At 65.5% G+C, this 55,389-nt stretch carries 56 protein-coding genes and 1 pseudogene (1 of these 57 only partly in view); 29 read left to right on the top strand and 28 right to left on the bottom strand.

Going from position 1 to position 55,389, the window contains the following annotated elements; translation table 11 throughout:
* Positions 1 to 487 precede the first annotated feature (487 nt).
* Both GPL20_RS24065 and GPL20_RS24070 read left to right on the top strand, forming a co-directional pair.
* A complete protein-coding gene (locus GPL20_RS24065; protein WP_008551638.1) occupies positions 488 to 694 on the top strand; it encodes a cold-shock protein in 207 nt (68 codons plus the stop codon).
* A gap of 110 nt (positions 695 to 804) precedes the next feature.
* Positions 805 to 1,005, top strand: coding sequence for a hypothetical protein (locus GPL20_RS24070; RefSeq protein WP_157332254.1), 201 nt, complete (start codon positions 805 to 807; stop codon positions 1,003 to 1,005).
* 12 nt (positions 1,006 to 1,017) lie between these two features.
* Here the strand turns inward: GPL20_RS24070 and purN are convergent, their stop codons facing one another.
* Together purN and purM are read right to left on the bottom strand one after the other, a co-directional pair.
* Complete coding sequence (gene purN / locus GPL20_RS24075; RefSeq protein ID WP_157332256.1) at positions 1,018 to 1,674, bottom strand: phosphoribosylglycinamide formyltransferase; 657 nt, start codon at positions 1,672 to 1,674, stop codon at positions 1,018 to 1,020.
* A complete protein-coding gene (gene purM / locus GPL20_RS24080; protein WP_157332258.1) occupies positions 1,674 to 2,747 on the bottom strand; it encodes a phosphoribosylformylglycinamidine cyclo-ligase in 1,074 nt (357 codons plus the stop codon). The genes purN and purM overlap by 1 nt, the downstream gene beginning before the upstream one ends.
* A gap of 156 nt (positions 2,748 to 2,903) precedes the next feature.
* On the opposite strand from purM, the gene GPL20_RS24085 reads away from it, so the two are divergent.
* From GPL20_RS24085 to ppx, 4 genes are all read left to right on the top strand, one after another.
* Positions 2,904 to 3,446 carry a CDP-alcohol phosphatidyltransferase family protein gene (locus tag GPL20_RS24085; protein WP_254125233.1) on the top strand — a complete coding sequence of 181 codons (543 nt, stop codon included), beginning with the start codon at positions 2,904 to 2,906 and terminating at the stop codon, positions 3,444 to 3,446.
* Positions 3,447 to 3,561: 115 nt separating this feature from the next.
* Positions 3,562 to 4,239: a P-loop NTPase family protein gene (locus tag GPL20_RS24090; RefSeq protein ID WP_254125231.1), complete on the top strand. Its 678-nt coding sequence runs from the start codon at positions 3,562 to 3,564 to the stop codon at positions 4,237 to 4,239.
* Positions 4,240 to 4,383: 144 nt separating this feature from the next.
* A complete protein-coding gene (locus GPL20_RS24095; protein ID WP_167533192.1) occupies positions 4,384 to 6,576 on the top strand; it encodes an RNA degradosome polyphosphate kinase in 2,193 nt (730 codons plus the stop codon).
* Between the two features lie 15 nt (positions 6,577 to 6,591).
* Positions 6,592 to 8,094: an exopolyphosphatase gene (gene ppx, locus GPL20_RS24100; RefSeq protein ID WP_347340041.1), complete on the top strand. Its 1,503-nt coding sequence runs from the start codon at positions 6,592 to 6,594 to the stop codon at positions 8,092 to 8,094.
* 4 nt (positions 8,095 to 8,098) lie between these two features.
* Here the strand turns inward: ppx and GPL20_RS24105 are convergent, their stop codons facing one another.
* The 4 genes from GPL20_RS24105 to ndk form a co-directional block, all read right to left on the bottom strand.
* Complete coding sequence (locus GPL20_RS24105; RefSeq protein ID WP_246250890.1) at positions 8,099 to 9,280, bottom strand: PepSY-associated TM helix domain-containing protein; 1,182 nt, start codon at positions 9,278 to 9,280, stop codon at positions 8,099 to 8,101.
* A gap of 6 nt (positions 9,281 to 9,286) precedes the next feature.
* Entirely contained in the window at positions 9,287 to 11,218 is a 1,932-nt protein-coding gene (locus tag GPL20_RS24110; protein WP_157332496.1) for a TonB-dependent receptor, read from the bottom strand.
* Between the two features lie 788 nt (positions 11,219 to 12,006).
* The gene (locus GPL20_RS24115) at positions 12,007 to 12,867 is read right to left on the bottom strand and encodes a TerC family protein (RefSeq protein WP_254125227.1); all 861 of its coding nucleotides are present in this window, start codon (positions 12,865 to 12,867) and stop codon (positions 12,007 to 12,009) included.
* A 44-nt stretch (positions 12,868 to 12,911) separates the two neighbouring features.
* Positions 12,912 to 13,334: a nucleoside-diphosphate kinase gene (gene ndk / locus GPL20_RS24120; protein ID WP_128925319.1), complete on the bottom strand. Its 423-nt coding sequence runs from the start codon at positions 13,332 to 13,334 to the stop codon at positions 12,912 to 12,914.
* A 313-nt stretch (positions 13,335 to 13,647) separates the two neighbouring features.
* Here ndk and GPL20_RS24125 point away from each other — a divergent pair, with 313 nt between their 5' ends.
* From GPL20_RS24125 to GPL20_RS24130, 3 genes are all read left to right on the top strand, one after another.
* Complete coding sequence (locus GPL20_RS24125; RefSeq protein ID WP_157332260.1) at positions 13,648 to 13,905, top strand: sulfur globule protein precursor; 258 nt, start codon at positions 13,648 to 13,650, stop codon at positions 13,903 to 13,905.
* Positions 13,906 to 14,118: 213 nt separating this feature from the next.
* Positions 14,119 to 14,292 (top strand): hypothetical protein, encoded by a 174-nt coding sequence (locus GPL20_RS38945; RefSeq protein ID WP_167533184.1) that lies wholly within the window; start codon positions 14,119 to 14,121, stop codon positions 14,290 to 14,292.
* 56 nt (positions 14,293 to 14,348) lie between these two features.
* Positions 14,349 to 16,208 carry an ABC-F family ATP-binding cassette domain-containing protein gene (locus GPL20_RS24130; protein WP_157332262.1) on the top strand — a complete coding sequence of 620 codons (1,860 nt, stop codon included), beginning with the start codon at positions 14,349 to 14,351 and terminating at the stop codon, positions 16,206 to 16,208.
* 159 nt (positions 16,209 to 16,367) lie between these two features.
* Here GPL20_RS24130 and GPL20_RS24135 read toward each other — a convergent pair whose 3' ends face one another.
* The 5 genes and pseudogenes from GPL20_RS24135 to GPL20_RS24155 form a co-directional block, all read right to left on the bottom strand.
* Entirely contained in the window at positions 16,368 to 17,333 is a 966-nt protein-coding gene (locus GPL20_RS24135) for a tripartite tricarboxylate transporter substrate binding protein BugD (protein ID WP_157332264.1), read from the bottom strand.
* Positions 17,334 to 17,460: 127 nt separating this feature from the next.
* A pseudogene (locus GPL20_RS24140) lies at positions 17,461 to 17,634 on the bottom strand (HlyD family type I secretion periplasmic adaptor subunit); the annotation flags it as partial.
* A gap of 36 nt (positions 17,635 to 17,670) precedes the next feature.
* Positions 17,671 to 18,156 (bottom strand): hypothetical protein, encoded by a 486-nt coding sequence (locus tag GPL20_RS24145; RefSeq protein WP_157332266.1) that lies wholly within the window; start codon positions 18,154 to 18,156, stop codon positions 17,671 to 17,673.
* A gap of 177 nt (positions 18,157 to 18,333) precedes the next feature.
* Complete coding sequence (locus GPL20_RS24150; protein ID WP_157332268.1) at positions 18,334 to 18,786, bottom strand: DNA polymerase III subunit chi; 453 nt, start codon at positions 18,784 to 18,786, stop codon at positions 18,334 to 18,336.
* A gap of 6 nt (positions 18,787 to 18,792) precedes the next feature.
* On the bottom strand, positions 18,793 to 20,292 hold the full coding sequence (locus tag GPL20_RS24155) for a leucyl aminopeptidase (protein ID WP_157332270.1): 1,500 nt from the start codon (positions 20,290 to 20,292) through the stop codon (positions 18,793 to 18,795).
* 340 nt (positions 20,293 to 20,632) lie between these two features.
* Here GPL20_RS24155 and lptF point away from each other — a divergent pair, with 340 nt between their 5' ends.
* The 8 genes from lptF to GPL20_RS24195 all read left to right on the top strand — a co-directional run bounded on the left by lptF (position 20,633) and on the right by GPL20_RS24195 (position 29,674).
* Entirely contained in the window at positions 20,633 to 21,802 is a 1,170-nt protein-coding gene (gene lptF / locus GPL20_RS24160; protein ID WP_157332272.1) for an LPS export ABC transporter permease LptF, read from the top strand.
* Complete coding sequence (lptG, locus tag GPL20_RS24165) at positions 21,799 to 22,896, top strand: LPS export ABC transporter permease LptG (RefSeq protein ID WP_157332274.1); 1,098 nt, start codon at positions 21,799 to 21,801, stop codon at positions 22,894 to 22,896. The genes lptF and lptG overlap by 4 nt, the downstream gene beginning before the upstream one ends.
* Positions 22,896 to 25,388 carry an LPS-assembly protein LptD gene (locus tag GPL20_RS24170; protein ID WP_254125225.1) on the top strand — a complete coding sequence of 831 codons (2,493 nt, stop codon included), beginning with the start codon at positions 22,896 to 22,898 and terminating at the stop codon, positions 25,386 to 25,388. Before lptG ends, GPL20_RS24170 begins: the two co-directional genes overlap by 1 nt.
* Before the next feature lie 67 nt (positions 25,389 to 25,455).
* Positions 25,456 to 26,391 carry a peptidylprolyl isomerase family protein gene (locus GPL20_RS24175; RefSeq protein ID WP_167533185.1) on the top strand — a complete coding sequence of 312 codons (936 nt, stop codon included), beginning with the start codon at positions 25,456 to 25,458 and terminating at the stop codon, positions 26,389 to 26,391.
* Positions 26,391 to 27,428 (top strand): 4-hydroxythreonine-4-phosphate dehydrogenase PdxA, encoded by a 1,038-nt coding sequence (gene pdxA, locus GPL20_RS24180; protein WP_157332278.1) that lies wholly within the window; start codon positions 26,391 to 26,393, stop codon positions 27,426 to 27,428. The genes GPL20_RS24175 and pdxA overlap by 1 nt, the downstream gene beginning before the upstream one ends.
* Complete coding sequence (rsmA, locus tag GPL20_RS24185; protein ID WP_157332280.1) at positions 27,428 to 28,288, top strand: 16S rRNA (adenine(1518)-N(6)/adenine(1519)-N(6))-dimethyltransferase RsmA; 861 nt, start codon at positions 27,428 to 27,430, stop codon at positions 28,286 to 28,288. The genes pdxA and rsmA overlap by 1 nt, the downstream gene beginning before the upstream one ends.
* A 16-nt stretch (positions 28,289 to 28,304) precedes the next feature.
* Positions 28,305 to 29,363: an alcohol dehydrogenase gene (locus GPL20_RS24190; RefSeq protein ID WP_157332282.1), complete on the top strand. Its 1,059-nt coding sequence runs from the start codon at positions 28,305 to 28,307 to the stop codon at positions 29,361 to 29,363.
* A 74-nt stretch (positions 29,364 to 29,437) separates the two neighbouring features.
* Positions 29,438 to 29,674 (top strand): hypothetical protein, encoded by a 237-nt coding sequence (locus tag GPL20_RS24195; RefSeq protein WP_157332284.1) that lies wholly within the window; start codon positions 29,438 to 29,440, stop codon positions 29,672 to 29,674.
* A gap of 46 nt (positions 29,675 to 29,720) precedes the next feature.
* On the opposite strand, the gene GPL20_RS24200 is transcribed toward GPL20_RS24195, so the two are convergent.
* Both GPL20_RS24200 and GPL20_RS24205 read right to left on the bottom strand, forming a co-directional pair.
* Entirely contained in the window at positions 29,721 to 30,452 is a 732-nt protein-coding gene (locus GPL20_RS24200; protein WP_157332286.1) for a Crp/Fnr family transcriptional regulator, read from the bottom strand.
* A 146-nt stretch (positions 30,453 to 30,598) separates the two neighbouring features.
* Positions 30,599 to 30,823 carry a hypothetical protein gene (locus tag GPL20_RS24205; protein WP_157332288.1) on the bottom strand — a complete coding sequence of 75 codons (225 nt, stop codon included), beginning with the start codon at positions 30,821 to 30,823 and terminating at the stop codon, positions 30,599 to 30,601.
* A 324-nt stretch (positions 30,824 to 31,147) separates the two neighbouring features.
* Between GPL20_RS24205 and GPL20_RS24210 the strand changes: the two genes are divergently transcribed.
* From GPL20_RS24210 to GPL20_RS24225, 4 genes are all read left to right on the top strand, one after another.
* On the top strand, positions 31,148 to 31,546 hold the full coding sequence (locus tag GPL20_RS24210) for a hypothetical protein (protein WP_157332290.1): 399 nt from the start codon (positions 31,148 to 31,150) through the stop codon (positions 31,544 to 31,546).
* A gap of 532 nt (positions 31,547 to 32,078) precedes the next feature.
* A complete protein-coding gene (locus GPL20_RS24215; protein WP_157332292.1) occupies positions 32,079 to 33,419 on the top strand; it encodes a caspase family protein in 1,341 nt (446 codons plus the stop codon).
* A 29-nt stretch (positions 33,420 to 33,448) separates the two neighbouring features.
* Entirely contained in the window at positions 33,449 to 33,943 is a 495-nt protein-coding gene (locus tag GPL20_RS24220) for a hypothetical protein (RefSeq protein ID WP_157332294.1), read from the top strand.
* A gap of 151 nt (positions 33,944 to 34,094) precedes the next feature.
* A complete protein-coding gene (locus GPL20_RS24225; RefSeq protein ID WP_167533186.1) occupies positions 34,095 to 35,285 on the top strand; it encodes a hypothetical protein in 1,191 nt (396 codons plus the stop codon).
* On the opposite strand, the gene gmk is transcribed toward GPL20_RS24225, so the two are convergent.
* The 9 genes from gmk to GPL20_RS24270 all read right to left on the bottom strand — a co-directional run bounded on the left by gmk (position 35,218) and on the right by GPL20_RS24270 (position 43,921).
* The gene (gene gmk, locus GPL20_RS24230; protein WP_157332298.1) at positions 35,218 to 35,877 is read right to left on the bottom strand and encodes a guanylate kinase; all 660 of its coding nucleotides are present in this window, start codon (positions 35,875 to 35,877) and stop codon (positions 35,218 to 35,220) included. The two genes, GPL20_RS24225 and gmk, sit on opposite strands and share 68 nt — an antisense overlap.
* Before the next feature lie 3 nt (positions 35,878 to 35,880).
* Positions 35,881 to 36,768: a YicC/YloC family endoribonuclease gene (locus GPL20_RS24235; RefSeq protein ID WP_157332300.1), complete on the bottom strand. Its 888-nt coding sequence runs from the start codon at positions 36,766 to 36,768 to the stop codon at positions 35,881 to 35,883.
* 118 nt (positions 36,769 to 36,886) lie between these two features.
* Complete coding sequence (gene mltG / locus GPL20_RS24240) at positions 36,887 to 38,158, bottom strand: endolytic transglycosylase MltG (protein ID WP_157332302.1); 1,272 nt, start codon at positions 38,156 to 38,158, stop codon at positions 36,887 to 36,889.
* A 125-nt stretch (positions 38,159 to 38,283) separates the two neighbouring features.
* Positions 38,284 to 39,549, bottom strand: a complete 1,266-nt coding sequence (fabF, locus tag GPL20_RS24245) for a beta-ketoacyl-ACP synthase II (protein ID WP_157332304.1) — start codon at positions 39,547 to 39,549, stop codon at positions 38,284 to 38,286.
* A 108-nt stretch (positions 39,550 to 39,657) separates the two neighbouring features.
* The gene (locus tag GPL20_RS24250; RefSeq protein WP_008551805.1) at positions 39,658 to 39,897 is read right to left on the bottom strand and encodes an acyl carrier protein; all 240 of its coding nucleotides are present in this window, start codon (positions 39,895 to 39,897) and stop codon (positions 39,658 to 39,660) included.
* Positions 39,898 to 40,211: 314 nt separating this feature from the next.
* Positions 40,212 to 40,949, bottom strand: coding sequence for a 3-oxoacyl-[acyl-carrier-protein] reductase (gene fabG / locus GPL20_RS24255; RefSeq protein ID WP_157332306.1), 738 nt, complete (start codon positions 40,947 to 40,949; stop codon positions 40,212 to 40,214).
* A 102-nt stretch (positions 40,950 to 41,051) separates the two neighbouring features.
* Entirely contained in the window at positions 41,052 to 42,011 is a 960-nt protein-coding gene (gene fabD / locus GPL20_RS24260; RefSeq protein ID WP_157332308.1) for an ACP S-malonyltransferase, read from the bottom strand.
* A gap of 173 nt (positions 42,012 to 42,184) precedes the next feature.
* The gene (locus tag GPL20_RS24265) at positions 42,185 to 43,210 is read right to left on the bottom strand and encodes a fatty acid desaturase family protein (RefSeq protein ID WP_157332310.1); all 1,026 of its coding nucleotides are present in this window, start codon (positions 43,208 to 43,210) and stop codon (positions 42,185 to 42,187) included.
* A 3-nt stretch (positions 43,211 to 43,213) separates the two neighbouring features.
* The gene (locus GPL20_RS24270) at positions 43,214 to 43,921 is read right to left on the bottom strand and encodes a TetR/AcrR family transcriptional regulator C-terminal domain-containing protein (protein WP_157332312.1); all 708 of its coding nucleotides are present in this window, start codon (positions 43,919 to 43,921) and stop codon (positions 43,214 to 43,216) included.
* A gap of 331 nt (positions 43,922 to 44,252) precedes the next feature.
* Here GPL20_RS24270 and rpsF point away from each other — a divergent pair, with 331 nt between their 5' ends.
* The 4 genes from rpsF (at position 44,253) to rplI (ending at position 46,752) form a co-directional block, all read left to right on the top strand.
* Positions 44,253 to 44,753 (top strand): 30S ribosomal protein S6, encoded by a 501-nt coding sequence (rpsF, locus tag GPL20_RS24275; protein ID WP_027542989.1) that lies wholly within the window; start codon positions 44,253 to 44,255, stop codon positions 44,751 to 44,753.
* Positions 44,754 to 44,758: 5 nt separating this feature from the next.
* Positions 44,759 to 44,998, top strand: coding sequence for a 30S ribosomal protein S18 (gene rpsR / locus GPL20_RS24280; RefSeq protein ID WP_007592020.1), 240 nt, complete (start codon positions 44,759 to 44,761; stop codon positions 44,996 to 44,998).
* A gap of 127 nt (positions 44,999 to 45,125) precedes the next feature.
* Complete coding sequence (locus GPL20_RS24285) at positions 45,126 to 46,103, top strand: DUF2232 domain-containing protein (RefSeq protein ID WP_157332314.1); 978 nt, start codon at positions 45,126 to 45,128, stop codon at positions 46,101 to 46,103.
* A 49-nt stretch (positions 46,104 to 46,152) separates the two neighbouring features.
* On the top strand, positions 46,153 to 46,752 hold the full coding sequence (rplI, locus tag GPL20_RS24290) for a 50S ribosomal protein L9 (protein WP_157332316.1): 600 nt from the start codon (positions 46,153 to 46,155) through the stop codon (positions 46,750 to 46,752).
* Positions 46,753 to 46,867: 115 nt separating this feature from the next.
* Here the strand turns inward: rplI and GPL20_RS24295 are convergent, their stop codons facing one another.
* From GPL20_RS24295 to GPL20_RS24305, 3 genes are all read right to left on the bottom strand, one after another.
* Positions 46,868 to 47,335, bottom strand: a complete 468-nt coding sequence (locus tag GPL20_RS24295; RefSeq protein WP_157332318.1) for a PaaI family thioesterase — start codon at positions 47,333 to 47,335, stop codon at positions 46,868 to 46,870.
* An 11-nt stretch (positions 47,336 to 47,346) separates the two neighbouring features.
* On the bottom strand, positions 47,347 to 47,943 hold the full coding sequence (locus GPL20_RS24300; protein ID WP_157332320.1) for a TetR/AcrR family transcriptional regulator: 597 nt from the start codon (positions 47,941 to 47,943) through the stop codon (positions 47,347 to 47,349).
* Between the two features lie 109 nt (positions 47,944 to 48,052).
* Positions 48,053 to 49,048 carry a hypothetical protein gene (locus GPL20_RS24305; RefSeq protein ID WP_167533187.1) on the bottom strand — a complete coding sequence of 332 codons (996 nt, stop codon included), beginning with the start codon at positions 49,046 to 49,048 and terminating at the stop codon, positions 48,053 to 48,055.
* A gap of 281 nt (positions 49,049 to 49,329) precedes the next feature.
* On the opposite strand from GPL20_RS24305, the gene GPL20_RS24310 reads away from it, so the two are divergent.
* On the top strand, positions 49,330 to 50,580 hold the full coding sequence (locus GPL20_RS24310) for a cyclopropane fatty acid synthase (RefSeq protein ID WP_157332322.1): 1,251 nt from the start codon (positions 49,330 to 49,332) through the stop codon (positions 50,578 to 50,580).
* 3 nt (positions 50,581 to 50,583) lie between these two features.
* Here the strand turns inward: GPL20_RS24310 and GPL20_RS24315 are convergent, their stop codons facing one another.
* Positions 50,584 to 50,790: a transcriptional regulator gene (locus GPL20_RS24315; RefSeq protein ID WP_157332324.1), complete on the bottom strand. Its 207-nt coding sequence runs from the start codon at positions 50,788 to 50,790 to the stop codon at positions 50,584 to 50,586.
* Between the two features lie 543 nt (positions 50,791 to 51,333).
* Between GPL20_RS24315 and GPL20_RS24320 the strand changes: the two genes are divergently transcribed.
* Positions 51,334 to 52,845: a replicative DNA helicase gene (locus tag GPL20_RS24320; protein ID WP_157332326.1), complete on the top strand. Its 1,512-nt coding sequence runs from the start codon at positions 51,334 to 51,336 to the stop codon at positions 52,843 to 52,845.
* 81 nt (positions 52,846 to 52,926) lie between these two features.
* The gene (gene alr, locus GPL20_RS24325; protein ID WP_430641850.1) at positions 52,927 to 54,186 is read left to right on the top strand and encodes an alanine racemase; all 1,260 of its coding nucleotides are present in this window, start codon (positions 52,927 to 52,929) and stop codon (positions 54,184 to 54,186) included.
* A 12-nt stretch (positions 54,187 to 54,198) separates the two neighbouring features.
* On the opposite strand, the gene GPL20_RS24330 is transcribed toward alr, so the two are convergent.
* Complete coding sequence (locus GPL20_RS24330; RefSeq protein ID WP_157332330.1) at positions 54,199 to 54,417, bottom strand: hypothetical protein; 219 nt, start codon at positions 54,415 to 54,417, stop codon at positions 54,199 to 54,201.
* Between the two features lie 39 nt (positions 54,418 to 54,456).
* On the opposite strand from GPL20_RS24330, the gene GPL20_RS24335 reads away from it, so the two are divergent.
* Positions 54,457 to 55,227 carry an exodeoxyribonuclease III gene (locus GPL20_RS24335; protein WP_157332332.1) on the top strand — a complete coding sequence of 257 codons (771 nt, stop codon included), beginning with the start codon at positions 54,457 to 54,459 and terminating at the stop codon, positions 55,225 to 55,227.
* Positions 55,228 to 55,230: 3 nt separating this feature from the next.
* On the opposite strand, the gene GPL20_RS24340 is transcribed toward GPL20_RS24335, so the two are convergent.
* On the bottom strand, positions 55,231 to 55,389 hold the final stretch of the coding sequence (locus GPL20_RS24340) for a GFA family protein (RefSeq protein ID WP_157332334.1). It continues 210 nt past the right edge of the window; 159 of the gene's 369 nt are visible here — the last part of the coding sequence; its start codon lies off the right edge, out of view; the stop codon is at positions 55,231 to 55,233.

Raw genomic sequence — 55,389 nt, forward strand, 5'->3', positions numbered from 1 at the left:
GCCGACATCATCACGACGAGCGCCAACACCATTGCGACCGCGGCCGCGACCCGGCGGACGCAGTTCAGCCCGATCGTCTGCCGTGTCCCTGAAGGCTGCGCAGTGCAGCACATGACGACAAATCCCGAAGCAAAATGGCGGCGCGCAAAAATGCAACACGCGCGGCGCACGCATGCGGCGATTTGCGCCGAACTGTCACGGAGGGTCAACCGGCTGGCACCTCCAGACAAGGGGGATTGCTCCTGATTGTGGTTCTGCTGCCACAGGTCGCAAATTGCACGCGGTGACAGCCGACCCGGTCTTGAAATTCGCGCTCTGCTTGCTAACGCGCGATTTTCATGTTGCAATATCTCACACAATCGGAATTGGCCGCTCGGCTGTGCGTTTCGCGACGTTGAGACTCGAACAGACTTACGGAAGCCCGTTTGTGGCGTGGCACGCGAAAAAGCGGCCGCGTCTTTTTTGTATCTAGTGGAGGAGATGAGCGATGCCGCAAAAGGGCACCGTCAAATGGTTCAACCCGACCAAGGGCTATGGGTTCATCAAGCCGAACGGCGGCGACAAGGACGTGTTCGTCCACATCTCGGCCGTCGAGCGCGCCGGACTCTCGACCCTCAACGAGAACCAGGTGGTTGAATATGACCTCGTGGAGAACCGCGGCAAATCGTCCGCGGAGAATCTCAAGGTCTCCTGATTTCTCTCAAAGCCAAGCGCGAGAGATCATGACGTTGCCCCCGGCTCTGCCGGGGGATTTTGTTTGTATTGAATGATACAAGAAGGAAATCTGCTCTGGAGCAGAAGACTGTGACCACCAAACAACCGCCGAAGACGACTAAAGAGCACCACCCTCCGGCTTCGGAGCACGATGCTCCGCGCGCCCGCTTCGAGGTGAATACTGCTTTCGACGTCTTCGGCTCAGAATTTCCGGATGAGACCTTCGCAGGCGTATTCGATCAGCCTCGTCCAACCTACAAAGGGCACGATTGGGAATTTCGCGGCTTATGAGCCGAGCAAGGCCTATCGACCGACCACTGGCGCAACCAAAAAATTCTCCGACGCAGAGCTTCCGGCTGTCTTGCACACGTCGCCCTCGATCCGGACCTTGCCCGTGGCGAGCAAGCGCAGCGCCTCGGGATAGATGCGGTGCTCGACCTCGAGGATGCGCTCGGACAGCGTATCCGCCGTGTCGTGATCGCTGACGGGGACCGCGCCCTGCATCACGATCGGGCCGGCGTCGGTCTCGGGAATGACGAAGTGCACCGTCGCACCGGACAGTTTGACGCCGGCGCGCAGGGCCTGGCCGTGCGGGTCGAGACCGGGAAAGGACGGCAGCAGTGACGGGTGGATGTTGAGCATCCGCCCGTACCAGGCCCTGGTGAACTCCGCCGTGAACAGGCGCATGAAGCCGCCGAGACAGATCAGCTCGATGCCGTGCTCGTCGAGCGCTGCCTGCAGCACCTTCTCGAAGCCGGCGCGGTCCTTGCCGAACGGCTTGCTCTCGATCACCTGCGTGTTCACGCCGCTCGCCCTGGCCCGTTCGAGCCCCAGGGCATCGGCCTTGTTCGAGATGACGAGCGAAATCTCCGCCGGGAAATCCGCAGCAGCAGCGGCCCTGATCAGCGCGGCCATATTGGAGCCGCGACCGGAAATCAGGATGGCGACACGACGCTTCATCACTGCGCCAGGTCGAGGTGGCCGTTATAGACGACGCGGTGCTCGCCCTCGGCCGGGATCACGGTGCCGAGCTGGGCCACCGTCTCGCCGGCGTCGGTGAAGACCTCGACCACCTTGTCGACCTTGTCCGGCTCGACGATCGCGATCATGCCGATGCCGCAGTTGAAGGTGCGCAGCATCTCGAGCTCGGCGATGCCGGCCTGCGCGGCCAGCCATTTGAACACCGGCAGCACCGGCAGGCGTGCCAGATCGATGCCGACGCCAAGATGCTTTGGCAGCACGCGCGGAATGTTGTCGGTGAAGCCGCCGCCGGTGATGTGGGCGAGCCCCTTCACCGCGCCGGTTTCGCGGATCGCACGCAGGCAGGATTTGACGTAGAGCCGCGTCGGCGTCAGCAGCGCGCCGCCCAGCGTCATCACGGGGGCGAATGGCGCTTGCACCTCGAAGCCGAGCCCGGATTGTTCCACGATCTTGCGCACCAGCGAGAAGCCGTTGGAGTGCACGCCCGACGAGGCGAGGCCGATCACGGCATCGCCCGCGGCGATGTCCTTGCGCGGCAGCAGCGTTCCCCGCTCCGCGGCGCCGACGGCAAAGCCGCCGAGGTCGTAGTCGCCGTCCTTGTAGAGGCCGGGCATCTCGGCGGTCTCGCCGCCGATCAGGGCACATCCGGACTCCCGGCAGCCTTCCGCGACGCCGGCGACGATCGCCGCGGTCGCCTCCGGATCGAGCTTGCCGCAGGCAAAATAGTCGAGGAAGAACAGCGGTTCGGCGCCCTGCACCACGAGGTCGTTGACGCTCATGGCGACGAGGTCGATGCCGATCCCGCCATGCAGGCCGGTCTCGATCGCGATCTTGACCTTGGTGCCGACGCCGTCGGTGGCGGCGACCAGGATGGGGTCCTTGAAACCGGCCGCCTTGAGGTCGAACAGGCCGCCGAAGCCGCCGATCTCGGCGTCGGCGCCGGGGCGTGCGGTGGCGCGCACCATCGGCTTGATCAGGTCGACCAGGCGGTTGCCCGCGTCGATATCGACGCCTGAATCGGCGTAGGTGAGGCCGTTTTTGCGGTCGGTCATGCCCGATTTCCAGTGGGTTTGCGGCTGGTTACGTCGAATTCCGGGGACGCGCAATGGCTCGCATGGCGCACCTCCGTATACTATGTAGAGATATCAACCGGTTCAGCCTCGAAGGGGGCCGGATTCGAGGTCAGGCCGGGTGCCGGGAAGCGCCGCGTGAGTATTCCGAACATCATTACCCTGGGCCGCATCATGCTGGTCCCGATCATCGTCTGGGCCATCGTGTCGAGCCAAATGGAGGTGGCCTTCGCCGTCTTCCTGATCGCCGGCATCAGCGACGCCGTCGACGGCTTCCTGGCCAAGCGCTTCAACATGCGCAGCGAGCTCGGCGCCCTGCTCGATCCGCTCGCCGACAAAGCGCTGCTGGTGTCGATCTACCTGGCGCTCGGCATCTGGGGCGACATCCCGCGCTGGATCGTGATCCTGGTGGTCTCGCGCGACATCATGATCGTCACTGCGGTGATCGTCTCCTGGCTGTTCGACAAGCCGGTCGAGATGAAGCCGTCGAAGGTGTCGAAGCTCAACACGGCGGCCCAGGTGGCCTATGCGGCACTCGTGCTCGCCTCCCTCGCCTTCGGCTTCAACCCGGCGCCCTATGATATGATCCTGATGGGCCTCGTCACCGTCTTCACGCTCTCTTCCGTATCGCTCTACCTCGTCGAGTGGCTGCGGCACATGAGCACGATCGAAGCCAAATGAGCGCGAGGCAGGCGCGATAGCGGCTGCGGAACGGCCCCGCAAAAGGCCAACTCGCGTCCGAATAGGTCGAATCATTTCGAGCAAGGCCGGTCCGCCGGCACGGAGTACAGCAAGCGTGGCAGGCCGCGTTCATCCCCGACAATTGGCATTTTCGCTCCCGCATGCGGAGAGCCGGAGCCGGGACAATTTCCTCGAAGGCCCTGCCAACGCCGCCGGCCTCGCCTTGATCGACAGCTGGCCGGAGTGGCCGAACCGGATCATGTGGCTGGCCGGTCCGGAAGGCAGCGGCAAGAGCCATCTCGCCGCGATCTGGGCCGAGGATGCCGGCGCCCGCTCGACCACTGCCATCGGGCTGACCTCGGAAGCCGTCCCAGGCGCGCTCGCCACCGGGGCGCTGGTGGTCGAGGATCTCAAGGCCAGGGAGTTCGACGAACGCGCCCTCTTCCATCTGATGAACCTCGCCCGCGAGGACGGTGCCTACGTCCTCCTCACTGGACGCGTGGTGCCGGCGTCGCTCGAGATCGAGCTCCGCGATCTGCGCTCGCGGCTGCGCGCGGTCCCGGTGATCTCGCTGCTGCCGCCCGACGACCAGCTGTTCCGGGGCCTGATCGTCAAATTCTGCGCCGACCGCCAGCTCACCGTCGACGAAACCGTGGTCAGCTACCTCGCCACCCGCCTGGAGCGCTCGTCGGCTGCCGCCCGGCAGGCCGTGGAACTGCTCGACAGCGAGGCCCTGCGGCTCGGCCGCCCCGTCACCCGGGCGCTGGCAGCCGAGCTGCTCCGGGACGCCTGACCCGCCCGCGGGCGCTCCAAGGCCGCTTGACGCGGCGGGGCGGCGGAACATCAATGTCATCGAAACGTCATCGCTCTAACACATGCTCCCGCCGGTTTTGCGTATAAGTCGCAAATTGGGGCGAACTGGATGGACCGACTTCTGATGGACTCTGCGCAAGCCGTTGAAATCAAAGAAAAAGCTCCGGAAGCCGAAGGCTTGCCGGCGATCGCCTCCAGCCCCGAGCGATTCATCAACCGCGAGCTGTCCTGGCTGCATTTCAATCGCCGCGTCCTGGAGGAATCGGTCAATCCCAGCCATCCCATGCTGGAGCGGGTGCGCTTCCTGTCGATTTCAGCGAATAACCTCGACGAGTTCTTCATGGTGCGCGTCGCCGGCATCAAGGCCCAGGTGCGCGAGGGCATCGCCGAACGCGCCCCTGATGGCCTGACGCCATCCGAGCAGCTCGCGCTGATCAATCGCACGGTGTCCCAGCTTGCCTCCGACCAGCAGGCGATCTGGCGCGACTTGCGCGGCACGCTCGCCGAGGTCGGCATCGTGCTGGTCGACGGCAAGGACGTCACCAGGGCGGAACGGACCTGGATCGAGGACTACTTCCTCAACAACGTTTTCCCGCTGCTGACGCCGCTCGCGATCGACCCGGCCCATCCCTTCCCGTTCATTCCGAGCCTCGGCTTCACCATCGCGCTCCAGCTGACGCGCGAGGCCGACGGCAAGCAGATGAACGCGCTGATCCGCATGCCCGGCAAGATCGACCGCTTCATCCGCCTGCCGGTTGACGGCAAGGCCGTCCGGCTGATCACGCTGGAACAGGCCACCGCCCTGTTCATCAACCGCCTGTTCCCCGGCTACAGTCTGCATGGCCAGGGCGCATTCCGGATCATCCGCGACTCCGAGCTCGAAATCGAGGAAGAGGCCGAGGATCTCGTCCGCCTGTTCGAGACCGCGCTGAAGCGGCGCCGCCGCGGGTCGGTGATCCGGCTCGAGATCGACGCCAAGATGCCGGAGGAGCTGCGCAGCTTCGTGCAGCACGCGCTGTCGGCTGCCGACGACGAGGTCTTCCTGGTCGATGGCGTGCTCGCCATGAACGAGCTCTCGCAGCTCACCCGCCTCGACCGGCCCGACCTCGAATTCACCCCTTACGTGCCGCGCCATCCCGAGCGCGTGCGCGAGCATGGCGGCGACATCTTTGCCGCGATCCGGCAGAAGGACCTCATCGTCCATCACCCCTACGAATCCTTCGACGTGGTGGTGCAGTTCCTCCAGCAGGCCGCGCGCGATCCCGACGTCGTCGCGATCAAGCAGACGCTCTACCGCACCTCCAACAACTCGCCGATCGTGCGCGCGCTCGCCGAAGCCGCCGAGGCCGGCAAGTCCGTCACCGCACTGATCGAGCTGAAAGCTCGCTTCGACGAAGAGGCGAACATCCGCTGGGCGCGCGACCTCGAACGCGCCGGTGTGCAGGTCGTCTACGGCTTCCTCGAACTGAAGACGCACGCAAAACTCTCGATGGTGGTACGCCGCGAGGGCGGCAGCCTCACGACCTACGTCCATACCGGCACCGGCAACTATCATCCGGTGACCGCGCGCATCTACACCGACCTCTCCTACTTCACCTCGGACCCGACCATCGGCCGCGACGCGGCGCGGGTGTTCAACTTCATCACCGGCTATGCGGCGCCGAGCGATCTGGAAAAGATGGCGGTGTCGCCGCTGACCCTGCGCAAGCGCATCATCGAGCACATCCAGGGCGAGACCGCGCACGCGCGGCACGGCCGTCCCGGCGCGGTCTGGATGAAGATGAACGCGCTGGTCGACCCCGACATCATCGACGCGCTCTACGAGGCCTCGCAGGCCGGCGTGCAGGTCGAGCTGGTGGTGCGCGGTATCTGTTGCCTCAGGCCCGGCATTCCCGGCCTGTCCGAGAACATCCGCGTCAAGTCGATCATCGGACGTTTCCTGGAACACGGCCGAATCTACTGCTTCGGCATGGGCCAGGGCCTGCCGAGCGCGAAAGCGGCTGTGTATATCTCATCGGCCGACATGATGCCGCGCAACCTCGACCGCCGCGTCGAGGTGCTGTGTCCGCTGCAAAATCCCACGGTGCATCAGCAGGTTCTCGAACAGATCATGGTCGCGAATCTGAAGGATAATGAGCAGAGCTGGCAGTTGTTGCCGGACGGGTCCTCAACGCGTATGAAGACCGCGAAGGGCGAGGAGCCTTTCAACGTCCACAACTACTTCATGACAAATCCGAGTCTGTCTGGCCGTGGAAAGTCGCTCAAGGAATCCTCGCCGCGCCGTCTCACGCGCCGGAACGAACGTCATCAGCCCTGATCCGGGATTCTCGACGTGAAGCGGCCGCGTAAGCGCGGCTCGAGCGTCGCGGTCATTGATATCGGCTCCAACTCGGTCCGTCTCGTCGTCTACGAGGCGCTGGCGCGCAGCCTCATCCCGATCTTCAACGAGAAGACGCTGTGCGGCCTCGGGCGCGAGGTGCAGAGCACGGGCCTGCTCGCGCCCGACGCCGTCGACAAGGCGCTGACCTCGCTCAAGCGCTTTCGCGCGCTGTGCCGCGTGATGCAGGTCGGGCGCGTCTTCGCGATCGCGACAGCCGCCTGCCGCGATGCCTCCAACGGCCCCGATTTCATCGCGAAGGCCGAGCGCATCTGCGCCGTGCAGATCGAGATCCTGTCAGGCCCGCGCGAGGCGCGGCTGTCGGCGCTCGGCGTGATCTCCGGCATCCACCGCCCCGACGGCATCGTCGGCGATCTCGGCGGCGGCTCGCTCGAACTGATCGACGTGCGCGGGAACAGCGTGCGCAGCGGCGTGACGCTGCCGCTCGGCGGCCTCGCGCTCCAGGACCTCGCGCACAAATCGCTCAAGCGCGCCGACCGCATCGTCCGCGAAGCGATCGACGAGGTGCCGCAGTTCGCCGCGGGCCGCGGCCGCACCTTCTACGCCGTCGGCGGAACCTGGCGCGCGCTCGCGCGCATCCACATCATCCAGAGCGGCTATCCGCTCCAGGTGATGCACGGCTATTCGATCTCGGCCGCCGAGGCGCTCGACTTCTCTCGCAGGTTACGGCGGCTCGCGGCCGCCGACATGCTCGCCGACATCGAGATCGTCGCCGATGCGCGCCGCCCGCTCCTCACCTATGCCGCCCTGGTGCTCGAGCACATCATCCGCGTGGCGAAGCCCAAGACCATCGTGTTCTCGACCTTCGGCGTGCGCGAGGGTCTCTTGCACGAGAAGCTGGCGGAATCCGAGCGCAACAAGGACGGACTGATCTGCGCGGCGGAAGAGCTCAACCAGCTCCTGTCGCGCTCGGCCAAGCACGCGCGCGAGCTGATTGCCTGGACCGACCGCCTGGCGCGCGTGGTGAAGCTGCGCGAGACCGAAGAGGACCGCCGCCTGCGCCACACCGCGTGCCTGCTGTCCGACATCGGCTGGCGGGTGCATCCCGACCACCGCGGCGAGCAGACGCTGAGCCTCGTCGTCAACGCCAATTTCGGCGCGATCACCCACACCGAGCGCGCCTTCGTCGGCCTGTCCGTGTTCTACCGCTACGCGGGCCTCAGCGAGGAAAACCAGCCGCCCCTCACCGTGCAGGAATTGCTGACGCCGGCGCAGCTCGAACGCGCCCGCCTGCTGGGCGCGGCGTTCCGCGTCGCGCATCTGATCTCGGCGGCGCGTCCGGGTGTCTTGCCCGCCACGCATTTCCGCAGCCAGAGCCGCAATCTGATGCTGGTGTTCGAGCATCGGCTCGGCGACCTCGTCGCCGACCGCGTCGGCAGCCGATTCAAGCAGCTTGCCCGCCTGGTCAGCCGCTCCGGCTCGATCGTGCGGCGCTAACCCTTTAGCCGGGTCCCATCCTCCTGGGACGTCTCTTGAGCCACATCATCAAGCCGCTGACGAACAGGACAAGTGGCGCGAAGCCGGCTGCGAACACCAGCAGGCGCCCTGCGAATCCGAACGTCGCACCGTTGTGGAGCCAGAGCTGTTCGGCCAGATAGCGGTCCCCCATCGACATGGCGCCCGGCGTGCGGTCGTGCACCACTGCACCGCTCCACGGGTCGAGCCAGATCGCCCCACGCGACCGTACGGCGGGATCAGCACCATCAGGACGGAACTGCACCCGCCAAGTGTTGCGCGTTGCGGTTGGCGGGTTGAGCATGGCGATCGTCGCACCGGGTTTGGCCTCCTGCGCGCGTTGCGTGATCGCGTCGGGTGAGAGCAGCGGCGTCCCTGCCGGAGGCGGCACTTCGACCCGCGGCGAGCGATCGGGCGTCGGTTGCGACAGAAGGCCAACGATGGGCCGCACCAGATCGGGAAAGACGATGCCGACGCCGGTGATTGAGATCAACAAGAGCACGGACAGCGCCCAAAAGCCGGCCGCGCTGTGAACGTCCAGAACAAATCGAAGCAGCGAGACGTTCTTGCGCACCGAGACCGATCGCCAGAATCGCCCCGGCTTCGGCCACCACAGGAACAGGCCTGAGACCGCCAAACCGAGCAGCACGAACCCGGCTGCGCCGACCAGCTCCTTGCCCCAGAACTCATAGAGCAAGAGCGTAAAATGGAGACGATAAATCTTGAGCGCGAACGCGTTGGCGTAGTCACGCCGCCCGAGCACTTTCCCGTTCGAAGGATCGACCATGGTCGTCCACCGGTTCGGGTAGCTGCCTGGTGCGGTTTCGTGCGCATGGATCACGATCCAAACCGGCCAGGTCCGGTCCGGCGCCAGGATCGTGGCAATCGGCGCCGGATCCGCTGCCGCCGCGGCGCGCATCACCCCGCTCAATGTGACTCGTTGTTCCGGGCCCGCCGGGGTGTATAGCGCCGGGTTCAGTGCGGCATCGATCTCGCGGTAGAAGACGATGAAGCTTCCCGTGAGGCCTATCAGCACCACGACGACCCCGCCGATCAAACCGAACCATCGGTGAGCCCACAGCAGCCCGCGCCGCACCCGCCCGGACATCATTCTGGGTCGGGCGGGCGCGAAGCTGTCTTGCCGTGGCGCCCTGATTGTTTCGTCCATTCTGGCTCAGAAATCGGTCGACATCGACAAGAGCAGGGTTCGCGGTGCGCCTTGCGCCAGTGCGGAGAAGCTCGCGACGCCAGCCCAGTAATTGGTATCGAACACGTTCTGGACGAGAGCGCGAACCGTGACGGGCCGATTGTTGATGCGCGTGTTGTAGCGCGCGCCCAGATCGAGCCTCGTCCAGGCCGGAACGACCTGTGTGTTCGCCCCATTCAGATATTGGTGCCCGGTATAGATGGTGTTTGCGACCAGCGTCAGTCCGGGTGCGAACGGGGTATCCCATTCGGCGGACAGATTGGCTTGCACCTCGGGCACGCCGATCGGCGTCTTGCCGAGATTGGCCAGCGTGTTCGTCTTCGTCAGCTCCGCGTCGATCAACGTCACCCCGCCAAGAACGCGAATGCCCGGCTGCACTTCTCCGAACACGGTGAATTCCACGCCGCGATTGCGCTGCTCCTGATCGGCCCGGAAGACGTTGTCGGCACCCACTTGTCCCGACGGCTTGGTGATCTCGAACAGGCTGACCGTGGTCGCGAGCATGCCGAAGTCGACTTTGACGCCTGCTTCCTTCTGCTTGCTGAAATAAGGCGCAAGGACTTCTCCCTGATTGGCCGCCGTCGACGGCGCGACATCCCCCTTGCTCAGCCCTTCAATGTAATTGGCATAGAGCGAAACGTTGCTCCAGGGCTTGACGACCACGCCGACCATCGGTGTGTACGCGGTCTGGTCGTAGGCGGAGGTCACGGCTCCCGTGGTGGTGTTGTAGTTGTTCGACTTGACGCCCTGTTGCCTGACGCCGAGGGTCAGCTGAAGTCGCTCCTGGAAGACCGACATGGTGTCTGCCAGCGCAAGGCCGGTCAGCTCGGTGTCCGACAGCCTCGGCACGGTCGCGGGGGCCGGAACGAGCTGCTGGGGACGGGCGATCGGCGCATAGATGTTGGACAGCACCGGCGTGCCGTTCACCGAGCCTCGCGAGATCTCGTCCGTATAGTAGCTGCCCTGGAAGGTGACGGCGTGACTGATCGCGGCGGTGTCGAACCGGGCGCGCACCCCGGCGTCGGCGACGTTCCGGTCGATGTCGAATTTGAAGTGTCCCGGCGTCGACGTGGTGTTGCCGGCCGCGTTCAGGATCGTCGGCGTACCAAACAGACGATCGACCTGGGTCCTGCCGCCACCACCGTCGGCGAAGACCGTGACGGAATCCGTCACATCATATTCGGCGCGCGCCAGCAGCGAGTTGTCGTGAACCTTGGCCCATTCCCAGGCCTGCGTGACATTGCGCCGCCCGACCGGCGCGGTCGGGACGGCTACGCCCGTTGCGACCAGGAACGGCCTCGTGGGCGCGTCGAACTTTTCCTCCTGATCGATGAAATCGAGCGAGGCTCTGAACTTCTCGCCGCGATAGTCGAACGCCGCGGAACCGACATGCGCCTCGCGGGTCTGGTTGTCCAGCGGCGTATCGCCGTTGTGATAGCTGCCATTGACGCGAATCCCGAACTCGCGGTTCTCGCCGAACCGTCGGCTCACGTCGAGATGCGTGCCGAGCTGGGAGTTCGTCGCGTAGTCGGTCGTGACCCGTGTGAGATCGACGTCCCCGGCACGCTTTGGAACGATGTTGATGGTGCCGCCGACACTGCTGTTTGGGGCCATGCCGTAAAGCAGCGCCGTCGGGCCTTTGATGATCTCGATGCGTTCGACGTAATCGGTGAACACGCGGTAGTTCGGTGCAACGCCGTAGACGCCGTTGAAGGCGATCTCTCCGACATTGCCCTCTCCGATCGGAAAGCCGCGGATGAAGAAGGAGTCGAAAATACCGCCGGGCTGGCTCGCTAAGCGGACCGAGGGATCGTTGGTGACGACGTCGGCGATCGTAACGGCCTGTTGATCTTCGATCTTCTTCGCCGTGTAGCTCGTGATGTTGAACGGCGTATTCATGAAATCCTTGTTGCCCAAGAGGCCGACCTGGCCTCCGCGGGCGACCTGCCCGCCTGCATAGGACGGCGGAAGTGCGCCCGGCCTCGCAGCCGTGGGGGCCGCTTCCGTCTGCAACTTGGCTCGCTCGTTCGCCGGCGAACCCTGGCGGTCCGCCCTTCGGCCTGGATTGGATCGTGGACGTGCGCGCTGCTTTGGCGCGTCTGCGGTGACCGTCACCGCCGGCAACGTGGCCGCCCGCTCCGCCTCCGTCGCAGCGCTTTGCGCGTTGCTGCGGTGTAGGAAGCCGTCGCCGAACAGGGCGATGGAGACGACAGAGGCCGCGAAAGCCGTCGGCCTGTGGAACCTGGGACGTGATTTGACCGGAGCGGCAAGAATAGCAACGGGACGGCAAATGACTCTCGACGGCATTTCTCAACAGCTTCCGGTTTGGCAGGAACAAGGATTGCTGCGACCTGCCGCGGGAAGAGCCGCCGAGTCAACAAAAGCGCCTTTATTTTCAGTAGTTTAGAATGAGACAAAGTCTAAATCGCGCGGAGGTTGCGAGCGCTGGGGATCACGGCACGAAGTGCCGAACCGCAACTGTTCGCTACCGCTCCAAGGGCGAGTTTGCTGTGAGGTGCAGATGCTTGCCCGCGTCGTCCGGCCACCCGCCGCTCATCAAGCGATGGTGCTTTCGTCGATGACGACCGGTTCAGTTGGGATGGCTGTCGCAACGTGCGCCGGAATGATCGCGCGCGAGACCTCTCCCCACCGGGAAGAGGCACGCAAGACAAATCATCCCGTCGCGATCACTCCGCCGACGCCTTGGCGTGGCGCTCGGAGGATTCCAGCGCGGCCTGGCTCAGGCTGCGCTGGCGCCAGATGAAGCCGACGACCAGCACGACGACGACCCCGAGAAGCGCGCAGAGATATTCGCCGCCCCCGCCGCCATGGGTGAATTGTGGCGGGATGCGCAACGCGCCGAGCATGTTGTCCAGCGAGGCGCCGAACGGACCGTCGAACAGCGAGTGCAGCTTCGGCGCGATGCCGGGATCGGTCGCGATCACCTCGCCCGCGATCCAGCCGAGCAGCGCCGCGCCGGCCCAGACCAGCACCGGCAGCTTCGCCAGCAGCGCCATGATCAACGCCGCGCCGGCGACGATCAGCGGCACGCTGATGGCAAGGCCGAGGATCAGCAGCGGCACGCTGCCATTGGCGGCGGCGGCCACGGCGATGACGTTGTCCAGGCTCATGACAATGTCGGCGACCACAACGATCTGGATGGCGTGCCACAGATGCGAGGCGGATTCGACGTCGTCCTCGTCCTCGTTTTCCGGCACCAGGAGCTTTGCCGCGATCACGATCAGCGCGAGACCGCCGACCAGCTTGAGGTAGGGCAACTCCATCAGGCTCGCGACGATGCCGGTGAAGATGATCCGCAGCATCACCGCGGCGCCCGCACCGAAGATCATGCCCCAGAGCCGGTGCCGCGGTGACAGGCCGCGGCAGGCGAGCGCGATCACCAGCGCGTTGTCGCCGGAGAGCAGGATGTTGATCCAGATGATCTTGCCGACCGCAATCCAGAAGGTCGGTTCGGCCATCTCACTGCGGAACTGGATGAAGAACGCCCCTATCGTGGCGGGATCGAAGATCTGCCAGAGCCAGTTCACAATGAGTCCTTTCGCCCCGTCGTCCTAACCTGTCGGCTGATGGATCAGCCGACGATCTCGTTGCCCGAGAAGAACTGCGCGATTTCGATCGCGGCCGTCTCCGGGGCATCCGAGCCGTGCACCGAATTCTCACCGATCGACTTTGCGTAGAGCTTGCGGACGGTGCCCTCGGCCGCCTTGGCCGGATCGGTCGCGCCCATCACCTCGCGATATTTGGCGATCGCGCCCTCGCCTTCCAGCACCTGCACGACGACCGGGCCCGAGGTCATGAAGTCGACGAGCTCGCCGAAGAACGGGCGCGCCTTGTGGACGGCATAAAAGGTCTCGGCCTGGCCCTTGGTCATGCGGATGCGCTTCTGGGCGACGATGCGCAGGCCCGCCTTCTCGATCACGGCGTTGACCGCGCCGGTCAGGTTACGCTCGGTCGCGTCGGGCTTGATGATCGAGAAGGTGCGTTCAATCGCCATGATCTTGTCCTTGAGGGAAACCGGGTGGTTCGGAGTTGCGGGGCTTATATCGGCGCCTTTGCCGGACGGCAAGCGACCGCCGGAACGGCCTCACAGGCGCTTCGCCGCAGGGCCGAGGCCTCGGGGGATTCGGCATGGATTACCGCGATTTCACCCAGATGAACCTATTCTGAAGCCCGCATCAGGGTTTGGTTCAGCCTCGCCGGGATAGGGTGAGAGCCATCGAAACGAAAGCCTGCTCATGAAGCGGCCCGTTTCGGCGGCCCTTCCATCGACGCGACAGGCCCGCGCCGGCACTCTTGAGGAGATCACCATGTTGAGGAAAGTTTCGCTTGCCGCCATCGCCGCGGTCGCGCTGGGTGCCGCGGTGGCGCCGACCTCCGCCTCCGCTCACTGGCATGGCGGTGGCTGGCACGGCGGCGGTTGGCACGGCGGCCATCACGGCTGGGGCGGACCGCGCTTCTATGCCCGAGGCCCCGTCGTTTCTTACGGATATGGCGGCTGCTACGTGCGCCGGCTGGTCCCGACCCCCTGGGGACCCCGCTGGCGGATGATCAACCGCTGCTACTGAGCCCGACAGCACCTTCTTAGGGTACCCAGCCCCAGGGTGCCTTCCAAGCGAAGCCCCGGCGTTCCCCCTGCGCCGGGGCTTCGTATTTAAGCGGATAGACGCGAATTCATACAATTTTCACTAGAAGGCCCGGCAATCCCCGCGAGGGGCGAAACCAATTTGGGGGTCAATGACTTGGTATCGTGTCCTTACTTCGAGAACACGGAACCCGCGATGGCTGGCCTTTTTGCCAATGACACCGAACAGATCGACCGGCGCACCAGCCGCTCGATTTGCGATGCCGTGGGCGAGCGGCTCCAGCAGAGCCTCCGTCCCGAGCCCCGGCTCCCGACGCATCTCGAATATCTTCTCAACGAATTGAAGAAGCGCGATCTCGACACGCACTGACCGGCCGCCCCCGAAAAACGGGTTGCGTTTGATCCCGGCTGCGGTGACAAGGCCGCATGCTGTCCATCACCGACCTCTCCATCCGCCTCGCCGGACGCCTTCTGATTGACCAGAGTTCCGTGCAGATCACACCCGGATCGCGCGTCGGCCTGGTTGGGCGTAACGGCACCGGCAAGTCGACGCTGTTCAAGGTGATCCGCGGCGAGCTCGCGGCCGAGCACGGCTCGGTGACGCTGCCGCCGCGCTGGCGCGTCGGCAGCCTCGCGCAGGAAGCCCCGAACGGCCCCGAAAGCCTGATCTCCGTCGTGCTCAAGGCCGACCTCGAACGCGACGCGCTGCTCGCCGAGGCCGAGCGTGCGATCGATCCACACCGGATCGCGGAGATCCAGACCCGCCTCGTCGACATCGACGCGCATTCGGCGCCGAGCCGCGCGGCCGCGATCCTCTCCGGCCTCGGCTTCTCCGCCGCCGATCAGGAGCGGCCCTGCGCCGAGTTCTCCGGCGGCTGGCGCATGCGCGTCGCGCTGGCTGCGACGCTGTTCGCCGCGCCCGACCTGCTGCTGCTCGACGAGCCCACCAACTATCTCGACCTCGAAGGCACGCTGTGGCTCGAAGACCATCTCGCCCATTATCCGCGCACGGTGATCGTGATCAGCCACGACCGCGACCTCTTGGAAAGCTCGGTCGACCAGATCCTGCATCTGGAGCGCGGCAAGCTCACGCTCTACAAGGGCACCTATTCCTCCTTCGAGGAGCAGCGCGCCGCGCGTGAGCTGCTCGATGCCAAGCAGGTCAAGCGCCAGGAAGCCGAACGCGCGCGCCTGCAAGCCTTCGTCGACCGCTTCAAGGCCAAGGCGTCGAAGGCGCGCCAGGCGCAGTCCCGCGTGAAGATGCTGGAGCGGCTGAAGCCGATCACGGCGCTGGTCACCGAGGACGTGCGCGAGATCAGCTTTCCCGCGCCGGAGAAGATCCTGTCGCCGCCGATCATCGCGGCCGACAACGTGTCGGTCGGCTATGACCCGGCCAGCCCCGTGCTCAATCGCGTCACCCTGCGCATCGACAATGACGACCGCATCGCGCTTCTCGGCGCCAACGGCAACGGCAAGTCGACGCTGGTCAAGCTGCTGGCGGGGCGCCTCGCGCCGTTCTCGGGCAGAGTGACGCGCGCGGACAAGCTGTCGATCGCCTATTTCGCCCAGCACCAGCTCGACGAGCTGAACGAGGACGCCTCGGCCTACGATCACGTCCGCAAGCTGATGGGCGATGCGCCCGAAGCGAAAGTGCGCGCGCGCGCCGGCGCGATCGGCTTCTCCGGCAAGGCGGCCGACACCAAGGCTGGCAAACTGTCCGGCGGCGAGAAGGCGCGGCTCCTGCTCGGACTTGCGACCTTCTTCGGCCCCAACATGATCATCCTGGACGAGCCGACCAACCATCTCGACATCGACAGCCGCGCCGCGCTCGCCGAGGCGATCAACGAATTCCCCGGCGCCGTGATCATGGTCTCGCACGACCGCTACCTGATCGAGGCCTGCGCCGAGCGGCTCTGGATCGTCGCAGACCGTACCGTGACCAATTACGACGGCGATCTCGACGAGTATCGCCGCCTGGTGTTGTCCACACGCAACGCGGACGACCCGCGAGAACGCAGTCCCGCGAGCGAGAAGCCGCAGCGCCCGAGATCGGACAATCGCGGCTCGCTGAAGAAGCGCATCGCGGAGGCCGAAGCCGAGATCGCCCGCGTCAGCGAGATCATCAGCAAGATCGACACGGCGCTGGCCCTGCCCGACATTTTCACCCGCGATCCCAAGCAGGCCGCGCAGCTGTCGAAGGCGCGCGCCAATGCCGCCGACGCGCTGGCGCGTGCCGAGGAGCAGTGGCTCGAGGCAAGCGCGCAGTTCGACGAGGCGGCGGGGTAGCCCGCCGCGCGGCCGGCTCAATCAAATTCGGAAAAACAACCCCATGCACAGTACCGGTATTTTGCTGCCTGCACATTAGCCATTGAGCTGGTTGCTCTTTCCCGATCCACCGGCGTCACTCGAGGTGGCGTCTTCGGCGCAATTTTCGCACCTCCGGGCTCAGTCCGCGTATTGCCCGGCTGCCTTGATGATCGGCGCCCAGCGGTCGATTTCACTCGCCAGCATCGCGCCCAAGGCCTCGGGCGTCGCCTTGTCCTGCGGGACTGGCTCCGTGTTGATGTCGTTGAAGCGGGCGATCAGCGTGGGATCCTTCAGCGCCGACTGGAGCGCCGCCGTCAGCTTCTGAACGACCGCCGGCGGCGTGCCCTTGGGGGCATAGATGCCGTGCCAGACGCCGAGTTCGAAACCTTTGAGACCGGCCTCGTCGGCCGTCGGCAGATCGGGCAGGCTCTTCAGTCGCTCCCTGGTGGTGATCGCATAGGCCTTGACCTGCTTGGCGGTGATCGGGCCGGTGGTGTTCGTCGCCTGGTCGCAGGTGAGATCGATCTGCTTGCCGAGCAGATCGTTCATGATCGGGCCGTTGCCCTTGTAGGGCACGGTGGTGAGCTGCTTCTGGATCGCCGTCATGAACAGCATGCCGCACAGATGCGATGCCGCTCCAAGGCCGGCATTGGCGTAGGTCAGCTTGTCGCCCTGCTGCTGGGCGTAGGCGACCAGTTCCTTGAGCGTGTTGGCGGGGAAATCCGGCCGCGCGATGATGGTCATCGGTGCGTTGGTCACAAGCCCGATCGGCGCAAAGGCCGTCTTCGTGTCATAGCTCAAATTGCGGTACAGCGTCGCGGCGGTCGAGATGCCGACATGATGGATCAGCAGCGTGTAGCCGTCCGGCTGCGCGCGCGCGGCGCGGGTCGCGCCGATGGTGCCGCCGGCGCCGGTCGCGTTCTCGACGATGACCTGCTGTCCCAGCGATTTCGCCATGCCCGCGGCGGTCAGGCGCGCGATGGTGTCGGTCGGTCCCCCGGCGGCGAATGGCACCAGCATGGTGATGGGCCTCGCCGGATAGTCCTGGGCGACGGCCGCGCCGAGCGGCAGAAGCAGCGCCGAGATGATCGCGATGAACCGCATACTTTCCTCCAGTTTTTTGTGGCTCCATATGAGCGCATTCCGGGCCGCGCGGCCATCGGGAAAGTGACTTCATCGGAGTGTTGCGGCGGCTGGATCGCAAGAATCTACAGCGCCATCCCAGCTACCGCTACCGCATGATCCGGTGCCGGTAGCGCTGCAATGGCGACAGCAGATAGCTCAGGATGGTGCGTGAGCCGGTCCTGATCTCCACCGTCACCGCCATCCCCGGTGACAGGCTGACGAGGCGGTCGTCCACCTGCATCTGGGTGCGATCGAGCGAGATGCGGGCGCTGTAGCTAAGTCCGCGCGGCATCCGGGGCACGCGCAAGCAAGACGCTTACGCCGGCTTCTTCTTCGGCTTCGGCTTTGCCCCCTTCGGCACGACCGGCGCTTCGGGCACGCCTTCGATCGAGGACAGTCGACCGGAGGTGAACGTGTAGATGCCCGCGCGCGGGCCGGTCGTCCAGGTCACCACGGTAACGCGGCGGCCAGCGGCATCGTTGGAGAGGTTGACGGTCGAGGGCGCGCCGATGCCGCGCACCACGTCACATTCGGTGTGGCCGAGCGCGACCGTGCCGCCCATCGGCGCCGTCGTCGAGGCATTGGCATCGGCCGGACCGGGCGGCGGCGCCATGCCGGGACAGGCGCCGTCGGCGCTGACCAGATCCTCGGCCCCGACCGGTTTGTCGGGAGTCAGCGGCGGCGATTCGATCGAGATGTTCTTGATGAAGAGACGGCCGGGTCTCTGGAACCATTCGGCATCCTTCGACAACAGATCAGAGGCGCCCGAGCAGCCCGCGACAAGCGGTGCTACGGCAGCCAACACAACTATGAGCGAGCTGGGAAGCTTTTGATGTCGCACGATAAACCAAATTCCCCGCGTGAAGGACCAGCCCTAAGCGATTGTCCCAACATCCCTTTGCGGCACGAAGGTGGCCAAGAAGGAGACCAGGACCAGCCTTGCCCGAAAAGTACAAATTATCATTAATTGCGAACGACGCTAATTCCGCCGCTGCCACCGGCCCCGCTCGTCGGCCTGCCAATAGGTGACATCAAATCCGCGCGCCTTGCAATCCGTCCAGGCGCTGCGGGCGAAGGCGAGCGCGTCCGGATCGTCGCCGTTGAACAGCAGCACCATGCGTTCATAGCCCTGCGCGTCCTGCGGCAGCGCGGCATTGTCGATCAGGAAGCGGACAGCGGCGCCGTTGGGATTGTCCTCCTCGACCGCCAGCACGATCGGCTGATCGGCGGCATCGTTCACGCGCCATGTCGCATGCGGCAGGAAGGAATCGTCGCGATAAGTCCATAGATGGGCGTCGAGCGCGTCGGCGCGCTCCGGCGAGGTCGACTGCACCACGACGCGCCAGCCGCGCTCCAGCGATTTCTCCAGAAGCGGCGGCAACACGTCCTCCACCGTCTTGTTTTGCAGATGGTAGAACAGCACTTCAGTCATCTTGGGTCATTTGCGCTCGTAATGATCTGCCACCAGACGATCCAGGAGGCGGACGCCATAGCCGCTTCCCCAGCTCTGGTTGATGTCGGTCTTCGGCGCGCCCATGGCGGTGCCGGCGATGTCGAGATGCGCCCAGGGCGTACCGTCGACGAAGCGCTGGAGGAACTGCGCCGCGGTGATCGAGCCGCCATGCCGGCCGCCGGTGTTCTTCATGTCGGCGAACTGGGAATCGATCAGCTTGTCGTATTCGGGGCCGAGCGGCATGCGCCAGACCTTCTCCCCGCTCTCGATGCCGGCCGCCAGCAGCCGGTCGGCCAGCTCGTCATTGTTGGAGAACATGCCGGCATGCTCGGTGCCGAGCGCGACCATGATGGCGCCGGTCAGCGTTGCCAGATCCACCATGAATTTCGGCTTCACCTTCTTCGCCACGTACCAGAGCACGTCGGCGAGCACGAGGCGGCCTTCCGCATCGGTGTTGATGATCTCGATGGTCTGGCCCGACATCGAGGTGACGATGTCGCCCGGCCGCTGCGCATTGCCGTCGGGCATGTTCTCGACGAGGCCGATGGCGCCGACGACGTTGACCCGCGCTTTACGCGCCGCAAGTGCGTGCATCAGGCCGACGACACAGGCAGCGCCCCCCATGTCGCCCTTCATGTCCTCCATGCTGCCGGCCGGCTTGATCGAGATGCCGCCGGTGTCGAAACAGACACCCTTGCCGACGAAGGCGACGGGGGCCTCGCCTTTCCGTCCGCCGTCCCAGCGCATGATCACGGTGCGGCTCGGCCGCGCCGAGCCCTGGCCGACGCCGAGCAGCGCACCCATGCCGAGCTTGTTCATCGCCTTGACGTCGAGCACCTCGACCTTGACGCCGAGCTTGCGCAGCAGGCCCGCGCGACGCGCGAATTCCTCGGGGTAGAGCACGTTCGGCGGCTCATTGACGAGGTCGCGCGCGATGATCACGCCGTCGGCGACGTGACCGGCCGAGGCAAACGCCTTCTTCGCGGCTGTGGCATCACCGACCGCAAGCGAGACGTCGGCGCGCAAGCCGCCCTCCTCGCCGTCCTTCTTCTTCGTCTTGTAGCGATCGAACCTGTAGCCGCGCAGCCGCAGGCCAGAGGCGATCGCGACCGCCTGCTCGCTCGTCATGGCGCCGTCGGGCAGTTCCGCCATGATGGTCATGGCAGCGGTTCCGGCGGGAAGCTTGCTTGCCGCCACGCCGCCGAATTTGAGGAAGTCGCTGGCCTTCAGGCTCGCCGCCTTGCCGGCGCCGATCACGATCAGGCGAGTGGCCTTCACCCCCTCCGGGGCCAAAATGTCCAGCGCGGCGCCGCTTTTGCCCTTGAAGGCGGCGGCGGAAGCCGCCCGCTTCACGAGCCCGGTGGCATCGCCCAGCGCCTTGGCCGTGGCCGGACCGACCTTCAGGCTGTCGTCACAGAACACAACCACGATGCCACGGGGGGCGGCAGAGAGCGGGACGAAGCCGACCTTGATGGCATCGGACATTGATAACTCCTCGAAAGCATGGGGCTTTTTCCGTTTGGCAGACCCGGCCACAGCCCCGGACCTGAACGGCGATTCACTGACGTTGCGCACTATGGGCCAGCTGCGGCGCAGATGCCAAGCACCCCCCGTGGCCGCCGGGCCACAACGGAGGAAATATTAACCATATATTGACGGTGCCACGGGGCAGCCATTTTGTTGACGGATCAAAGGGATGGTAGTGAGAGAGTAAGGCGGCGGAAGAAGTGGTTGGCCGACCCTTGGGGATCCCGTTTCGGGATGGGTCGAACAATCGGAATTCCGGACCTGAAGTGGGGTCTTGGTGGGAATCGTGCGGTAGCGCATGGGGTCGATCGATAGGTATATTTTCCGCACGACGCTGGCGTCGTTTGCGCTTGTCCTGGTCAGCCTCACCGGCGTGATCTGGATTACGCAGGCGTTGCGCGGCATCGACCTGATGACGAGCCAGGGCCAGACCATCCTGACCTTCCTTGGCATCACCGGCCTCGTCATTCCGGCGCTGGTCCTGATCATCTCGCCGATCGCGCTGATGATCGCGATCTCGCACACGCTGAACAAGCTCGCGACCGATTCTGAGATCATCGTGATGAATGCCGCCGGCTTCTCGCCGTTCCGGCTGTTCTATCCGTTCTTCTACGCCACCTGCGTGGTGGCGCTGCTGGTCGCCTTCATCGCGGCCTACCTCGCCCCCGACGGCATGCGGCGGATCAAGCAGTGGGACGCCGAGATCACCGCGGACGTGCTCACCAACATCCTCCAGCCCGGCCGCTTCGCCCAGCTCGACAAGAACCTGACGATCCGGATCCGCGAACGCCAGCCCGGCGGCATCCTCGCCGGCATCTTCATCGACGACCGCCGCGATCCGAACGAGCGCGTCTCGATCGTCGCCGAGCATGGCGAGGTCGTGAAGAACGAGAACGGGTCGTTCCTGGTGCTGAAGGACGGCAACCTCCAGCGGTTCGAGGCCGGCAAGCGCGATCCCGCGCTGGTCGCGTTCGGCCGCTACGGCTTCGACATGTCGAAATTCTCGGGCCAGGGGCACGACGTCACCCTCGGCATTCGCGAGCGCTATCTCTGGGAATTGTTCGCGCCGTCCGAGGACGATCCCGTCTACAAGGCCGTCCCCGGCCAGTTCCGCTCCGAGTTGCATGACCGCATCATGGCGCCGCTCTACCCCTTCGCCTTTGCGGCACTGACCTTCGCCTTCCTCGGCGCACCGCGCACCACGCGCCAGAGCCGCAACTTCTCGATCGGCGGCTCGGTGATCGCGGTGTTCGGCCTGCGCATGGCCGGATTCGCCTGCTCGGTGATGACGGTGAAGTCGCCGTCCGCGGCTCTGGTGCAATACGCGATGCTGGCGACCGCCATCGGCGGCGGCATCTGGCTGATCGTCGGCGGCATTGTGGTCGAACCGCCCGCTCGCCTCATGGAGGCCATCAACAGGTCGAACGCGCGCATCGCGCGGCTGTTCAGACGGCCGGCCACCGCATGAGCATGCTCACCAACACACTCGGGCGCTATTTCGCCGGGCGCTTCGTCGTCGCGGCGCTCGGCGTGTTCGCGAGCATTTTCCTGCTGCTGGTGCTGGTCGATTACATCGAGATGGTGCGCAAGACCTCTGGCCTTGCATCCGCCTCCGCGATCATGGTGGCCGAGACCTCGCTGTTCCGGGTGCCGCAGCTCCTGGAGAAGCTGACGCCGTTCTGCATGCTGATCGGGGCGATGACCTGCTATCTCGCCCTCTCCCGCCGGCTCGAGCTCGTGGTCGCGCGCGCCGCCGGCATCTCGGCATGGCAGTTCATCTCACCGGCCCTCGGCAGCGCGCTGCTGATCGGGGTGATCGCGACCATCGCCTACAATCCGATGTCGGCCAACCTGCGCGAACTCTCCAAGCGCATGGAGGCGGAGCTGTTCGGCTCGGCCCCCGGCGGCGGCATCCAGGATGCCTCCGGGTTCTGGCTCAACCAGGTGACCAGCGACGGCCAGACGATCATCAATGCGGCGCGCAGCGAGCAGCAGGGCGTGCGGCTCACGGGGCTGACGCTGTTCCGGTTTGACACAGAGCAGCACTTCAAGGAGCGGGTCGAGGCCCGCGAGGCGACGCTCGAATCCGGACATTGGCTGTTCAAGTCCGTCCGCCGCTTCACGCTGGACTCGCCGCCGGTCGACCAGGCCACCCTGGAGATTCCGACGACACTGACCGAAGCACAGGTCCGCAACAGCTTTTCCACACCGGAGACTGTGTCCTTTTGGCAACTACCGAGCTACATCCGCTCCTCCGAAAGCTCGGGCTTCGCGACAGCCGGATACCGACTCCAGTATCACAAGCTTCTGGCACAGCCGTTTTTGCTTGCAGCCATGGTGATGCTCGCGGCCTCAGTGTCGTTGCGTTTCTTCCGGATGGGCGGCGTGCAGAAGATGGTTTTGAGTGGCGTGGGCGCAGGCTTTCTGCTCTACGTTCTGTCGAAAGTAACTGAAGACTTGAGCAAGGCTGAGTTGATGCATCCGATCGCTGCGGCGTGGTTGCCCGTAGTGGTGGGCGGCCTCACCGGCTTTTTGGCCTTGTTGTACCAGGAGGACGGTTAGTGACTGCCGTCCATCGAGGACCCGTGTCTCGTTTGACGCGGCGCACATCGGTGCGCGCGAACGGGGGCGGCTTGTCCATTCGCAGGCTCCTGCTCGCTGTCGTCACTGCCGCCTCGCTCGGCGGGCTGATTGATGCTGCCGCCGTGGTGCCGGCCACGGCCCAGAGCTTCACCTACAATCCGCTGCCGCCGCGTCCGAAGCCGCCGAAGGTCGCCAACGACAACCAGATGCTGGTTCAGGCGACCGAGGTCGACTACGACTACAACAATTCGCGTGTCTCCGCGGTCGGCAACGTCCAGCTGTTCTACAACGGCACCAGCGTCGAGGCCGACAGGGTCATCTACGACCAGAAGACCAAGCGGCTGCACGCCGAAGGCAACATCCGCATGACGGATGCCGACGGCAAGATCACCTATGCCGAGATCCTGGATCTCTCCGACGATTACCGCGACGGTTTCGTCGATTCGCTGCGCGTGGACACCGCCGACCAGACCCGCATGGCCGCGAGCCGCGCCGACCGTTCCAGCGGCAACTACACGGTGTTCGAGAACGGCGTCTACACGGCCTGCGCGCCGTGTAAGGACGATCCGAAGAAGCCGCCGCTGTGGCAGGTCAAGGGTGCCCGCATCATCCACGACCAGCAGGAGAAGATGCTTTATTTCGAGACGGCGCAGCTCGAATTCTTCGGCGTGCCGCTCGCCTACATGCCCTATTTCTCGACGCCCGATCCGACCGTGAAGCGCAAGACCGGCTTCCTGATGCCGGGCTTCACGTCGAACACGCCGTTCGGCTATGGCGTCGAAGTTCCGTTCTACTGGGCAATCGCGCCCGACATGGACATGACCTTCAGCCCGCGCATCACGTCGCGGCAGGGCGTGCTGTTCCAGACCGAGTTCCGCCAGCGCCTGCTGGACGGCGCCTACCAGATCCGTGTCTACGGCATCGACCAGCTCGACCCCGGCGCGCTCGCCGGCCAGCCCGGCGACCGCCAGTTCCGCGGCGCCGTCGACACCAAGGGTCAGTTCGCGCTGAACGACAAGTGGGTCTGGGGCTGGGACGGAGTAGTCATGTCCGACTACTACTTCTTCTCGGACTACCGGCTGTCGCAGTACCGCGATCCGCTGGGCTCGTTCCTGTATCTGCCGACCGACGCATTGTCGCAACTTTACCTGACCGGCGTCGGCAATCGCAGCTTCTTCGATGCGCGCACGATGTACTGGCTGAGCTACTCGGGCAACCAGAGCCAGGTGCCGATCGTCTATCCTGTGATCGACTATTCGAACGTGCTCAACTATCCGGTGTTCGGCGGCGAGTTCAGCTACAAGACCAATTTCGTGAACATGTCGCGTGACACCGCCGTGTTCGACCCGATCACGACGCTCGCCAACACCAGCAGCCTGTGCACGACCACATCGGCCGATCCGCTCGCGCGGACGCCGTCGCAGTGCCTGCTGCGCGGCTTCCCGGGCACCTACACCCGCCTCACGGCCGAAGCGCAGTGGCGCAAGTCCTTCACCGATCCGTTCGGCCAGATCTGGACCCCGTTCGCCAGCCTCCGCGCCGACGCGATCAACTCGTCGATCTCGAACCAGCCGGGCGTGTCGAACTTCCTTCCCGTCGGCGACACCCAGGCGTTCCGCCTGATGCCGACCGTCGGTCTCGAATACCGCTACCCCTTCATCAACGTTCAGCCCTGGGGTTCCACCACCATCGAGCCGATCGCGCAGATCATCATTCGGCCGAACGAGACCTATGCCGGCAAGCTCCCCAACGAGGACGCCCAGAGCATGGTGTTCGACTCCTCGAACCTGTTCAGCGTCGACAAGTTCTCCGGCTACGACCGCGTCGAGGGCGGCGGCCGCGCCAATGTCGGCGTGCAGTCCACCACGCAGTTCGACAAGGGCGGCGCCGTCAAGGTGCTGTTCGGCCAGTCCTACCAGCTGTTCGGCATGAACTCCTTCGCGGTTCAGGACTCCATCAACACCGGCCTCGATTCCGGCCTCGACAAGCCCCGCTCCGACTACGTGGCAGGCGCCAGCTATTCGCCCAACAGCACCTACACGTTCAGCGTCCGCTCTCGCATGGACGAGCAGACCTGGAACGTGCAGCGCTTCGAGGCGGAAGGCCGCGCCAACTTCAATCGCTGGTCGGTCAGCATGATGTACGGCAATTACGCCGCGCAGCCGGAACTCGGCTATCTGACACGCCGCGAAGGCATCCTGACCTCGGGCTCGATCAAGGTCGCGGCCAACTGGGTGGTGAGCGGCTCGGCGCGCTGGGACCTCGAGGCCAACAAGCTCAACCAGTATGTGCTCGGCGCCGGCTATGTCGACGATTGCTTCGTGCTGGCGGCGAACTACGTAACTTCGTATAGCTACTCGGCAGGCACGGCGCCGCCTGTACTGAGCCACGCGTTCATGTTCCAGATCGGCTTGCGCACGCTGGCGACCTCGACGGGGTCCAGCACTTCCGGCCTGACCGGCATGCAATGAACCATTTGAAGTGACGGCCGGGCGTTCCCGATCGCAAGCGCGCCCGGCTGACATGCGAGCGACCATCATGACGACCCCACTGCCTGCCTTCCGCCTCCTCCTCGCCATCGGTGCCGGGCTGATTCTGACCGCCCTGCCCGCGCCCTCGCGCGCGCAGAACATCGTCGTCATGGTCAACGGCGATCCGATCACCGATTTCGACATCGAGCAGCGTTCCAAGCTCGATCAGCTGACGACGCAGAAGACCCCGAGCCGGCAGGAGGTCATCAACGAGCTGATCGACGACAAGGTGAAGATCAAGGAAGGCAAGAAGTACGGCGTCGATCCCGGCGTTTCCGATATCAACCAGTCCTACGACGGCATGGCGCAGCGTATGCGCATCACCCCGGATCAGCTCACCAAGTCGCTCGAGAGCAAGGGCGTCCGTCCCGAGACCCTGAAGAGCCGGATGAGGTCCGAGATGGTTTGGACGAGCCTGGTTCGCGGCCGCTACAAGGAGAAGCTGTTGGTCGGCGAGCGCGACGTCGCGCAGGCCGTGCAGGCCCAGGCCGGCGAGAAGCTCCAGGTCGAGGGCACCGAATACAAGATGCAGCCGATCGTGCTGATCGTGCCGCGCGGCTCGACCCCGGCGTTCCTGGACACACGGAAGAAGGAAGCCGAGAGCTATCGCGCGCGCGTTGCGAGCTGCGAGGAAGCCAACTCGCTGTTCCGCTCGACGCCGAACGCCACCATTCGCGACAGCGTCACCAAGACCACCGCGGAATTGCCCGAGGCGCTGCGCAAGGTGCTCGACGATACGCCGATCGGCCACCTGACGGCGCCCGAGATGACCAAGAACGGCATCGAGATGGTGGTGCTGTGCTCGCGCAAGCCGACCATGATCGACACGCCGAAGAAGCGCGAGATCCGCGAGAAGATGTACACCGAGAAGTACGAGAAGACCCAGAAGGCCTATCTCGACGAGCTCCGCAAGGCGGCGATGATCGAATATCGCAACCGCTGATGGCCAAGTCGTTCATAGAGCCTTCCATCAAGCACCCGGCAAAGCCGCTCGCCCTCACCCTGGGAGAACCCGCCGGCATCGGTCCCGACATCACGATCGCCGCCTGGCTCCGCCGCCGCGAACTGAACCTGCCGGCGTTCTACCTGCTCGGCGACGAGGCGCTGATCGCCCGCCGCGCCAAAGCGCTCGGAGCCGAGATCAGGATCGCCGCCGTGAGCGCCAGCGCGGCCGAAGCCGCCTTCGCCGAGGCGCTGCCGGTGGTTGCGACCGGCGAGCATGCGACGGCCGAGCCCGGCAAGCCCGACGCATCGAGCGCACCGGCGGCGCTCGCTTCGATCCGGCAGGCGGTCGCTGACGTCCGTGAGGGCCGCGCCGGCGCGGTCGTCACCAATCCGATCGCCAAGAGCGTGCTCTATCGCGCCGGCTTCCGCCATCCCGGCCACACCGAATACCTCGCCGAGCTTGCCGCGGAGGACGGCCGCATGCCGCAACCGGTGATGATGCTGTGGTCGCCGCGGCTCGCCGTGGTGCCGGTGACGATCCACGTCTCGCTGCGCGATGCGCTCGGCCAGCTCTCCAGCGACCTGATCGTCTCGACCGTGCGCATCGTCGCAACCGAGCTGACATCCCGCTTCGGCATCGCCCGGCCGCGGATCGCGATCTCCGGCCTCAACCCGCATGCCGGCGAGGACGGCTCGCTCGGCCACGAGGAGCAGACGGTGATCGCACCGGCGCTCAAAATCTTGCGCAGCGCCGGCATCGAAGCCAGGGGTCCATTGCCCGCCGACACCATGTTCCACGAGGCCGCGCGACAAACCTACGACTGCGCGGTCTGCATGTATCACGACCAGGCGCTGATCCCGATCAAGACGGTCGCCTTCGACGACGCCGTCAACGTCACGCTCGGCCTGCCGTTCATCCGCACCTCGCCCGATCACGGCACCGCCTTCGACATCGCCGGCACGGGCAAGGCTAATCCGGCCAGCCTGATCGCGGCGCTCCAGCTCGCCAGCCGCATGGCGGCTGCGAGTATCTGATGAGCGCGATCGACGACCTCCCGCCGCTGCGCGAGGTCATTCGCCAGCATTCGCTGTCCGCCCGCAAATCGCTCGGCCAGAATTTCCTGCTCGACCTCAATCTCACCGCGCGCATCGCGCGCGCGGCCGGGCCGCTCGAAGACGCCACCATTGTCGAGATCGGCCCGGGCCCGGGCGGGCTGACGCGCGCCCTGCTCGCACTCGGCGCGAGGCGCGTCATCGCCATCGAGCATGACGAGCGCGCGATCCCGGCGCTGGAGGATATCTCCGCCCGCTATCCCGGCCGGCTCGAGATCGTGCATGGCGACGCCATGACCTTCGATCCGCGCCCGCTGCTCGATGGCGGCAAGGTCAAGATCGTCGCCAACCTGCCCTACAACATCGCGACCCAGCTCCTCATCAACTGGCTCACGATCGAGCCCTGGCCGCCCTGGTACGAGATGATGGTGCTGATGTTCCAGCGCGAGGTCGGCGAGCGCATCGTCGCGCGCGAGGACGAGGAAGCCTACGGCCGCCTCGGCGTGCTCGCCAACTGGCGCTGCGAGACGAAGATCCTGTTCGACATCTCGCCGTCCGCCTTCGTGCCGCCGCCGAAGGTGACTTCCTCGGTCGTGCGCCTGGTGCCGCGTGAAAAGCCTCTGCCCTGCGATCGCAGGCTGCTCGAACAGGTCGCGGCGGCGGCCTTCGGTCAACGCCGCAAGATGTTGCGCCAGAGCCTGAAATCGCTGGGCGTCGATCCGGCGCGGCTCGCCGCGGCTGCCGGCGTCGATGCGACGCGACGCGCGGAGACCATTCCGATTGCGGGCTTTGTTGCCATGGCGTGTGAATTGGCCAATATACGAGGCGAAGCAGAGAGATAATTTCGGAGGAAGAAATATGGCGCTGATGCGCAGGCAATCCCTGGTCAAGTTCGACGCGCCCTTGTGCGAGACCATCGTCGACACGCCCAAGCCGCAAGGCGCCGAGGTGCTGGTGCGCATCGAGCGCTGCGGCCTCTGCCATTCCGACCTGCACATCCAGGACGGCTACGCCGATCTCGGCGGCGGCAAGAAGCTTGACACCACGCGCGGCATGACGCTGCCCTTCACGCTCGGCCACGAGATCGCCGGCGTCGTCGACGAAGTCGGCCCCGACGTGCCCGCCGGCCTTGTCGGCGCGAAGAAGGCGGTGTTTCCCTGGATCGGCTGCGGACAGTGCCGCGACTGCAAGAACGGCGACGAGAACCTCTGCGTCAAGCAGCGCTTCCTCGGCGTGTCCATCGACGGCGGCTTCGCCACTCACGTGCTGGTGCCCGACGCAAAGTACCTGCTCGACTACGATCCCCTGCCCGTGAACCAGGCCGCGACGCTGATGTGCTCCGGCGTGACCGCCTACGGCGCGCTCAAGCGTCTGGTCGACCGTCCGCGCCAGCGCAATCTCTTGCTGATCGGTCTCGGCGGCGTCGGCATGATGGGACTGTCGTTCGCGCAGGCGATGTTCAAGCAGCCGATCACGGTCGCCGACCTCAGCCCGGCCGCGCGCGACACCGCGCTGAAGAACGGCGCAGCTGGCGCCTACGATCCCGCCGAGCCCGACGTGATCAAGCGCATCCTCAAGGAAACCGATGGCGGCTTCGACGAGATCGTCGATTTCGCCGGCAACGAGAAGTCGATGGCCTTCGCGGTCGCCGTCGCTGCCCGTGGCGGCAAGATCGTGGTCTCCGGCCTGATGGGCGGCCAGTTCACGCTGCCGATGGTGCAATGGGTCTACAAGCGCATGACCATCGAGGGCTTCATGGTCGGCACGCTCGCGGAGGCTCACGAGCTGATGGCGCTCGCCCGCGCCGGCAAGATCAAGCCGACGCCGATGCGCGAGGAGCCGATGGGCGACGTGCAGAAGTGGATCGACGAGCTCCGCGCCGGCAAGGTCGTCGGCCGCATCGTGCTGAAGAACTGACCCCACCGCGGCGGGCCCGACGCAAGTCCTGCCCGCCGCACGGAACGCCTTCGGCTGCGCTGCGTTGGCAGCGCATGTCCATTCGCTGCACCGTCGAGAGCGCATTCTTCATCGCCTGGAGCTTCCTGGAGCAGAGCGGCGAGCTCGGTCCTCCGGACGAGAGCGCGAACGTCATTCTCGATGCCATCGAAGCACAGCTCAAGACCGGCGAGCGCCGGCAGTTGATGCTCGCCAACAGGGCGATCGACGCCTACCGCGCGCACGCCGCGAAAAGCCGACGGTCACCGGACCGCGAAACACGCACCGGGTGACGGAGTTTGTCGATGCCCTGACGGCTAGCCGCTTGGGCCTGCCCGTTCACGGCAACGACTGGCGCTTCAGATGCAGATAGGCCGGAGTGAAATCGCCGAGCCGCTGCAAGTCACGCCATTTCAGGACGATCAGCTCGCCCTCGCGCAAATCCATGGTTCCGCTTCCGCGCAGTTCCGCGAGCGTCCGGTTGACGGTCGCGATCGCCATGCCCAGCGTCTCGCCAAGCTGGGCCAGGCTGATCGGCAGGTGGAAGCGATTGCCGCGAACGAGCTGCGCCGCGCGGGCGCGGTAGAACAGCTCGCAGAACAGGTGCGCCATGCGCACCTGCATCGGCCGGGCGCTGTTGTTGGTGATGGCCTCGCGAAAGATCGAGGCATCGAGCAGCGTCTCGCGCCAGACCGAAAATGCAAAGGTGGGTTGCCGCCGGAACGCTGCGAACATCTCGCGGTGGGGAATGAAGGCGACGGTAGCCGGCCCGAGCGCGCTGAGCCCGTGGTCCATCTGGTCGATGAAGAGGCCCTGGGCGTCAGGCAGGTCGCCGGCGATGTGAAAGCCGAGATACTGCCGCCGCCCGCTGTCGAGCAGATGATAACGCGCGACCATGCCGGAGACGACCAGGGCTGCGACATTGGGCACGTCGCCCTGCCGGATGAAGTCCTCGCTCGGCGCGAAATCGCGCTGAATGAAGGTGAGCGCGCGAATCTCGACGACGTCCTCCGGCCCGAGAGCGGTGTGCTCGCTCAGGTTCCGGATCAGGACCTCGTGCGCCTTGTCCATGCGGCTCGCCGAAAATCGCGCCGAGGGTATCAAATGATACATCTGGCCGGCGCCTCGGGGACTAGAACTCGAACCGGAAGCACAGGTTGCTAACCGCGATGGATGCAGATCTCGCTGGCCTCGGGCAGTCCATCGTCGCTCAATCGCTACTTCTTCTTGTCGCCTGTCCTGCGTTCTCTGGACGCATCTTTCGTCTCGGGCTGGTTTGCCCGATTGGCATTCATGCCTGTGGTGTCCATCGCTCCCTTTTCCGTGGCACCGTTCGTATTCTCCGGCCTTTCCATGCCGGTCTGCGGAGCCGGACCGGTATTCTGGGCGATGACCGGCCCGGACATGGCTGCAAATGCGATCGCCGCAAAGAGCGCTTTCATGGGCATCTCCCTCGTCTCATGAATGACGTGGCCGCGCGAGAGTTGTTCCCCGGTGTGCGGCGAGCTGCGGCCCAGAGCAGCACCGGCCGTGATAGCGAGATGATCCGTGATCAAGGATCGCGCGACGCTACAGGGCAGCACGATTGGCGTTCTTGACGGCGGCTCGGGAACCGAATGCGCGCTGGCTTTCGACCGCATCACCAGGATGCTTGATTTAAGTCAAGTCAGGCGCCGATGAGAAGCTGAGCTTCCCGGAGGGTGCTGATCCTCGCGGGGTGGCATCGCCTTGGTGTTGCACGGCACCCCAACTCACGGAGGAACGCCATGCTTCGATATGTTCTCGCTGCGCTGGCAGCTCTCGTCCTGATCACCGTCAGCCTGATTCCAGATGAAGCCTATGCCCGCCGTGGCGGTGGCGGATATCACGGAGGCGGCATGCGCGGCGCTCACATCGGCGGCGGCGCTGTTCATCGTGGCGGCGGATATCGAGTGGCGGGTCGCGGCTATGGATACCGCCCAATCCCCGGACGACCGGTCGCCAGGGGCGTTTACCGCAATGCAGCCTATCGCGGTGCCTATAGAGGCGCAGCCTATGGCCTGGGAGCGGCAGCAGTAGGAGCCGCCGCAGCTGGAGCTTACGGCTACTACAACAGCGGCTGCACCTACGACAGCTACGGTAATCGGGTTTGCCCGGGACAATATCCTTACGGGTATCGGTACTGACAGAAACCGCTTGGGGCGGACGGTTGTGCGCCGAGAGCACGGCCGTCCGCGTCCGGTTGCCCTGCTGAACGAGCGGCAGAGGTCTCTGCAACGCATGTCGATGCATGCACGTCGAAATCCTCGGCGGTATCGTTGCCGCTCGCATCGCGAAAGGCCCCCATTTCGAGATGCGTGCGCGAGCACGCAGGCCCGGGAAGCCATCGGGCCGCATGCATTGCAAGCGAAATGGATTCCAGGTCAGCGCCTGCGCGCACCGGGGACTTGCGGGTTGCCGACGCCGCCCGGCCTTCCCTGCGCCCTTGGCTTTCATTGGGCGATCAAATCAATGCAAGACCCGGGCAGAGCCTGCCGCGAGAAAGCGAAGCCATGGCCCCTCTCGTCATGGCCGGGGGGCCTGCCCCGGGGCGCCCACGCGTTGCCGCACCGGACAAAGAGCGTGGAAGCCCGGACATGACGACCTGTACGAATGTCGCACCGCTTTTCGCCCGCGCGCCTGGCTGGTAGACTGGCGCTATTACTTTGAGGAATTTAGATGCGCGCGAGGATTTTTGATCGCGTCATGGGGCTGGCGGCGCTGGTCCTGCTTGTCGTCACTGCTGCGCCGGCATCGGCCGAGAAACGCATCGCGCTGGTGGTCGGCAACTCCGCCTACAAGAACATCACGCCGCTGGACAATCCGTCCAAGGACGCGAGCCTGATGGCGGCGACACTCTCGGCGGTCGGCTTCACACTCGTTGGCGGACGCGCCCAGCTCGACCTCGACAAGGGCGCGATGGACATCGCGGTGCAGAGCTTCGGCCGGCAGGTCCAGGGCGCTGACGTTGCGCTGTTCTATTATGCCGGCCACGGCGTGCAGGTCGCCGGCTCGAATTATCTCGTGCCTGTCGGCGCCAACCCGACGCGCGAGGCCGACGTCGATTTCCAGATGACCGACGTCAATCTCGTGCTGCGCCAGATGCAGGGCTCCGGCACGCGCCTCAACCTCGTCGTCCTCGATGCCTGCCGCAACAACCCGTTTGGCTCACGCGGCTTGCGCGCCTCCGACGGTGGGCTTGCGCAGATGCGTGCTCCCGAGGGTACGCTGATCTCCTATGCGACGCAGCCCGGCAACGTCGCCCAGGACGGCAGCGACGGCCACAGCCCCTATACGAAGGCGCTCGCGGCAACTGTCCGCACCGCGGGCCTCGACGTATTCCAGACCTTCAACCAAGTCGGCCTCGCGGTGAAGCGCGCCACCGCCGGCGCGCAGCAACCCTGGGTCTCCTCATCGCCGATCGACGGCACCTTCTATTTCGTGCCGCCGACGCAAACCGCGCCGCCGCAGGTCGCCGCGATGCAGCCCGATCCGCTGGCGGCGGAACGCCTGCGCGCCGATCCCGACCGGGTGCCTTTGCGTGATGCCGCCCTCCTCAGCGAATTGAGCGAGCGGCTGTACGAGCTCAATTTCGACCCTGACACCCCCGACGGACTCACCCGCGCGATCACCAAACTCCAGCAGCGGATTTCCATGGCGCCGACCGGAGAACCGACCGAAGGTCTGCTGCTGCGGATGCGCAAGATGGACGATCTGAGGCCGTGGGGCTCGATCGTCTACGGCGCCGACAGCAGCAAATGGGGCATGTCGTGGAACCACGCCTCGCGGCGCGCGGCGGTGGCGGATGCGCGCGGCAATTGCGCCGGCGCCAAATGTCCGGTCGAGCTCTCGTTCTACGGCAACAGTTGCGGCGCCTTCGCGATTTCCGACAAGTCCTGGTCGCTGGTCCAGCGCGACAGCGTCCAACGCGCCAGGGAGGCCGCGCTTGACGAATGCGGCAAGGCTGGCAAAGCTTGCCGCATTATAGGATCCGTCTGTGCCGACGGCTCCGGCCGCTAATGCAATCTTTCTTTTTTGGATTTTTGCTCATGCGCAATGCCGTCACCCCTGCCTTTGCCCTCGCCTTGCTGCTCGCTCTCGCCACGTCGCCCAGCTTCGCCCAGTCCGGCAGCGCCGGCGGCTCGATCGGCAATGACGAGAAGTCGCTGTCCGGCTCGCGCTCGGAGCGCTCGGCCGAGCCTGCCCCATCCCCGCGCCGGAGCAAGCCGGCGGCCGAAGAGCCGCGCGCCTCGTCGCGGCGTAGCAGCGGTGGTGGAGGCGGCGGTGGCGGCTTTGACGGCGCCTGGGTAGTCACCAGCGTCGGCTGCGGCGGCAGCACATCCGGCGCGGTCGTCGTCTCCTCAGGCAAGGTCATCGGCCAAGGCGTGAGCGGGACCGTCAGCCCGAGCGGCGCAGTCAGCACGTTCGGTCAGGGCGACGGCGTGACCTTCACAAGCTCCGGCCGTCTGGCGGCCCGGCGCGGTTCCGGAACCTGGCGCCGCTCCGACGGCTGCGGCGGAACCTGGAGTTCGTCGAAGCAATAATTCGCGGAAATGCCTGAATTCGCGGCGGAACGAACGCCGCGCAGGCCCAATTCAGGTCACATCGTCTCCGGATTTGCGGCGCATTGCCACCCAAGTCTTTGATGACAAAGGGCCGGTTAACAGTTGCGTCATGCGTAACCGGGAGACCAGGATGGGCAACCGAACCGCCAAATTCATATCCGCGCTTGTTGGCAGCATCATTGCCGGCGCGCCTCTGGCTGCCGTGTCGCAGAACGCGCCGAGCACATCGAGCACGGCCAACGCGGCCGCCGACTGTCTCGGCTCGCCGAAGGGCGCCGCGCCACAGGGGCAGCACTGGTACTATCGCCTCGACCGTGCCACCAAGCGGCAATGCTGGTACCTGCGTGCCGAGGGCGGCAAGGCGGCACAAAGCGCGCAGGCGACAGCCGACACGCCGGATCCGGATTCAGCGGCACCGCCATCGGTGCAGAATGCGCATGCCGAATACATCGCAGCGCAGAACGGTACAGCGCCGAGCACACCGAATGTGACTGCGCCCGCGCCGGCTGCAGCGAGTGCGCCGCCTGTCACGCCGCAGCCTCAAAGCGCGATCCCTGACAATGCGCAGCAGCCGGCCGTCGCCGGACGCTGGCCCGACACCTCCACGGCGGCTGCTTCGCCCGCATCTCAGCCGTCGCCCGCTCCCGCGACAGCCGCTGCACCGCCAAGCGCGAAGCCGGCAAAGTCCCCTGCTCCGATGGCTCTGGCCGCGGCGGACAGCACGACCGACAAGCCGACCGGCTCGCTCCAGACGCTGATGCTCGTGATCGGCGGTGCGCTGGCGCTCGCCGGCATCCTCGCCAGTGTCATCTACCGTCTTGCCGGCAGACGCGTCCGCGTCCAGACCGGCGACCGCCGCGTGAATTGGGACAATCGGGAGCCGCGCGATCACGACCGCGGCCGCGCGCCCTGGCTCAAGACAACGCCGCCGGCCGCGCCCCGTGCGCAGCAACCGCGCCCGGTGGACTTCGACACACTGCGTCCCCGGGCCCCGCAGCTCGCCGCGATCGACCACGCGATCGATGTGGTCGACGCGCGTAAGCCGCGCGCCCACAACGAGGCAGCTGAGCTCGACAAGACCGAGATATTCGACGAGAAATTCGAGATCGAGGCTGCGCCCCAGCTTGCGGTGAAGGACGTCGGCAATAACATCGATGAAGAAGCGGCGGCTCGCGACGAGGATGCAGTCGACATCGACGTCATCACGACGATGCTGGAACGGCTGGCGAAGGAAGGGCCGCGGCTGATGCAGCCTAACCCTGCAACTGCCCTTGCAAACCTCGCACGAAGCCAACGAGGCCAGTCCGCCGCTCGCGCTTGAGGCGTTCGGCCTTCAGGATCGACTGCACCTCGGCGAAAGCCTCGTCGACGTCGTGGTTGATCACGATGTAATCGTACTCGGCCCAGTGGCTCATCTCATGGCTGGCGCGGCTCATGCGCTTGCGGATCACCTCGTCGGAATCCTGCGCGCGGGAGTGCAGCCGTTTCTCGAGATCGCTGGCCGAAGGCGGCAGGATGAAGACGCTGACGACATCGGCGCGCGCCTTCTCGCGCAGCTGTTGCGTGCCCTGCCAATCGATGTCGAACAGAACGTCCTGTCCCGCCGAAAGCGCGGCCTCGACCGGCGCACGCGGGGTGCCGTAGCGGTTGTCGAACACGGTCGCCCATTCGAGGAGCTCGTCGCCCTTCACCATCTGCTCGAACCGCGCCTTGTCGACGAACAGATAGTCGCGGCCGTCGACCTCGCCCGGCCGCATCGGCCGCGTCGTGGCGGACACCGACATCCTGAGCCCTGGCATCCGCTCGATCAGGAGACGCGACAGCGTCGTCTTGCCCGCGCCTGACGGCGAGGACAGCACGAACATCAGTCCGCGGCGTTCGACACCATCAGTTCCGTGACCGCCCGTCGTCATCGATCACTCCAGATTCTGGACCTGCTCGCGGAACTGCTCGACCACGTTCTTCATGGCGAGCCCCGTATTGGTCAGCTCGATGTCGTTCGACTTCGAGCAGCAGGTGTTGACCTCGCGGTGAAACTCCTGCGCCAGGAAATCGAGCTTGCGGCCGATCGGGCCGCCCTTGCCGATCAGCTCGCGCGCCTGCGCGATGTGGGAGGCGATGCGGTCGAGCTCCTCGCGGATGTCGGCCTTGGTCGCGATCAGGATCGCCTCCTGCATCAGGCGGTCGGAATCGAAACGGTCGGAGGTGTCGAGGAGGCTGGCGATCTGCTCGGCGAGCTTCGCCTTGATCGCCTCGGGCTTGCGCCCCGGCGCGGCTTCCGCCCTCTTCGCAAGCTGCTCGATCTCGTCGACCCGCTGGGTCAGGATCTGACCGAGCGAGGTGCCCTCGCGCGTGCGCATCCCGACGAGATCGGCGAGCGCCTTGTCGAAGGCCTCGGCCGCAGCGGCACGCGCCGCCTTGTCCTCCTCCTCGTCGCCCTCGGGCTCGGCGACCTCGACGACGCCCTTGATGGCGAGCAGGCCGTCGATGCTCGGCGCGACCGCGTCGACCTTGCCAGCAATCACAGAGGCGGCCTTCAGGACGGCGTTGAGCACGTCCTCGTTGACGCGGACCGCCGCAGCGGCGTTGGTGCGCTTGACGTTGAGATTGGCGTAGACGGTGCCGCGCGACAAAAGCTCGCCGGCGCGTTTCTTGGCGTGGGCCTCGAGCTCGTCGAACCCCTGCGGCAGCCGCACCCTGAGGTCAAAGCCCTTGGCGTTGACCGACTTCAATTCCCATTCGAACGTGTACGGCCCGCTCGCGCCGTGGCTTCGGGCAAAGCCGGTCATGGACGACAGCGCCATCGGGTGAGATTCTCCGGACAGGTGAGATTCGCTAGGGCGATCAAGGCACGCGAATCTTAAGACTTTTTTGCAGGAAAGTGGAATCCGCAAAGTCCCGTGGGCAAGGCCCCGCGTAAGACTAGCGCTGGACCACCGGCGGCGAGGACTGCACCGCGCCCTGCCGGGCCGGTGCGGGATTGGCCGGGCGAGCCGGCGGTTTCTTCTGCTGATTGGGCCGCGCCGGCGTGGTCGCCGTCGGCGTATCGGCGGCCCCGGGCGCGGCGGCGGCCGGCGGCTGCGCGTCCTCGGCCGGTTCGACCGTGTCGTTCTGGATCTGCTTCTCCATCGCGCGCAGCTTGGCGACGTTCTTCTGGTGCGCGTCGTAGGTCTCGGTGAAAGCATGCCCGCCGGTGCCGTCGGCGACGAAATAGAGGTCGCGGGTGCGGGCCGGATTGGCCGCAGCTTCCAGCGAGGCACGGCCGGGATTGGAGATCGGGCCCGGCGGCAGGCCCTCGATCACATAGGTATTGTAGGGCGAGGGCTGCGTGATCTCGCTGCGCTTGATCGGGCGGCCCAGCGTGCCCTTGCCGCCGACGAGACCGTAGATGATCGTCGGATCGGACTGGAGCTTGATCTTCTGCTTCAGGCGGTTGACGAACACCGCGGCGACGCGGCTGCGCTCATCCGGCTTGCCGGTCTCCTTCTCGACGATCGAGGCCAGCGTCACCAATTGCTCCGGCGTCTTGACCGGAATGTCCTGGCTGCGGCGCTCCCAGATCTCGGCCAGCACGCGCTTGTGCGCCTGCTGCATGCGCTGGATCACCTGCTCGCGCGTGGTGCCGCGCGGGAACTTGTAGGTCTCCGGCAGCAGTGTACCTTCGCGCGGCAGCTCGCGCACGCTGCCGGTGAAGATGTCGTTGTCGGAGAGCCGCGCCACGATCTGCTCGGAGGTCAGGCCTTCCGGAATGGTGACGGCATGCTGCACCACCTTGCCCTCGACGATGGTGGCGATCACGTCGCGCAAGGAGGCGTTCTTCTGGAACGCGTACTCGCCGGGCTTGAGGTCCGAGCTCGCCTTCAGCGCGGCCACGCTGGCGATGAACACCCACGGATTGACGTCGGTCACGCCTTCCCGGTTCAGCGTCTCGGCGATGTCACGCTTGCCGGCGCGCTGCGGGATGTTGACGATCTTGTCTTCCCTCAGCGGCCCGGGTGCTTCCAGCACCTGCCGCCCGTAATAATAGACGCCGCCGGCGCCGAGCATGGCGATCAGCAACAGGGTGATGATGGCGTTGCCGACCACGACGAACGGATTGCGCGCACGGTCCGATCGCTTCGGCGGCGGCGGGAGCTGCTCGGGCTCCAGCGCAGCCCGCGGGCTCCGGGGCGAAATGGGCGGCCTTTCACTCATCGAAGCAACCTGAATCCTGCCGGTTCAATCGCGGCCTGACAATCGCTTGTCCTGCCAAATGCACGCGCCCGCTTCCATGACTATCGCCGAATACGGCAAAACGGTGGATTCGTCGCAACCAAAGACTAATGGACCAGACGCCGGACGATCACCGACGCGTTGGTACCGCCAAAACCAAAAGAATTCGACAACGCAACGTTGACCTCACGCTTCTTCGCAACATGCGGCACGAGATCGATCGCCGTCGCAACCGACGGACTATCCAGATTGATGGTCGGCGGCACGACATTATCGCGAATCGCGAGAATGGCGAAGATCGCTTCGATCGCACCGGCCGCGCCGAGGAGATGACCGGTCGACGACTTGGTCGAGGACATCGCAACCTTGGAGGCCGCATTGCCGAGCAGACGCTCCACCGCTCCGAGCTCGATCTCGTCGCCGAGCGGTGTCGAAGTGCCGTGCGCATTGATGTAGTCGAGATCGGAGGGCGTGAGCCCCGCGCGCTTCAACGCTGCCGACATGCTGCGGAAGCCGCCATCGCCGTCGGGCGACGGCGAGGTGATGTGATAGGCATCGCCGGAGAGCCCGTAGCCGATCACCTCGGCATAGATTCTCGCGCCGCGGCGCTGGGCATGATCGAGCTCTTCCAGCACCAGGACGCCGGCCCCCTCGCCCATCACGAAGCCGTCGCGGTCCTTGTCGTAGGGACGCGAGGCCTTCTCGGGCGTCTCGTTGAAGCCGGTCGAGAGCGCACGCGCGGCGTTGAAGCCGGCAATGCCGATGCGGCTGATCGGCGATTCCGCGCCGCCGGCGACCATGACGTCGGCATCGCCGAGCGCGATCAGGCGAGCGGCGTCGCCGACCGCATGTGCGCCGGTCGAGCAGGCCGTGACCACCGAATGATTCGGACCCTTCAGCCCGTGCGCGATCGAGACATAGCCGGAGGCGAGATTGATCAGGCGGCCCGGAATGAAGAACGGCGAGACCCGGCGCGGTCCGCGCTCCTTCAACAGGATCGCGGTGTCGGCAATGCCGTTGAGGCCGCCGATGCCGGAGCCGATCATGGTCCCGGTGGCGCACTTGTCTTCCTCGGACTCGGGATGCCAGTTGGCATCGTCGAGCGCCTGGCCGGCGGCGGCCATGGCGAAGACGATGAAGTCGTCGACCTTGCGCTGGTCCTTCGGCTCCATCCATTTGTCGGGATTGAAAGTATCGTTCGAACCGTCGCCACGCACGACGGTGCAGGCGTATTTGGTCTGAAGATCGGAGACATCGAAGCTCTCGATCGGCCGCGCACCACTCTCGCCGTTGAGGATGCGTTTCCAGGTCGGCTCGACGCCGCAGCCGAGTGGCGAGACCATGCCGAGACCCGTGACGACAACCCGCCTCATATCCGAAAACTCCGCATCGAAAGATTCACGGCCAATAACAAGAAACCGGCTGACCGCTGGTCAGCGGCCCGTCCGGTTTCAATGTTGTCCCCGCGAAAATGAAGAGCCTTAGCTCTTCGCGTTCTTCTCGAGAAACTTCGTGGCGTCGCCGACGGTGAGAATCGTCTCCGCGGCGTCGTCCGGAATCTCGCAACCGAATTCTTCTTCGAACGCCATCACCAGCTCGACGGTGTCCAGACTGTCGGCGCCGAGGTCATCGATGAAGCTCGCGTTGTCGACAACCTTCTCGGGTTCAACACCAAGGTGTTCGACCACGATCTTCTTAACCCGCTCGCCAATGTCACTCATTGCTTAACCTCGTGTTGTTCCCTGTAGACCCGACCCCCCGGGACGATACGAGCCGTCGTGGTCGTTTGACTGCCTTCGCTTACGAACTTTGATTTGGCCCCATCCTAACCGATGCAGGCCCGGCGAACGATGGCCAAGGCTCCGCATCGCCAATATACAGGGTTTCAAAAACCTGCAATGGCGTTCTTTGCCCATCGGTTGAAGGTCCGGTTATCATACTTCAACTGCCTTGACTACAAGCCTCATTTCGCTCCGGAAACGGCCGTTTGCCGCATCCCGCACCGCCCCCTTGGGGGCGGTCGCGGAACGCCGCTTCAGATCATGGCCATGCCGCCGTTGACGTGGATGGTCTGGCCCGTGACGTAGCCTGCTTCGTTCGAACTCAGGAAGACCGCAGCCGCCGCGATGTCCTCCGGCGTCCCCAGCCGGGCGGCCGGAACCTTGGTCAGAATCGTTTCGCGCTGCTTGTCGTTCAGCGCGTCCGTCATCGGCGTCTTGATGAAGCCGGGCGCGATGCAGTTCGCGGTGACGCCGCGCTTGGCGTATTCGGCGCCCAGCGTCTTGATCATGCCGATCAGGCCCGCCTTCGACGCGGTGTAATTGCCCTGCCCGGGATTGCCGGTGACGCCGACCACCGAGGTGATCGCGATGATGCGGCCGAAGCGCTTACGCATCATCAATTTGGTGGCGGCGCGCGCCAGGCGGAAGGTCGCGGTCAAATTGACGTTGATGACCTCATCCCAATCCTCATCGCGGAGCTGGACGAAGAGATTGTCGCGCGTGATGCCGGCATTGGCGATGAGGATATCGACCTGGCCCATCGCGGCTTCCGCCGCGGGCACCAGCGCCTCGACCTCGTCGGCCTTGGAGAGATTGCAGGGCAGCACAAAGGCGCGCTCGCCGAGCTTGCCGGCAAGCTCGTCCAGCACCTCTTTCCGCGTTCCCGAAATGGCGACCGTGGCGCCCTGCGCATGCAGCGCCAGCGCGATCGCGCCGCCGATGCCGCCGGTCGCACCGGTGACAAGCGCCTTTTTGCCAGTCAGATCGAACATCGATTAACACCTCCAAAGCACGATCCGGAAAACTGCGCAGTGGTTTTCCGCAAAGGTCGTGCGTGAACAAAGAACTCAAGCGCGATGGCGAATCATCGCGCCTCAGGCCTGCTTCGCAGCGGCCAGTGCATCCTTGGCGGCAGCAATGTCGTTCGGTCCGCCGACGGCGACGCCGACGGCACCGTCAGCGATGCGCTTGACCAGACCGGTCAGCACCTTGCCGGCGCCGATCTCGAAGAAACGGGTGACGCCCTGCCCCGCCATATAGGCAACCGACTCGCGCCAGCGCACCGTGCCGGTGACCTGCTCGATCAGGCGGCGACGGATCTCGTCGGGATCGGTGATCGCGCTCGCCAGCACGTTCGACACCAGCGGCGCCGCCGGCGCCTTGATCGTGACCTTCGAGAGCGCTTCCGCCATGGCGTCGGCGGCCGGCTGCATCAGCTTGCAATGGAACGGCGCGGACACCGGCAGCAGCATCGCGCGCTTGGCGCCCTTGCCCTTGGCGATCTCGACGGCGCGATCGACCGCCGCCTTGTCGCCGGAGACGACCACCTGGCCGCCGCCATTGTCATTGGCGGCCTGACAGATCTGCCCCTGCGCGGCCTCGCCCGCGACCTCCATGGCCGCCTCGTAGTCGAGGCCGAGCAGCGCGGCCATCGCGCCGGCACCGACCGGCACTGCCTTTTGCATTGCGAGACCGCGGGTGCGAAGCAGTCGCGCGGTGTCGGAGATCGTCAGGCTGCCGGCCGCCGCCAGCGCCGAATATTCACCGAGCGAATGCCCGGCGACGAAGGCCGCGTCCCGCCCGACGGAAAAACCTGCCTCGGACTCCAGCACGCGCAGGGTGGCCATCGAGACCGCCATCAGCGCCGGCTGGGCGTTCTCGGTGAGTTGGAGGGTTTCGGCCGGGCCATCCCAGATGGTGGCCGTCAGCTTCTCCCCAAGGGCGGCATCGACCTCGTCAAACACGGCACGTGCCACCGGGAAGGCGTCAGCCAAGGCCTTGCCCATGCCGACTGCCTGGGAACCCTGCCCCGGAAATGTGAATGCTGCCGTCATCGGCGCTCCCTGCTTGTCGGGCGTGATCCTCTCGAGAACCGGCAGCCGATTACGCGCGGCCTTGGGCCAAGGTTCCGGATCACGCTCCAAAGGGGGCCGTAGACACTGTCCGGGGTCGGCATGTCAAGCCAGGATGGGAACCCCGGCGGGCATTCAACTGGGGATGCGCCCTCTCAAAATCCACCGGCCGTCTGGTTGGCGTCGACCTCCGCCCCCGCCCGTGCGCGGCGCGCACTGTTCACCAGCTGCCCGGGACGATCCTCGCGGTCTGGTTTCGCCGTGGCGAGCCGCAGCACCGCAGCATAGCCAGGCTGCACCTCCATGCGGCCGGCGTGCCGGCTGGCGCTCAGCAGACGATGCACCTTCGGCAGATTGTAGCAGGGCACGTAGAACAGCAGGTGATGCTCGAGATGATAGTTCACGTAGTACGGCGCGATGAACAGGCGCTCGAGAAGATTGGCATGCGTGGTGCGGGTGTTGCGCAAGGGATCGCTGCTGTCGGGGACGACGGCATGCTCGGCGATGTTGCGGATGCGGGTGATGACCATCATCCAGGTCAGCAGCGGCACCAGCCATAGCAGCGGATAGGCCCACCACACACCGGCCATCGCGAGCGCAGCGAACATCGCAGCGTTGACGAGGCATTGCGGGCCGAGTTTCTCCCAGAAATGGGCAGCGCGCTGCCGCCATGGCCAGTCCCGCGGCCCGAGCGCGTTGAGCAATTGCGCCTTGCGCTGCTGGTAGCCGGTCTGTCCGGTGATGTCGCGAATGAACTTGCGGCGATAGCTCAGTTTCGTGATCGGAAACGGCGCCGACAGCACGAGATCGGGATCGTCCTCCTGCTGGGTGCGCGCATGGTGCTGGAGGTGGTAGCGCCGGTAGCTGCGCGTCTCCGCAAACAGCGGATAGGCGCAGAACCATTGGCTCAGGGCCAGATTGATCTTCTCGTCGGCGGACAGGCAGCCATGCGCACCGTCATGCATCAGGATTGCAAGTCCCAGCTGGCGCGAGCCGATGATGGCGACGGCGAAAATATAAGTCAGCGGATTGGGCCACCATGCGACCAGGGCGATCGCGCCGATCATCAGCGCCCAGGCATGCGCGATCAGTGCGACACCTTTCCAGGTCACGCGCTGGCGCACGTCAGCAAGCTGATCGTCCGTCAGGAAATCGCGGGCACGCATGCGAAGCGCGGTCATGGCCTAGCCCTCCTCGTTCGAATTGTTCGATGGATCGCGTTCGTCGACCAGACGCAGGCGCGCGGTATCGCCAGCGGATTTCGCCTGCTCGCCGAGCACGCGCAGCATCTCGGCGCAGAGCTCCTCGGGGGAGCGCCCCATCGCATAGCCTTCGAGGATGACGCCGATGGCGACCGCCCAGAACCGCCGCGAGCTCTCGTCGGCCGCGCGCAGGGAACGCCAGCCGTGCCGCTCGACCTGGCTCGCATAAGCGCGCGCGCCTTCGCTGTGCAGCCGCTCGATGGTGCGCTCGACCAATGGCGCGAGATCCTGGCGCCGTCGCGTCAGCGTCAGCGCTTCGGCGAAGAAGGCGATCGAATCGCTCGCCGTCACGGTCTCGGCCAGCGCGTGGGTGTAGTCCCGCGGCGTGCGCGCCTTCAGCGCCGCCTGCTCGGTGGCGCGCGCCAGATACAGCAAATCGCGGCAGGCGCATTCAACGAACAGCGCCTCCTTGGTGCGAAAGTAATAGGTGATCTGGCTCGGAAACGCGTCCGCAGCGGCCGCGATGTCGGTGATCGAGGCGCCGGACAGGCCCCGCTCCCTGAACAGCGGGCTCGCCGCATCCAGCAGCAGCGACCGCATCTTGCGGCCGGCCGAGCGCGTGGCCCGTGCAGCGTGCTTCGGATCGCCGCCTGCCGTTTCAGACGGCTCGTGGACCGATTTTCCCGCCATCGGCTCCTCCCTTGAATTATTTGTATGCCATACAAACAAATAACTCAAGCGGCCTGTGGCGCCATTGAGCGGCTGTACCGGGGCGACCTGGGCCAAAACCTTGCCCCCAACCTTGCAAAGTCGCCCAAAATCCGTATAAGCGCGCCATCCGCAGACCCCGGCCGGGAGCTGAACGGACGGTCTCAGCAAATCATTCGTGATTTTGGTGTGGCAGGGCCAGTCGGCCCGTCGTCCCGTGTTTCCGCCTTCTGAGCTTAATCCCAGAGTCCTTTCCGAAGGTCTCTTAAGGGCTTGACGCCGGGCGATGCGCCAACATGAGGAAAGGACTTCCATGCCTCTTTATGAGCATGTTTTTCTCGCGCGTCAGGACGCGAGCCCGCAGCAGGTCGAAGAGCTGACTGCGCAGATGACCGGTATCGTCGAAGGTCTCGGCGGCAAGATCACCAAGACCGAGAATTGGGGCGTGCGCTCCCTCACCTACCGCATGAACAAGAACCGCAAGGCGCACTTCGTGCTGCTCAACATCGACGCGCCGTCCGCGGCGATCGCCGAGATCGAGCGCCAGGAGCGCATCAGCGAAGACGTGATCCGCTACCTCAGCGTCCGCGTCGAGGAGCTGGAGGAAGGTCCCTCCGCGATGATGCGCAAGGCCGATCGCGATCGCGAGCGCGACGACCGTGGCGGTGGTTTCCGCGGCGAGCGTGAAGGCGGCTTCCGTGGCGACCGCGAGGGCGGTTTCCGTGGCGGCGATCGCGACGGTGGTGGCTTCCGCGGTGACCGCGGCCCGCGCCGTCCGCGCGAAGAAGCTGAAACCACGACGGATGGGGAGTAAGATCAATGGCTGAAGCTGGTGCACGCCGTCCGTTTTTCCGTCGTCGCAAGAGCTGCCCGTTCACGGGCGCCAATGCTCCCAAGATCGACTACAAGGACTCCAAGCTCCTGATGCGTTACGTCTCCGAGCGCGGCAAGATCGTGCCGAGCCGCATCACCGCGGTGTCCGCGAAGAAGCAGCGTGAGCTCGCCCGCGCCATCAAGCGCGCGCGGTTCCTGGGCCTCCTGCCCTACGTCATTCGCTAAGACGAATTCGGCCGGCGGCGACATCGCCGCCGGCCGAACTGTTTAGTTTCATAAGGCTTCCGGGTCGTCCGGTCGCCGATGGTTGGGGCGAGATGCCTCTAACCGCTCGAAGGGAGCGGGACAGCTGATGATGGCCTTTGGACTGATAGCCCTGATCGCCGGCACTGCGTCGGCCCTGATGTTCGCCTCGATCATTTCGGGCGCGCTGATCTCGCTCGTCCTGTTCTATCTTGCCCCGCTGCCGCTGATGGTCGCCGCGATCGGCTGGGGACCGCTCTGCGCGAGCCTCGGCGGCATCGCCGCTGCGATCGGGCTCGGCGCCCTGTTCGGCCTGCCCTATTGCATCGCATTCGCCGTCACGGTCGCGCTGCCGGCCTGGTGGCTCGGCCATCTCGTCCTGCTCAGCCGGCAGGTGGGACGCGTCGCGCCGGACGCTTCCGCGGCCGAGCCGGCCGACATCGAGCTCGAATGGTATCCGGTCGGCCGCATCCTGCTGTGGATCGCGGGCTTCGCGACGCTGACCACGATCGCCGCCCTGCTCACGCTCGGCACCGATGCCGACACCATCACCGGCACGCTGCGGCGCGGCCTGATGCGCCTCATTCGCGCCGCCGACCCGCAGACATCAGGCGAAGCCGACCAGTTCGTCGACGCGCTGGTGCGCATCGCGCCGGCCGCCGCCACCATCGCTGCGATGATGACGCTCACGCTCAACCTCTGGCTCAGCGCCAAGGTGACGGCGACGTCGGGACGGCTGCGCCGTCCCTGGCCGGATCTGATGACGGCCGAGCTGCCGCCGATGACGCTGGTCGCGCTCTGCGTCGCGCTCGCCTTCTGCTTCACCGGCGGACTGCTCGCGATCGTCGCGCAGATCACCACGGCGGCGCTGATGATGGGCTATGCGGTGACCGGCTTTGCCGTGCTGCACACGCTGACGCTCGCGCTGAAGAGCCGCGCCTTCTGGCTCGGCTCGGCCTATGCCGTCGTGGTCGTGTTCGGATGGCCCGTGATCGCGATGGTCATCCTCGGGCTCGCGGACGCCGTGTTCGGCTTCCGCGAACGCTTCCTGCGCAGCCGGCAGCCGCCACCGCTGCCAATCCCTTAAGTCCAACCTCGAAACCTGAACTCAAGAGCACTTCAAAAGGAGAACGAATATGGAAGTCATTTTGCTGGAACGCGTCAACAAGCTCGGCCAGATGGGCGAAGTCGTGAAGGTTCGCGACGGCTATGCCCGCAATTTCCTGCTCAAGCGTGGCAAGGCGCTGCGCGCCACCGCCGACAACCGTGCCAAGTACGATGGCATGAAGGCCGAGCTCGAAGCCCGCAACCTCGCGTCGAAGGCCGAAGCGTCCAAGGTCGCCGAGAAGATCGAGGGCAAGAACATCATCGTGATCCGTCAGGCCTCCGAAGCCGGCCAGCTGTTCGGCTCGGTCAACGTGCGTGACATCGTCATCGCGTTCGAAGCCGATGGCGTTTCCCTGGCTCGCCCGCAGATCCAGCTCGACGCGCCGATCAAGACCATCGGCAAGCACTCGATCACCGTAGCCGTCCACCCCGAGGTGGAAGTCGAGATCACCGTCACGGTTGCGCGCAGCCAGGACGAGGCCGAGCGCATCAACCGCGGCGAGGACATCTCGACCCGCAACGAGGACCGCGATGCGGCCGCCGAGGCGATCGCCGCCGCCGGCGAGTTCTTCGATCCGGAAGCCCAGCACGACGAGGTCGAGCCGGCGCCGGCTGCGGAAGAGAAGTAAGCAACAACATGACTCGTCATGCGCGGGCTTGACCCGCGCATCCATCATCAAGAAGCCTCTTGGATGGATTGCCGGTCAAGCCCGGCAATGACCGCTGATCAAAAGCCCGGTCGCCTCAGGCGGCCGGGCTTTTCGTTCTGGCGGCGACGTCCTCGCTCAGCATCGCGATCGAGGCCAGCGCCGTTGCCGTATGTTTCTCGACACCGTCGCTGACGCAGAACACGTCGGCCGCCACCACCGACACCTGACGGCCCGGCTTGATCACCCTTGCCCGGCAGATCAGCTTCTCGCCGACCGCGGGCGACAACAGGTTGAGCTTGTATTCCGCCGTCAGCGCCGGCTGACCGCGTGAGGTGGCGGCGGCGATCGTCGTGGCGTTGTCGACCAGGAAAGCGGTGACGCCGCCATGGAAGAAGCCGTGCTGCTGGAGCAGCTCCGGCCGGCGCTCCACGGCGATGGTGCAGGTGCCGCGCGACAATTCGGACAGTTCGGCGCCGACCAGGTTCATAAAGCCCTGCCGGCCGACATTGGCGTAGATGCGCTCGGCTACGGCTGCGAATTCGGGATCTGCTTCGGCTCGCATGCGATCTCTCCTTATTGCTTGTTGATGCGATCGGGCGGCACAAGCGCACGGATGGCACAGGCGATCAGCGTGTCGGCCTCGCTGCGCGGATCGGTGCGATCGCGTCCCGACAGGAACGCGCGGCAAAAAATCTGCGCCGGCCCGATGAGCTGGCTGACGAACATCACCGGCGTCATCGGCAGCAGTTCGCCGCCTGCGACCAGCGGCGCGCGCCAGCGCTCGATGCCTTCGGCAAGGCGCGCATTCTGTGCGCGCTGGGCGTCGCGAACGTCCTCGCCCCACTCGCTGCGGGAGATCTCGAAGAGATAGCGCGCCTCGCGCCGGCTGCCGACGACCCAGTCGAGATGCGCCCGGATCAGGCGGCCGACACCCTGCTCCGCATCGGGCACCGGATCGAGCGCCGCCAGCACCGCAGCGTGATAGTGCCGCAGCACGTCCAGGAACAGCGCGCCCGCGAGCTCCTTCTTCGAGCCGAACACATGAAAGAAGCTGCCGTTGGAGGCGCGCGCCCGGGCGCGGATCGCAGCCACCGTCGCAGCTTCGAAGCCGACACGATCGAACACGAAGAGCCCGGCCGCCAACAGGTCGTCACGTACGCTGGCCGTCATCGGCGCCTCCTAGAGCAATACTCTAGAGCGATGCTCTAACGATGGTCAAGACGATGCGGAGGCCGTGATGAGCGCGGTCTCCGCTTGTCGATCGGAAAATGTGGTTGGTTTAGCGCGAGATCGGCGGCGCTGGCGGTCCGGAGGACTCCGCCGGCGGCGGCGCAGCCGCGGTCGCGGGCGGTGCCGGCTCCTGCGGCCTGGCTGCCGGTTCGGAGCTTGCGGCAGGCGCGGCCGGTTTGGGAGCGGCCTCTTCTGCCGGCTTGGACTCTGAGGGCTTGGACTCTGAGGGCTTGGGCTCGGCCGGCTTGGTGGCGGCCGCCGGCGGGGCCGGCGTCACTTGCGGCACCGGATCAGGCCGCAGCGCTGGAGCTTCGCCGCCGCGCGGCTCGACCTTGGCGCTGTCCGGCTTGGCTTCCGCTGGCTTCTCGGACGGCTTGCCGCTGTCGGGCTTGGCCTCGTCACGAGTGGGCTCGACCTTCGCGCTCTCGGGCTTGGAGGTCTCGGGCTTTGACTCGGCCTTCGGCTCGCTCTTCTTGTCCTCAGTGGCCGGCGCGGCGGCATCGACCTTCGGCGCTTCCTCGGTCCCGGGCTTGCCGCGACGCTTGCTCTTGCGTCCCTCAGGCGCTGCCTGCCCCTCGGGCTTCGCGCCCTCCTCGGCCGGCCGCGCGGCGCGCTTCTGGCGGGCGCCCTCGGCTGCGGGAGCGGCACCCTCGCCCTCCGGCCTGGCGGCCTCCTGCGAGCGCTGGCGGCGCCCCTGATGCTCCGGTGCCGTATTGGCTTCCTTCTCCTTGGCGCCGTCCTTCTTGCCGTCCTTGGCCTGGTAGCGGGTGTCGGTCGCGCCGTTGGAGACGAGATAGGAGGCGAGGATGCCCGCCATGTCCGAGCTCGTGGTGTAGTGCTGGCGTAGGAATCCCGGCAGCGAACCCGGCGCCACGGACTTCAAAAGTCCGCGCGGGCTCTTGTGGCAGGCATTGCAGGTCTGCGCGAAAAGCTGGGAGGGGGTTTTGCCGGCCTCGAGGTTCGTCGCCTGCGCAAGAGCGGTCTCGGGCGCGCCGAAGCCGATCAGAAGCAATACCGTCGCGAGGCTGAGCGCTCGGCTCGACATTCCCATCATCTCCATTGAATTTACGCGAATGCAGCCCGCATGCGGCGCCGCGGCGGGGTCACCTTTTAGCCGATTGAGCCGCGAATGGAAGCAGGCTCCACGCGCAAGGATGTGATTAAGCGATTTTCGAATATCGGCTGTGAACACAGCGCAATAGCGGGGCCGGATCTCCCTCCCCAGATTTAGATGCAAACGCATAGGAACCGGAGCGGGACCTGCGCGTCAGATATGAAGGCCGGGTTAGTCGCATCTCTTCGGGTTCGCTCGAGAGGAAGGTGTCGATGGACCGCTTGTTGGGTAGATTTCTGTCTCAATTCATCCGCCGCGGGTCGATGACGGTGACCACGGCAGGCGGGGTGAAGTTCGTCGTCGGCGACGGCTCGGGCGAACCGATCGCAGTCCGCTTCGTCACGGCGGACGCAGAGCGGAAAGTCCTCGTCAATCCCGAACTCGGGCTTGGCGAGGCCTATATGGACGGCGAGTTCGTCGTCGAACGCGGCACCATAGCTGATGCCCTCGCGATCCTGCTCGATCAACCCGACCTATTGCCGCAGTGGGCAAAACCCTTCTGGCACCTGCGCTATCTGACGCGGCACCTGAAACAGTTCAATCCGCGCTCGCGCGCCCGCAACAACGTCGCGCACCATTACGATCTCGACGCCCGGCTCTATTCGCTCTTCCTCGATGCCGACAAGCAATATAGCTGCGCCTATTTCGAGACGCCGGAGACGACACTCGACGACGCGCAGCTCGCCAAGAAGCGGCACATCGCCGCAAAGCTGCTCGTCAGGGGCGGTCAGCGCGTGCTCGACATCGGCTCCGGCTGGGGCGGGCTCGGGCTCTATCTGGCCGAGATCACCGGCGCCGACGTCACCGGCGTCACGCTGTCGACCGAACAGTTGCAGGTCGCCAATGCGCGCGCTGCCGAAAAAGGCCTGACAAGCTCGGCCAGATTCCTGCTCCAGGACTATCGCGACATCGACGGGCCGTTCGACCGCATCGTCTCCGTCGGCATGTTCGAGCATGTCGGGGCGAGGTTCTACGACGCCTACTTCCAGCGCTGCGCCGAACTCCTGAACGAGAACGGTGTCATGCTGCTGCACTCGATCGGCCGTTCGCAGGGCCCGGATTCGACCAATCCCTGGATCGCCAAATACATCTTCCCCGGCGGCTACATCCCCGCCCTGTCCGAGGTGCTGCCGGCGATCGAGCGCGCAGGTCTGCTCGTCTGCGACATCGAGATCCTGCGTCTTCATTACGCCGAGACGCTGAAGGCCTGGCGGGAGCGCTTCATGGCGCGGCGCGAGGAGGCCGTGCAGCTCTACGACGAACGCTTCGCGCTGATGTGGGAATTCTACCTCGCGGCTTGCGAGATGACCTTCCGCAAGCAGGGCATGATGAACTTCCAGATTCAGCTGACCCGCCGTCAGGGCGTCGTGCCGATGACCCGCGACTACATCGCGCGCGAAACGGCGCGGCTGCGCGCCCGCGAACGGGGCGCCAAGCCAAGGCTCAAGCTGGCTGGGGAATAGGTGCTAATGACGCAGGGTCGAAATCTGGGAAAGCCGGAAAGAGGCCGTTAACGCCAGTTGCGCCCGCAGCTCCACGAGCAGTTCGGGTGCGACGGGCTGGCGGCGCACTTCGGGCTGCTCGGCGTGCTCCATGGCTGCGATCAGTCCCGACAGCCAGAGCCGGCTGCCTGCCTCGCTTCGCCAAACCTGGTGCTGCCGTTCTGGCCGCATCGCCTGCCTCGTCTCCCTGCCGGGTGGGACAACCCCCTACCGGCCTGCCGGTTCCGGCTCTACCCCGAAAGAATCCGGGAAGTTGTGATCTGCTTCACATAAGTCCGGTCGGGTCTGGCTTAGACCGTCGCCATGAGCAAAGAGACCCAAACCTCATTCGATGTGCAGGACGACCTCCGCACCGATTACGCCCTGATCGTTACCGGCGTTGGGGCGGCCCTGGTTGCGCTGGTCTACCTCCTGCTGGTCTGAGCCAGCCGAAAGCTCCCGGCGCGTGCCGTCTCGCGCGCTTTTCGGTACGTCTTCGCGCCAATCCATTAGGTTCACCGTTTCAGGATTTTTCCATCGCCCGATCGCGGCCGCTTCCTGGCCGCGCCGAGTTCCGCGAAAATCCGTCAAGTGCGGCGCGCGCTGCGGCTGTTAATCATCCACCATTTTAACTGAGCGGTTGATAGCGGCCAGCTTTTGCTTCCGCTTTGAGCCGGGCCGGCGCTTTATCGCCGCCCCGCATCTGCCCAAGAAAATTGCTAAGCACGCTCGACCATGGCCCTGACTGATTCGAACGTCCTCAAACTCGCGCCCGAACCCGGAACTCCAGCCTATCGGAGCGCGCCGCATAATATCGAGGCGGAACAGAGCCTTCTGGGCGCGATCCTGGTCAACAACGATGCTTTCTACCGCGTCTCCGACTTCCTGGAGCCGAAGCACTATTTCGAGCCGCTGCACCAGACCATCTACGAGACCGCCGGCAGCCTGATCCGGATGGGCAAGATCGCCACGCCCGTCACGCTGAAGACCTTCCTGCCTGCCGATACCGATGTCGGCGGCATGACCATCGGGCAATATCTCGCGCGCCTCGCCGCTGAAGCGACCACCATCATCAACGCCCAGGACTACGGCCGTACCATCTATGACCTCGCGCTGCGCCGCGACCTCATCGGCATCGGCGAGGACATGGTCAACGTCGCCTATGACGCCCCGGTCGATTTCGCGCCGCGGGCGCAGATCGAGGACGCCGAGCGGCGTCTCTACGAGCTCGCCGAGTCCGGCCGCTATGACGGCGGCTTCCAGAAATTCTCGCAGGCACTGGCGGTCGCGGTCGATCTCGCTGCAAAGGCGTTCCAGCGCGACGGCAAGCTGTCCGGCATCTCGACGGGCATGCGCGACCTCGACACCAAGATGGGTGGCCTGCAGCACTCCGACCTCATCATCGTCGCGGGCCGTCCCGGCATGGGCAAGACCTCGCTTGCGACCAACATCGCCTACAATGTCGCACGAGCCTACGTTCCGGAACTCCAGGCCGACGGCACTACGAAGGCCGCGAATGGCGGCGTGATCGGCTTCTTCTCCTGCGAAATGTCGGCCGACCAGCTCGCCACGCGTATCGTGGCCGAGCGCACCGGCGTTCCCTCCTCCCACATCCGCCGCGGCGGCATCTCGGAAGCCGATTTCGAGAAGATCCGGGAGGTCTCGATCGAGCTGCAATCGCTGCCTTTCTATGTCGACGCGACTGGTGGCCTGTCGATCGCGCAACTGATGGCGCGCGCGCGCCGGCTGAAGCGACAGAAGGGCCTCGACCTGCTGGTGATCGACTACATCCAGCTGCTCTCGGGCTCGGGCAAGCGCGCCAGTGACAGCCGCGTGCAGGAAATCACGGAGATCACGACCAGCCTGAAGGCGCTCGCCAAGGAGCTTAACGTTCCGGTCATCGCGCTGTCCCAGCTCTCACGCCAGGTCGAATCCCGCGACGACAAACGGCCGCAGCTCTCCGACTTGCGTGAATCCGGCTCGATCGAGCAGGACGCCGACGTCGTGCTGTTCGTTTACCGCGAGGAATATTACCTCGCGATGAAGGAGCCCCGCCCAGGCACGCCTGAACACGAGAAGTGGCAGCTGGACATGAGTCTTGCGCACGGAAAAGCCGAGGTCATCATCGGCAAGCAGCGTCACGGCCCGACCGGCACCGTCGATTTGGCGTTCGAAGCCTCGGTCACGCGGTTCGGCGACCTCGCGCCTGACAGTCAGCTGCCGGCGCGCAGCGACAGCGACTACTGAGTTCCTGAACCAGCAGAGTTCCTTGAACAGTATCCGCCTCTTGCGTAAAACGACGTCATGACAATGGCGTCCGACCCGAAGATGATCCCGCAATCCGGCCTTCTCTCCGCAGAGGCCAACCAGGCTGCCGCGCTCGCTGCCTATGGTGGCGTGCTCACCGTCGATCTCGATGCAATCATCGCCAACTGGCGCAAGCTCGAGAAGACGGCGGTGCCGGCCGAATGCTCGGCTGTGATCAAGGCCGACGCCTATGGCTGCGGCGCCGAGCAGGTCGCGAGCGCGCTGAACAAGGCCGGCTGCAAGACCTTCTTCGTCGCCACCATCGAGGAGGCGCGCAAGGTGCGCGCGGCCGTGCCGGAGCCGACGATCTACGTGCTCGGCGGCTATTTCCAGAACACCGGCGAGCACTACGCAAAGATCAATTGCCGCCCGGTGATCGGCGATCTCAACGAGCTCGCCGAATGGGACGTGTTCTGCCGCCGCACCGGCTGGTCAGGAGGCGCCGCAATCCACATCGACACCGGCATGAACCGGCTCGGCCTGACGCTTGCGGAGGCACAGGCCATCATCCCCCGCATCAATGCCGGCGATCACGGCATCACGCTGGTGATGAGCCATCTGGTCTCGGCCGAGCAGCTCAACAGCCCGGTCAACGCCAGGCAGCTCTCGGCCTTCCGCGGCATCGCCAGCGAATTCTCCGGAGTGCCGGCGGCGCTCGCCAATTCGTCCGGCATCTTCCTCGGCGCACCGTTCCAGTTCGACCTGGTGCGGCCGGGCGCGGCACTCTATGGCGTCAACCCGACGCCGGAGGCCGACAATCCGATGCAGCAGGTGGCCGATCTGAAGGCGCGCATCGTCCAGATCCGCAATGTCGAGCGCGGCGAGACCGTCGGCTATGGCGGCACCTGGACCGCGCGGCGACCGACCAAGCTCGCGATCATCGCGGTCGGCTATGCCGATGGCTACTTCCGCGCCGCCAGCTCCAATGACGGCACCCGCGGCGCCGAAGTCATCGTCGCCGGCAAGCGCTGCCCGGTCGCGGGCCGCGTCTCCATGGACCTGATCGCGATCGACATCACCGATCTGCCGCCGAACGCGGTGCGGCGCGGCCATCTGGTGACGCTGCTCGGCGAGGGCATCACGGTCGACGAGCTCGCGCATCATTTCGGCACGATCGGCTACGAGGTGCTGACCAGCCTCGGCCACCGCTATGCCCGCGTCTACAAGGGCGGCAACGTGGTGGAGCCGCTGGAGCGGCCTGCCCTTGCCCCGAAGGCCGAGCAGCCGCCCTCCCCGCCGCCGGTCGAGCAGCCCGCGAGCCCGCCGCCGCTGCCGAGCTGAGCAATTCGCCGCTTACTTCTTCTTCCTGCTGTCCAGCGCCGCCTTGCAGGTCGCGCTGAGCTGGTCGCGCTTGCCATTGAGGCACGCGACGATGCCCCCGCCCGGCGCGATGCCGGCGCAGAATTTGTCATAGTCTGTCTTGCACGCGCCGCGCGGATCGGACGATTGTGCGGGAGCGGCTCCGGAGAACGCAACGGCGATGACGATGGTGGCAAAGCTCAACTTGGACATTGTGTCTCCGGTGTCGGAAGGCAGAAGCGTCAGCCCTACATGAAGATTGCGACATTCAACATCAACAACGTCAATCGCCGCCTGCCCAATCTGTTGGCATGGATGCGCGTGGCGAAGCCTGATGTCGTCGCGCTTCAGGAGTTGAAGGCAAGTGATGGCGAATTTCCGGTTGCAGCCATCGAAAAAGCTGGTTACGGCGCAGTCTGGCGTGGACAAAAGACATGGAACGGCGTCGCCATCCTGGCACGCAACACCGAGCCAGTTCTCACCCGCGACCGCTTGCCCGGGAAGCCTGATGATCGCGAAGCGCGGTACATCGAGGCCGCCGTGCGCGGCGTCATCGTCACCAGCATCTACCTGCCGAACGGCAATCCGCAGCCGGGGCCGAAATTCGACTACAAGCTCGACTGGTTCGCGCGGCTCAAGCGCCACGCCAGGACCTTGCTCAAGCAGGACCTGCCCGTCGTGCTCGCCGGCGACTACAACGTCGCGCCGACGGAGATCGACATCTATCCGACGCGCTCCTGGGACAAGGATGCGCTGATCCAGCCAAAGAGCCGCGCCGCCTTTGCCTCGCTGGTCGCGCAAGGCTGGTGCGACGCGATCCGCGACTTGCATCCGGAAAAGCGCATCTACACGTTCTGGGACTACAAGCGAAACCGCTGGTCGCGCGATGCGGGTTTGCGGCTCGATCACCTCCTGCTCAGCCCGGCCCTCGCCTCGCGCCTGTCAAAGGCCGACGTGGACAGACACGTCCGCGGCGAGGATGGCGCGAGCGATCACGCGCCGGCGTGGGTGGTGTTGCGCTGACCATCACCACAAATTCCTGCCGTCGATCACGTTCACCGGCACGGCCTCCAGATCGAACTCGTCGAACAGGCGCGCGTTCACGGCGACCTTGGGATTGTCGAAATCGGGCTTGCCGGTCGACCAGTCCGGCGACTCCGAATAGGTGCCGCAGCCGCAACTCGC

It is taken from the genome of Bradyrhizobium cajani, assembly GCF_009759665.1.
GTDB classification, from domain to species: Bacteria; Pseudomonadota; Alphaproteobacteria; order Rhizobiales; family Xanthobacteraceae; genus Bradyrhizobium; species Bradyrhizobium cajani.

Bases quoted from the DNA above. Each gene is read 5' to 3' on its own strand.
- GPL20_RS24065 (WP_008551638.1), top strand. From the start codon at position 488: ATGCCGCAAAAGGGCACCGTCAAATGGTTCAACCCGACCAAGGGCTAT.
- GPL20_RS24135 (WP_157332264.1), bottom strand. From the start codon at position 17,333: ATGCGGTTCATCGCGATCATCTCGGCGCTGCTTCTGCCGCTCGGCGCG.
- GPL20_RS24220 (WP_157332294.1), top strand. From the start codon at position 33,449: ATGCGCAATGCCGTCACCCCTGCCTTTGCCCTCGCCTTGCTGCTCGCT.
- purN (WP_157332256.1), bottom strand. From the start codon at position 1,674: ATGAAGCGTCGTGTCGCCATCCTGATTTCCGGTCGCGGCTCCAATATG.
- GPL20_RS24300 (WP_157332320.1), bottom strand. From the start codon at position 47,943: ATGACGGCCAGCGTACGTGACGACCTGTTGGCGGCCGGGCTCTTCGTG.
- lptF (WP_157332272.1), top strand. From the start codon at position 20,633: ATGGGGTCGATCGATAGGTATATTTTCCGCACGACGCTGGCGTCGTTT.
- ndk (WP_128925319.1), bottom strand. From the start codon at position 13,334: ATGGCGATTGAACGCACCTTCTCGATCATCAAGCCCGACGCGACCGAG.
- fabF (WP_157332304.1), bottom strand. From the start codon at position 39,549: ATGAGGCGGGTTGTCGTCACGGGTCTCGGCATGGTCTCGCCACTCGGC.
- GPL20_RS24105 (WP_246250890.1), bottom strand. From the start codon at position 9,280: ATGGACGAAACAATCAGGGCGCCACGGCAAGACAGCTTCGCGCCCGCC.
- rsmA (WP_157332280.1), top strand. From the start codon at position 27,428: ATGAGCGCGATCGACGACCTCCCGCCGCTGCGCGAGGTCATTCGCCAG.
- mltG (WP_157332302.1), bottom strand. From the start codon at position 38,158: ATGAGTGAAAGGCCGCCCATTTCGCCCCGGAGCCCGCGGGCTGCGCTG.
- GPL20_RS24195 (WP_157332284.1), top strand. From the start codon at position 29,438: ATGTCCATTCGCTGCACCGTCGAGAGCGCATTCTTCATCGCCTGGAGC.
- GPL20_RS24200 (WP_157332286.1), bottom strand. From the start codon at position 30,452: ATGGACAAGGCGCACGAGGTCCTGATCCGGAACCTGAGCGAGCACACC.
- GPL20_RS24125 (WP_157332260.1), top strand. From the start codon at position 13,648: ATGTTGAGGAAAGTTTCGCTTGCCGCCATCGCCGCGGTCGCGCTGGGT.
- GPL20_RS24335 (WP_157332332.1), top strand. From the start codon at position 54,457: ATGAAGATTGCGACATTCAACATCAACAACGTCAATCGCCGCCTGCCC.
- GPL20_RS24285 (WP_157332314.1), top strand. From the start codon at position 45,126: ATGATGGCCTTTGGACTGATAGCCCTGATCGCCGGCACTGCGTCGGCC.
- GPL20_RS24110 (WP_157332496.1), bottom strand. From the start codon at position 11,218: ATGAATACGCCGTTCAACATCACGAGCTACACGGCGAAGAAGATCGAA.
- alr (WP_430641850.1), top strand. From the start codon at position 52,927: ATGATCCCGCAATCCGGCCTTCTCTCCGCAGAGGCCAACCAGGCTGCC.
- GPL20_RS24320 (WP_157332326.1), top strand. From the start codon at position 51,334: ATGGCCCTGACTGATTCGAACGTCCTCAAACTCGCGCCCGAACCCGGA.
- GPL20_RS24235 (WP_157332300.1), bottom strand. From the start codon at position 36,768: ATGGCGCTGTCGTCCATGACCGGCTTTGCCCGAAGCCACGGCGCGAGC.
- GPL20_RS24330 (WP_157332330.1), bottom strand. From the start codon at position 54,417: ATGTCCAAGTTGAGCTTTGCCACCATCGTCATCGCCGTTGCGTTCTCC.
- GPL20_RS24215 (WP_157332292.1), top strand. From the start codon at position 32,079: ATGCGCGCGAGGATTTTTGATCGCGTCATGGGGCTGGCGGCGCTGGTC.
- GPL20_RS24150 (WP_157332268.1), bottom strand. From the start codon at position 18,786: ATGACTGAAGTGCTGTTCTACCATCTGCAAAACAAGACGGTGGAGGAC.
- GPL20_RS24175 (WP_167533185.1), top strand. From the start codon at position 25,456: ATGACGACCCCACTGCCTGCCTTCCGCCTCCTCCTCGCCATCGGTGCC.
- rplI (WP_157332316.1), top strand. From the start codon at position 46,153: ATGGAAGTCATTTTGCTGGAACGCGTCAACAAGCTCGGCCAGATGGGC.
- GPL20_RS24270 (WP_157332312.1), bottom strand. From the start codon at position 43,921: ATGGCGGGAAAATCGGTCCACGAGCCGTCTGAAACGGCAGGCGGCGAT.
- GPL20_RS38945 (WP_167533184.1), top strand. From the start codon at position 14,119: ATGGCTGGCCTTTTTGCCAATGACACCGAACAGATCGACCGGCGCACC.
- GPL20_RS24205 (WP_157332288.1), bottom strand. From the start codon at position 30,823: ATGAAAGCGCTCTTTGCGGCGATCGCATTTGCAGCCATGTCCGGGCCG.
- GPL20_RS24265 (WP_157332310.1), bottom strand. From the start codon at position 43,210: ATGACCGCGCTTCGCATGCGTGCCCGCGATTTCCTGACGGACGATCAG.
- GPL20_RS24155 (WP_157332270.1), bottom strand. From the start codon at position 20,292: ATGTCCGATGCCATCAAGGTCGGCTTCGTCCCGCTCTCTGCCGCCCCC.
- pdxA (WP_157332278.1), top strand. From the start codon at position 26,391: ATGGCCAAGTCGTTCATAGAGCCTTCCATCAAGCACCCGGCAAAGCCG.
- GPL20_RS24095 (WP_167533192.1), top strand. From the start codon at position 4,384: ATGGACTCTGCGCAAGCCGTTGAAATCAAAGAAAAAGCTCCGGAAGCC.
- fabG (WP_157332306.1), bottom strand. From the start codon at position 40,949: ATGTTCGATCTGACTGGCAAAAAGGCGCTTGTCACCGGTGCGACCGGC.
- GPL20_RS24250 (WP_008551805.1), bottom strand. From the start codon at position 39,897: ATGAGTGACATTGGCGAGCGGGTTAAGAAGATCGTGGTCGAACACCTT.
- GPL20_RS24225 (WP_167533186.1), top strand. From the start codon at position 34,095: ATGGGCAACCGAACCGCCAAATTCATATCCGCGCTTGTTGGCAGCATC.
- GPL20_RS24190 (WP_157332282.1), top strand. From the start codon at position 28,305: ATGGCGCTGATGCGCAGGCAATCCCTGGTCAAGTTCGACGCGCCCTTG.
- GPL20_RS24295 (WP_157332318.1), bottom strand. From the start codon at position 47,335: ATGCGAGCCGAAGCAGATCCCGAATTCGCAGCCGTAGCCGAGCGCATC.
- gmk (WP_157332298.1), bottom strand. From the start codon at position 35,877: ATGACGACGGGCGGTCACGGAACTGATGGTGTCGAACGCCGCGGACTG.
- GPL20_RS24315 (WP_157332324.1), bottom strand. From the start codon at position 50,790: ATGCGGCCAGAACGGCAGCACCAGGTTTGGCGAAGCGAGGCAGGCAGC.
- lptG (WP_157332274.1), top strand. From the start codon at position 21,799: ATGAGCATGCTCACCAACACACTCGGGCGCTATTTCGCCGGGCGCTTC.
- GPL20_RS24305 (WP_167533187.1), bottom strand. From the start codon at position 49,048: ATGTCGAGCCGAGCGCTCAGCCTCGCGACGGTATTGCTTCTGATCGGC.
- purM (WP_157332258.1), bottom strand. From the start codon at position 2,747: ATGACCGACCGCAAAAACGGCCTCACCTACGCCGATTCAGGCGTCGAT.
- fabD (WP_157332308.1), bottom strand. From the start codon at position 42,011: ATGACGGCAGCATTCACATTTCCGGGGCAGGGTTCCCAGGCAGTCGGC.
- GPL20_RS24210 (WP_157332290.1), top strand. From the start codon at position 31,148: ATGCTTCGATATGTTCTCGCTGCGCTGGCAGCTCTCGTCCTGATCACC.
- rpsR (WP_007592020.1), top strand. From the start codon at position 44,759: ATGGCTGAAGCTGGTGCACGCCGTCCGTTTTTCCGTCGTCGCAAGAGC.
- GPL20_RS24130 (WP_157332262.1), top strand. From the start codon at position 14,349: ATGCTGTCCATCACCGACCTCTCCATCCGCCTCGCCGGACGCCTTCTG.
- GPL20_RS24310 (WP_157332322.1), top strand. From the start codon at position 49,330: ATGGACCGCTTGTTGGGTAGATTTCTGTCTCAATTCATCCGCCGCGGG.
- rpsF (WP_027542989.1), top strand. From the start codon at position 44,253: ATGCCTCTTTATGAGCATGTTTTTCTCGCGCGTCAGGACGCGAGCCCG.